Below are 57,671 nucleotides of genomic sequence, written 5' to 3'. Positions count from 1 at the left end.
GATTTTTGTTCAATGCAATAAAAGGAATGGAATTATAAGTGTTTTTCTTTGCTTTTACGTGAAACATTGAATACAATGTGGGTTGGTGAGAGAACAGGATACGAAAGGAAGAATTATATGGAGATAAAAGAAATCTCTGTTCCACTACAAGGTGTTGTAGCGGACTATATGAACGGTAAAAAAGAGATACAGTCATGTTTTGATTATCTGTTAACAGAGGATGCTTTTAAACAGCGTTTACATGATTTACGTGAGAGAGAGTTTTTCCGTCAAGATTTAGTAACGCATTTATTAGAATATAATACACAATTGCAAGCGGGAGAATTTACAATTCAAAATATAAAAGCGCTTGAAGATGAAAATACATATGTAGTTATAGCTGGACAACAAGCTGGGTTATTAACTGGTCCGCTTTATACAGTTCATAAGATCATTTCAATTTTACAGCTTGCAAAAGAAAAAGAAGAGAGCTTAGGGGTTCGGGTTGTTCCTGTCTTTTGGATTGCTGGTGAAGACCATGATATGGATGAAATTAATCATACATTTGTAACGAAAAATAAAAAAATAAAAAAGACCATTTTTCATGATCGTTATCCGAAAAAGGCGAGTGCTTCTGAGTCTGAGTTTTCTATTGAAGACTGTAGAAAATGGGTCGAAGAGATTTTTAAAACATATCCGGAAACGAATTTTACAAAGGATGTATTACAATTTGTTGATGATGCTTTAGGTAAATCGCATACATATGTAGATTTCTTTGCGCACCTTATTACGAAAATGTTCGCAAATTCTGGTTTAATTCTTGTAGATTCACATCATCCTGCATTAAGAAAATTAGAAGTGCCGTTTTTACAACAAATTATAAGTAAATATAAAGAAATTCAAGTAGGGCTTCGTAATCAACAGGAAGTACTTAAGGAATTAGGATTTAAACCGATTATTGAAACGAAGACAAATGCAGTGCATATATTTATGGAAATTGATAATGAGCGAGTATTGCTTGAAGAGAATCAAGGGAAGTTTATTGGAAAAGATGGAGTGCATTCATTTTCGTATGAAGAATTGATGGAAGAGATGGAAAGAAGTCCAGAACGTTTTAGTAATAATGTTGTAACGCGACCTCTTATGCAAGAATATGTGTTTCCTACGTTAGCGTTTATTGGCGGTCCAGGGGAGTTAGCTTATTGGAGTGAATTGCAACAAGTGTTTCATACGGCAGGTTTCCAAATGCCACCTGTTGTTCCGCGGCTTACAATTACTTATATGGAGCGAGATATAGCGACAGATTTATATGATTTAGATTTGCAAGAAATTGATCCATTTCTAAATAATATAGATAATCTGCGTGACAATTGGCTTTCTAATCAAATAGAGGAACCGATAGACGAGCGATTTATAGAAGCGAAAAAAGAAATAATGGATATTCATACATCATTACAACAATTCGTGAAAAAAATAGATCCAGGGTTAAATGAGTTTGCGGGGAAAAATGAACTGAAAATTAATGAGCAAATTGAACTGTTAGAAAAAATGTTGAAAAGAAATGTTGAGAAGAAACATGAGGTTCAACTGAATAAATTCCGCCGTTTACAATTCGCGCTTCGTCCATTAGGAGCACCGCAAGAACGTGTGTGGAATGTGTGTTATTATTTAAATCAGTTCGGCCTTGATTTTGTTGACCGGGTAATGGAACAATCTTTTTCGTGGGATGGAAAACATCATGTAATAAAACTATAGAATCTTGCTCTTTTGAGCAGGATTTTATTTTTATTCTGTTGAATTAACTGTGAAGTGAAATATTTCTGAATTATCCATCTTATGTTAATGTAATGAATCGCTATGTATCAGGTATATATATATGACAAAATAGCACAAAATGTAAACGGATTAATATCTTTTTCGACAGGTTTTTGTTTAAATTCCCGCAAAAAATGATAAAAATTAGTATATAATAAAATAAAATAGCGATTTGTATAGCGTACTACCTTGTTGGAAGTTAAATGAGTCGTTCTTTAGTAGCATTTCATCCTCTAGTAGTAAATTGTGTTTGTAGAGTGAGAAATGTATTTAACATAATTAATTGGAAAAAGAGTAGGTGCAGCAATGTTCAAACACGTAACAGTACTTTTGAAAGAAACAGTAGATGGCTTAGATATAAAACCGAGTGGTACATATGTAGATTGTACACTGGGTGGAGGAGGACATAGTTCTTATTTATTATCTCAGCTAACAGATGGTGGAAAGTTAATAGCATTTGATCAAGATGAAATAGCGATTCAAAATGCGAAGGAAAAATTTTCTTCTTATGGTGAACAATTTGTAACAGTGAAGAGCAACTTCCGTTATTTATCTGAAAAACTACATGAATTAGGTATCACAGAAGTAGACGGGATTTTATTCGATTTAGGTGTTTCATCCCCACAATTAGATACACCAGAGCGTGGCTTTAGTTATCATCATGATGCACCGTTAGATATGCGGATGGATCAAGATGCCCCATTAACAGCATATGATGTTGTGAACAGCTGGTCATATGAACAACTCGTAAGAATTTTCTTCCAATACGGAGAAGAAAAATTTTCAAAGCAAATAACAAGGAAAATTGAAGCTTATCGCGAGAATAAGGCTATTGAAACGACAGGAGAATTAGTGGAATTAATTAAAGAAGGTATTCCAGCTCCGGCACGTAGAACAGGTGGACATCCTGCGAAGCGAGTATTTCAAGCGATTCGTATTGCTGTAAATGATGAATTAAAAGTATTTGAAGAAGCGTTGGAATCTGCAATTGATATGGTCAAGCCTGGTGGAAGAGTTAGTGTTATAACATTCCATTCTTTAGAAGATCGTATTTGTAAAACGACGTTTAAGCGAAATAGCACAACGCCGCAATTACCACAGGGACTACCGATTATTCCGGATGAATTTAAGCCGAAATTAAAGCTTATTACAAGGAAACCGATTTTACCTTCTGACATTGAATTAGAAGAAAATAATCGAGCGCGTTCTGCGAAGTTGAGAATCGCTGAAAAACGATAAAAAGGAGAGAGAGGTATGACTAATTTAGCTGTAAAGTATAAACAACAGGCGCAAGAAGAGGTACAAATTCAAGCGCCGCCACAGCAGATGGTTAAGCCAAAAGTTAAAACGAAAATTACAAGAATTGAAAAGCTATTGTACGTAACGTTTATTGGGTTTTTATTATATGCTTGTGTAGCTTTTATTGGGAATAAAGCGGGTCTATATCAAGTTAATGTAGAAGCAGCGACGATAGAAGAACAAATTGTGAAAAAACAAAAGGAAAATCAAGAATTGCAGGCTGAAGTAGAGAAGTTAAGTCGTTATGAACGTATCGCTGAAGTTGCAAAAAAACACGGGCTAGAAATTAATGCGAATAATGTGAAAGGCCTAAAGTAAGGCAAATAGGTGTGAAGAAAAGATGAAGAGAAATATGACCAAATTTCATACCAATAAGGGAGCAGGTTATTTTATGATATTTTTCCTCCTGCTCTTTTTGCTGTTATTAGCCCGATTTTTTTACATACAAGTAACAGGAACAGTGGACAATCATGATTTGAAGAAACTTGCTGAGCAGAAACATAGTAAAAAAGGAGTTCTCGAAGCGAATCGAGGAACAATTTATGATCAAAATGGTCATGTGCTAGCACAAGACGCAAATTCCTATAGAATGGTAGCGGAATTAAAAGGTGCTAAGCCTGTTGAGGATAAAGAGGATACTGCAAAGAAAATCGCTGGAGTACTCGGAACGGGCGAAGACGCGATCTTAGCCGCTTTAAATAAAGATAGAAGTCAAGTGGAATTTGGAACATTGGGTAAGGGCTTGACGAAAGAAAAGAAAGAACAAATAGAAGCATTGAAATTGCCGGGAATAACTTTTATTACCGAAAATGCGAGAGTGTATCCAAACGGTGATTTCGCATCTTACGTCATAGGTCATGCCAGACCTGATGATAATGGAATCGCAGTAGGTGAATTTGGCTTAGAAAAGAGTTTGGATAAGTATTTAGGGGCTTCTAATGGTGAGGTAGCTTATACAGGTGACCGTAAAGGAGTATCTCTTGACGGCGGGAAAGTGAATGTAAAGGCACCTAAAAATGGAGATAATGTGTATTTAACGCTTGACCAACGTATTCAAAGTTATTTAGAAGACGCAATGAAAGAAGCGAGTAAACATTATGAACCAGAAAGTTTAATAGGAATTGTTGCAGACCCCAAAACAGGGAAAATATTAGCGATGTCTAGTAAACCTAGTTATGATCCGAACCAAGAGAATAATAAATATTTTTATAATGATGCCATTGCAAATGCATTTGAACCAGGATCAACAATGAAGATTTTCACATTAGCAGCGGCCATTAATGAAGGTGTATACAAGGGACAAGACTTTTATCAGTCTGGTACATATCAAGTAGGTAATCGCAAAATAAAAGATCATAACGGCGGCGCTGGATGGGGTTCTATTACTTTTGACGAAGGGGTAGAGCGCTCTTCAAACGTAGCGTTTGCAATTTTAGGTGATCAAAAGCTTGGTCCAGATCGTTTCCGGAAATATATTCATAATTTTGGATTAGATGAAAAAACAAACATTGATTTACTTGGTGAAGGGTCAAATACAATTTTATTTGATCAACAAATACAACAAGTAACAACAGCGTTTGGACAAGGTTCTACAGTTACACCAATTCAACTTGTACAAGCTGCAACAGCGATTGCAAATGATGGGAAAATGATGAAACCTTATACAATTGATAAAATTGTGGATCCAATAACAGGTAAAGTACAGCTAGAGCATAAGCCAGAAGAAGTAGGAAAACCTGTTTCCAAAGAGACAGCAGCGCAAGTAAGGCAATTACTAGAACGTGTTGTTACATCACCGAAAGGAACAGGAACTGCATATAAAGTTGATGGGTATTCAGTCGGGGGGAAAACAGGTACAGCACAAATTCCTGACGGGAAAGGTGGCTATATGACGGGAAGAGAGAATTATATATTCTCATTCTTAGGTATGGCACCGATGGACGATCCGCAACTTGTTGTGTATGTGTCCGTTAAACAACCGAAATTAAAAGATGATGAAAACGGGGCTAAACCTTTAGCAGATATCTTTAAATATGTAACGAAAAATAGCTTAGAGTATTTAAAGATTAAGCCGAATGAAGTAAAAGACCCGAAAAAATATGTGAAAGAACAACAAACTGTCGTTCCAGATGTAACCGGAAAAACGATGGAAGAAGCGAAAAAAACAATTGATAAAGCAAAACTTCGTCCAATCGTATTAGGTGAAGGTAAAGTGCAGCAGCAAGTGCCAAAAGCAACTGAACAAACATTAAAGGGTGATCGAGTCTTCTTAGTAGGAGATAAACCTACAATGCCAAATATACAGGGATGGGCACTGCGTGATGTTATGAATTTAGCAAAAACATTAAAGCTTAACTTAAAACCTTCTGGTACAGGATATGTAACTGAGCAAAGTGTAGCGGAAGGGACATTGTTGCAACCTGGTACAGAATTAGGTGTAACACTCGTACCACCACTTGAACCGCAGCAAGAAGCAGAAAAGCCATAATGGTAATAGGGAAGAAGTTCTAATTAAATAAGTACAAGCATATATTGGAACAAGCTAGGCGTAAGGGAGGCTTGTTCCAATATGCGTGTATCAAATGTAACAGTTAGAAAACGACTTATTTTTATACTTATATCGGGTATACTCATTTTTACCATTATCGATATTCGTCTTGGATATGTGCAATTTTTTCTTGGAAATATGTTAACGGATCGTGCGAAGGATTCATGGAGTCGTAATATTACTTTTGAACCAGAGCGAGGGAAAATTTTAGATCGAAATGGTGTGGAGCTTGCTACGAATAAAAGTGCACCGACCGTCTTTGTTGTGCCGAGGCAAATTGAAAAACCAGCAGAGACTGCAGAGAAGTTAGCTGCAGTATTAGGTGTGGAAAAAGATGATGTTTATAAGCGGATTACAAAAAAAGAATCGATTGTAAGGCTTGATAAAGGCGGAAGGAAAATATCGCATGACAAAGCGAAAGAAGTACGCGGATTAAGTTTAAAGGGTGTGTACATCGCAGAGGATTCTATCCGGTACTATCCATTCGGTAATTTTTTATCACACGTATTAGGATTTGCGGGCAGTGATAATCAAGGGCTTATGGGACTAGAGAAATATTATGATAAAGAGCTAAATGGTGATAAAGGTCATGTGCGATTTTTTGCAGACGCGAAAGGACAGAGAATGCCTAACGTTGGAGATGATTTCAAAAAACCAGAAGCCGGCTTGAATTTAGGATTAACAATTGATTCACGCATTACGAGGATTATGGAAAGAGAAATGAATATTGCGGAATCAACGTATAATCCTGACGGTATGATAGCAATTGCAATGAATCCGAAAAATGGTGAAATTTTAGGTATGTCAAGTCGACCAAGTTTTGATCCAGCAGATTTCCAAAGTGTTTCTCCGGAAGTATATAACAGAAACTTACCTGTATGGAGTACGTATGAGCCGGGGTCAACATTTAAGATTATTACATTAGCTGCAGCCTTGAATGAAAATTTAGTAGACTTAGAGAAAGATACATTTTATGATGATGGGGCAGCTGAAGTTGGTGGAGCTAGATTGCGGTGTTGGAAAGCTGGCGGCCATGGTAGCCAAACGTTTTTAGAGGTAGTTCAAAACTCTTGTAACCCAGGATTTATTGAACTCGGTGATCGTCTTGGTAAAGATCGATTGTTTAAATACATTCGCAATTTCGGGTTTGGACAGAAGACCGGAATTGATTTACAAGGTGAAGGTAGCGGGATTTTATTTAATTTAGATAAAGTTGGTCCAGTCGAGCAAGCGACGACTTCATTTGGGCAAGGTGTTTCTGTTACACCGATTCAACAAGTAGCAGCTGTAGCGGCCGCTGTAAATGGTGGAACTTTGTATCAGCCATATATAGCGAAGGAATTTATTGATCCGAAGAATAATCAAGTTGTCAGCAAAAAGACACCTGTTGCGAAAAGGGAAGTTATTTCCAAGGAAACTTCAGAGAAAGTTCGTTACGCATTAGAGAATGTTGTAGCGAAAGGTTCGGGTAAAGGGGCTTATATTGATGGATATCGTGTAGGTGGAAAAACTGGAACTGCTCAAAAGGTGAAAGATGGAAAATATTTAGATAATAACTATATTGTATCATTTATCGGTTTTGCTCCAGCTGACGATCCGCAAATTGTTGTTTATGTAGCAGTGGATAATCCAAAAGGAGTCACTCAATTTGGTGGAGTTGTAGCAGCACCTATTGTTGGGAATATTCTTCGTGACGCACTTCCTGTAATGGGAGTGGAACCGAGAAAAGAGCAAGTTGAGAAAGAATATAAATGGGGCGATACACCAACTGTGGAAGTTCCGAATTTAATTGGTATGAAAAAGAAAGATTTACAAACGCAACTTGTAGACTTGAAGCTTGATATAAGTGGTGATGGTGGGAAAGTAATTAAACAATCACCAGAAGCAGGAGCTAAAGTAAAAGAGGGTTCAAAAGTTAGAATTTACTTCGGGAATTAAAGGTAACTGATTGTGTTTTATGGTACAATTGGTGGAAGTGAGTTCTTTATAGAAAAATTGCTTTACTTGAGACGATAAGTGTCTCATTAATAAATAAATCTATTGATTAGACTATAGTAGCACTTACCTCCTATTTTTATATAACTAGGAGGTAACGTGTTACTTGCTAAAATAAGAGATAAATAAACAATGTAGAGAGGGTTTAGTGAAATGAAGTTGCATACACTTGTATCATGTTTGCATGATTTTCCAGTTGTTCCAACAGAAAATCCAGAAATAACATCTATTGAAGCGGATTCACGTAAAGTGAAAGAGGGAAGCTTATTTATATGTATGAAAGGATATACGGTTGATAGCCATGACTTTGCTAAGCAAGCAGCCGCACAAGGAGCGGCTGCTATTGTTGCGGAAAGACCAATTGATGTTGACGTTCCAGTTGTACTTGTGAAAAATACTTTTCGTTCGCTAGCGGTTTTAGCTGATTATTTTTATGGCCAACCAACACACAAGTTACATTTAATCGGTATTACAGGTACAAATGGAAAGACAACAACATCGCATATTATGGATGAAATTATGCGCGCACATGGTCATAAAACAGGGCTAATTGGAACGATTAATATGAAAATCGGTGATGAAACATTTGAGGTGAAAAATACAACACCAGATGCACTAACACTTCAACAGACATTTTCAAAAATGGTTGAACAAGGTGTGGATAGCACAGTAATGGAAGTTTCGTCTCATGCTTTAGATCTTGGCCGTGTACACGGGTGCGATTATGATGTTGCAGTATTTACGAATTTAACACAAGATCATTTAGACTATCATAAAACGATGGAAGAATATAAACATGCGAAAGGGTTGCTTTTCGCACAGCTTGGCAATAGTTATCATCATAATCGTGAAAAATACGCTATATTAAACAGTGATGATCCAGTAGCAGAAGAGTATATGAGAAGTACAGCAGCTACTGTTGTAACATACGGTATAGATGTTGCAAGCGACATTATGGCACGAGATATCGTAATGACGAGTGGCGGTACAACATTTACACTTGTAACACCGTATGAAACTGTAAATGTTACGATGAAATTAATTGGTAAGTTTAATGTATACAACGTGTTAGCTGCTACAGCAGCAGGTCTTGTTTCAGGAGTGAGCTTACAAACAATTATTGATGTAATTAAAGAGCTTGCTGGCATTCCTGGACGTTTTGAAGTTGTTGATGGTGGACAAAATTACACAGTTATTGTTGACTATGCGCATACACCTGATAGCTTAGAGAACGTACTAAAAACAGCAAAACAGTTTGCAAAAGGCGATGTATATTGTATCGTTGGTTGCGGTGGTGATAGAGATAGAACGAAAAGACCAATAATGGCAAGTGTCGCAACCGAATATGCAACTCACGCAATTTATACATCAGATAATCCAAGAAGTGAAGATCCGAAGGCTATTTTAGATGATATGGTAAATGATGTGAATGGGAATAATTATGAAGTAATTGTCGATCGAAAAGAAGCGATACGTTCCGCTATCTCGAAAGTAAAAGCAGAAGATATTATTATTATTGCTGGTAAAGGGCATGAAACGTATCAAATTATTGGTAAAGAAGTTCATCATTTTGACGATCGTGAAGTTGCTAAAGAAGCAATCACGGAGCGTTTAAACAACGAAGTGTAACAGCATGAGAGGAGGACTACATGTGCTTGAACAAGGTTTATTAGTAACGGCTGGGGTAGCATTCTTAATTTCTGTTGCCCTTTCGCCATTATTTATTCCATTTTTAAGAAAGTTAAAGTTCGGACAGAGTATTCGTGACGAAGGACCGAAGTCACACCAAAAGAAATCAGGGACACCAACGATGGGTGGTATTGTCATATATGTATCTATGATGGTGACTACGCTTATTATGGCGATTAAATTTAACAATTTAGGTGCAGAAGTATCATTGTTATTATTAGTTACATTTGGGTACGGATTAATCGGATTTTTAGATGACTACATAAAAGTAGTAAAGAAAAGAAATCTTGGTTTAACATCAAAACAAAAATTGATTGGTCAGCTTGTAATTGCTATTGCGTTCTTTTTAATTGGAAAAGGGCAAGCATTTCACACTTATATCATGATTCCGGGAACTGATGTTAAATTTGAATTAGGCTGGGCGTATTTTGTTCTCGTATTATTTATGCTTATTGGTGGATCAAATGCGGTTAATTTAACAGATGGTTTAGATGGTTTATTATCAGGAACAGCTGCTATTGCATTCGGAGCATTTAGTATTATTGCTGTAGCTCAAGAACAATTTGGGGTAGCGATTTTCTGTATGGCAGTTGTAGGAGCTGTACTTGGATTTTTAGTATTCAATGCGAATCCAGCGAAAGTATTTATGGGGGATACAGGTTCTCTAGCTTTAGGTGGTGCTATCGCAGCTGTAGCGATTTTGTTAAAACAAGAATTGTTACTCGTTATTATTGGCGGTGTATTCGTAGCGGAAACGTTATCTGTTATTATCCAAGTTATTTCGTTCAAAACAACAGGAAAGCGTGTCTTTAAAATGAGTCCATTACATCATCATTATGAATTATGTGGTTGGTCAGAGTGGCGCGTTGTTGTAACGTTTTGGTCTGTAGGATTTTTATTAGCTGTGCTAGGAATTTATATCGGGGTGTGGATGTAATTGAAAACTGTAACTGAATATCAAAATAAAAATGTTCTTGTATTAGGTATTGCTAAAAGTGGTTATGCAGCAGCTACTTTATTAAAAAAATTAGGGGCAAACGTCATTGTAAATGATGGGAAACCATTAGCGGGTAATGTGCTTGCAGCTGAGTTACAAGCGGAAGGAATGGATGTTGTGTGTGGTGGGCATCCATTAGAATTGCTGGAGAGAAACATTTCACTTGTCGTAAAAAATCCAGGAATTCCATATTCTAATCCACTCTTAGTGGCGGCGAAAGAAAAACAAATTCCAATTGTAACTGAGGTTGAATTAGCATATTCCATTTCAGCAGCACCGTTTGTTGGGATTACGGGATCTAACGGTAAAACAACAACGACAATGTTAACGTTTGAAATGTTAAAAGAAGGACAAAAGCACCCAGTTATTGCGGGGAATATAGGTACTGTAGCTTGTGAAGTTGCACAATTGGCGAAGGAAAATGAAGTTGTCGTTACGGAACTTTCATCGTTTCAATTGATGGGAGTGGAATCGTTCCAACCAAAAATTGCAGCCTTTTTAAATTTATTTGAAGCGCATTTAGATTATCACGGGACGAAGAAAGAGTATGGTTTGGCGAAAGCGAATATTTTCAAAAACCAAACTGAAGCAGATTATAGTATAATTAATGCAGATGATGCAGATGTCATGGCGTTATCGGCATATAGTAAAGGACAGAAAGTATTATTTTCGACGACGAAAGAAATTGAAGATGGTGCGTATATAAAAGATAACGCTCTTTATTTTAAAGGCGAAAAAGTAGTTAAAGTAAGTGATATTGTTTTACCTGGTAAGCACAATTTAGAAAATATTTTAGCAGCAATGAGTATTGCTAAATTACTAGGTGTTTCTAATGAAGCAATTACTGCTGTGTTAAAAAGTTTTACAGGTGTAAAACATCGCTTAGAATATGTAACAACGATTAATAATCGTAAATTTTATAATGATTCAAAAGCGACGAATATGCTAGCGACAGAAAAAGCATTATCTGCATTTACACAACCGATTGTATTATTGGCTGGTGGACTTGATCGTGGTAATGAATTTGATGATTTAATTCCATATTTTAAACATGTCAAAGCGATTGTGACATTTGGACAAACTGCACCAAAATTAGTAAGAGCGGCAGAAAAAGCAGGATTAGATGTAATTGAAAGTGTCGATACTTTAGATGATGCAGTAGTGAAAGCTTATGCTCATTCTACCGATGGTGATGTAATTCTTCTTTCACCAGCATGTGCAAGCTGGGATCAATTTAAAACATTTGAAGAAAGAGGAGACATTTTTATACAAGCTGTGCATAAACTTATATAAAGTAAATCAAAACATCAGTAGGCTAACACCTACTGATGTTTTGTTACATAGGGCAAAGGTTCTGCCCAAAGAGGTGGTGTTCATGGGTAATGAAGAAAACGCCTGATTTTATTCTCATCATCGTTACACTTGCGTTGTTAACAATCGGAATGATTATGGTTTATAGTGCGAGTGCGGTTTGGGCCTCTTATAAAATGGGGGATTCATTCTTTTTTGCAAAAAGACAATTGTTATTTGCAAGTCTTGGGGTAGTAGCTATGTTTTTTCTGATGAAAATTGATTATTGGGTATGGCGTACGTATTCAAAAGTAATTTTACTAGTTTGTTTCGTTCTTCTTATTCTAGTTCTTATTCCTGGAGTAGGTCTCGTTCGTGGAGGGGCGCGAAGTTGGATTGGAATCGGGGCATTTTCTATCCAACCGTCAGAGTTTATGAAATTCGCGATGATTATTTTCTTAGCAAAATTTTTAGCGGAACGACAAAAATTAATTACATCTTTTAAACGAGGTTTACTACCGGCTCTTAGTTTTGTATTTCTTGCTTTTGGGATAATTATGTTACAGCCAGATCTTGGTACGGGAACGGTAATGATTGGGACATGTATTATTATGATATTTATTTCGGGAGCAAGGGTCTTTCACTTTGCAATGTTTGGTTTGCTTGGTGCAGCGGGATTTGTAGGGTTAATTGCATCAGCGCCATATCGAATGAAACGCATCACATCATATTTAGATCCGTGGTCGGATCCGCTCGGAAGTGGATTTCAAATTATCCAATCGTTACTCGCAATTGGACCTGGTGGTTTATTTGGGCTTGGACTTGGACAAAGTAGACAAAAATTCCTTTATTTACCTGAACCACAAACAGACTTTATATTTGCAATCTTATCCGAGGAATTAGGTTTTATTGGTGGTTCATTTGTGTTATTATTATTTAGTCTATTATTATGGCGTGGGATTCGTATAGCATTAGGAGCGCCAGATTTATATGGTACGTTTTTAGCAGTAGGTATTGTGGCGATGATTGCGATTCAAGTAATGATTAATGTTGGTGTTGTAACAGGACTGATGCCTGTTACCGGTATTACTTTGCCATTTTTAAGTTATGGTGGATCAAGTTTGACCTTAATGTTAATGGCAGTAGGTGTATTATTGAATATAAGTCGCCATTCTCGCTATTAAACCCTGTTTAAAAGACAGGGTTTTTCGTGTGTGTGTGAAAATACAATATGTATATAGAAATAAATACGATTGAATAAGAACAGGGAAGTGGAGGAATCAGTAGTGCGAGTATTAGTAAGTGGTGGGGGTACTGGAGGACATATTTATCCAGCTCTTGCTTTAATTAGAGAAATAAAAAAACTAAATCCGGAAGCAAGATTTTTATACATTGGTACAGAGAATGGATTAGAGAGTACCATCGTACCGAAAGCGGGTATTCCGTTCCAATCTATTGCTATAAGTGGATTTAAACGAAAAATATCTCTTGATAATGTAAAAACCGTGATGCGTTTCCTAAAAGGTGTTCAAGATAGTAAACGATATATTCGTCGTTTTAACCCTGATATTGTGATTGGTACGGGTGGATACGTATGTGGGCCAGTTGTATATGCTGCGGCTAAATTAGGTATTCCGACTATTGTCCATGAACAAAATAGTGTACCTGGTGTAACGAATAAATTTTTAAGTCGTTATGTCGATAAAGTTGCAGTTTGTTTTGAAGCAGCTGCAGAACATTTTCCACAGTCAAAAGTGGTTATGACAGGTAATCCACGTGCATCAGAAGTAATGGACCAAAATGGAATGAAAGGAAAACGTTCGGTAGGACTATCCCTTTCTAAAAAATCCGTGCTTATTTTTGGTGGGAGCCGCGGGGCTAGACCGATTAACGATGCTTTTGTAGAAGCGATTGAACAATTTGGGAATAAAAGTTACGAAGTATTATATGTAACAGGCGAAGTACATTATGATAAAGTTATGGAAGCCGTGAAACAAAAAGGGAATCCGAATAATGTTATTATTAAACCTTTTATTCATAATATGCCAGAGGTACTGACGGGTGTAGATCTTGTTGTTTCAAGGGCAGGGGCTACAACGCTTGCAGAATTAACAGCGTTAGGAAAGCCGAGTGTATTAATTCCAAGTCCGTACGTAACAAATAACCATCAAGAAAAAAATGCACGATCAGTTGTTGATAAAGGAGCAGCTAAAATGCTACTTGAAAAAGATTTAACATCTGAAACGCTTATTCGTGACATTGATGAGATTTTATTGGATACACAAACATTACAAAATATGAAACTGGCTACTAAGCAACTTGGTATTCCAGATGCAGCAAATAAGCTATATGAAGTAATGAACAAGCTTATTAAAAAATAACATTAGGTGAACGCCCCGCATATTACTGTAATAAGGAGACTTGATATGGGGGAGATTGTCTATGGAACAATTAGTAAAAGAGCTTTTAGAAGCAAATGTTGGTCGCGTGTTAGTTAATGAACCGTTAGCGCGTTACACGACTATGAAAATAGGCGGACCAGCTGATATTTTAATTGTACCAAAGCATGTTGCTGGTATTGAGAAGACTCTAGAGTTAGTAAAGAAGTACAAGACAAGGTGGACTGCAATTGGTCGTGGTTCAAATCTTCTCGTATCTGATCAAGGTATAGAAGGTGTGGTTATTCGTTTAGGAGAAGGATTAGACCATTTAGAAGTCGAAAAACATAGAGTAAGAGTCGGTGCTGGATATCCCCTTATTAAATTGTCAACTTTACTTAGTCGACAGGGATTAGCGGGCCTGGAATTTGCAAGTGGTATTCCAGGAAGTGTTGGCGGTGCAGTGTATATGAATGCAGGCGCTCATAAGTCCGACATATCGAGTGTATTAACGAAAGCTTGTATTTTGTTTGACAATGGAACAATTAATTGGTTGACGAATACCGAAATGGGCTTTTCTTATCGCACATCTGTATTGCAAATGAAACGCCCTGGTATTGTTTTGGAAGCTGAATTCCAATTGGAGGTAGGCGAACGCGAGGGAATTGTAAGAAGCATGCAAAAGAATAAAGAGTATCGCCGTGAAACGCAGCCTTGGAATCACCCTTGTGCAGGAAGTATATTTCGAAATCCAGTCCCCTATTTTGCAGGAGATTTAATAGAAAAATCAGGGCTTCGTGGTTATACAATAGGTGGAGCTCAAATTTCTGAAATGCATGGGAATTTTATTGTTAATACTGGTGTGGCCTCAGCGCAAGATGTATTAGACTTAATCGCATTGGTAAAGCGTACAATTAAAGATAAATTTGGTGTTGATATGCATACAGAAGTAGAAATAATTGGAAGATAACGGTTGTTCGTTCCGCTCATTATCATTTATGTTATAATAAGAAGATAAGAACGGCATGAGGAACATGCCGTTCTTTATGTTACATAGGGGGATCGTACATGAAAAATAGTAAAGTGATTAAACTACAAGATCGTGTACCAAAATTAAAGAATCAAAATAAAAAAAATAAGAAACCTGTTAATCATCGGTTAATTTTATACATATCGATTTTATTTTTATTAGTACTCTTTTTAATTTATTTTCGGTCTCCGCTTAGTAATATAAAAAAGATAAGTGTCTTTGGAAATCATTATATGACAGATGAACAAGTTATGAAGGAATCAGGTGTGACATATGATACGAGTTATTTCCGAGTAACAGCACATAAAGCAGAAGAAAACTTAACGAAACGAAAAGAAATTAAAGAGGTAAATGTAAAAAAACGTTTCCCAAACAAAATTGATGTTCATATCGAAGAATATTTAACAATTGGCTATATAAACAAAGATGGGAAATTACAACCGTTATTAGAAAATGGGAAAACACTCGATGTACTTCCGAACGGAAAGCTTCCAGTTGCAGCACCAATTTTTGAACCATTTAAAGAGGAAAAAATGAAGGAATTAATTGCAGAACTAGAAAAATTAACGCCAACTATTTTAAGGTCTATTTCTGAAATTCGTTATACACCAACGAACGCAAATGAAGATCATCTTACTTTATATATGAATGAAGGATATGAAGTGAGCACCACTATTCAAAATTTCGCAAAGCGAATGGAAGCTTATCCACTTATTTTAAAAACAATTGAACCTGGTAAGAAGGTTTTAATTGACTTAGAAGTGGGTGCATATACGAAGGAACTAGGTGCTGAAGAAAAGAAAGAATAGAATGATAGTTTTTACTGCGTTATTACGTATGAAATGAAACAAACGTTCTTTTATATGGATGCTAATTTGCAAGAATGCTTAATTTGATGAAAAAAATGTAAATTTTCTTAGATTCATACTAGGATTGGTACAAGTTTCACTTTTCTACAAGTACATCTTAGTGTAGACTTATACTTGGCGGTAATCTTTACACTTGAAATATAATTATTTCAAGATAGAGCAGTTATTCACAGGTTACTGCGATATTCTTAAATGAATGTTAAATAAAAATAAGAAAAATATAGGGTTAAAAAAGGGAAACGTACAAAGACGTTGAATATTTTTCTTATAAATAGTAAAGTTGCGATTGTTGTTCCATATATTGAGTTGTATGGTATAAATAAAGAAGGAGGTGCCAAAGAATGAACAGCAATGAAATATATGTTAGTCTTGACATCGGTACATCCAATGTTAAAGTCATCATTGGTGAAATGGTTAATGATAGCTTAAACATTATTGGTGTTGGAAACGTAAAATCAAATGGTTTGAAAAAGGGATCGATAGTTGATATAGATGAAACTGTTCGATCAATTAAAAAAGCAATTGAACAAGCTGAGCGCATGGTGGGTATCCACATTGAGCAAGTTGTAGTAGGTGTCAATGCAAACCAGGTACAGTTGCTCCCGTGTCACGGAGTAGTCGCTGTTTCAAATGAAGATCGTGAAATCGGGAATGAAGATGTCTTACGCGTTCTAGATGCAGCGCAAGTTGTGTCAATTGCTCCTGAACGTGAATTTATTGATGTGGTACCTCGACAGTTCATTGTAGACGGTCTTGACGAGATTAACGATCCACGCGGGATGATCGGTGTAAGATTAGAAATGGAAGGTACACTTATTACAGGCTCGAGAACTTTACTACATAACCTACTTCGTTGTGTAGAAAAAGCAGGTCTTGAAATTGTTGATATTTGTCTGCAACCTTTAGCGGCAGCGACAGTTGCGTTATCTTCGGATGAAAGAAATAGAGGGGTAGCCCTTGTTGATATGGGCGGAGGATCTACAACCTTATCTATTTTTAAAGATGGAGAGTTGCAAGCAACGAGCGTATTGCCATTAGGTGGAGATCATATAACGAAGGATATAGCGATTGGGCTGAAAACTTCAACAGAAAATGCAGATCAAATTAAGCTGAAATATGGACATGCTTTTTATGATACAGCATCTGAAGAAGAGATGTTTACGGTTCCTATTATGGGAAGCGATCAAACAGAACAATATTCTCAGTTGGAATTATCGGATATAATAGAGGCTCGTGTAGAGGAAATTTTAATGTTTGTTCAAGATGAAGTGCATAAGTTAGGAGTAAAGCAAGCTGCTTCTGGATATGTACTAACTGGTGGGATAGCTTCTATGCCAGGTGTTCTTGATCTTGCATACGATATTTTACATGAAAATGTTCGTATAGCAACTCCTGATTATATTGGTGTTCGTGAGCCTCAATATACAAGTGGAGTTGGATTAATTAAACATTCTTATCAAAAAGCTAAATTACGTGGGAAAAATGTGCAGGAAAAGCAAGAACATTTTGAACCAGTACCAGCACCAATGCCGGTACAACAGCAACCTGCGAAACAAAAAACTCGTAATCAAAACAATACTAATCAAAATGATGACCGCATGATGTCAAAAGTAAAACGTGCATTCCGTTATTTATGGGATTAAAATTGGACACGAAAAATGAGGTTCTAGGGGGATTTCGACATGTTAGAGTTTGATACTACTCAAGATCAATTAGCGAATATAAAAGTTATCGGTGTCGGCGGTGGCGGAAACAACGCTGTAAACCGTATGATTGAACACGGTGTACAAGGTGTAGACTTTATCGCTGTGAATACTGATGCACAAGCATTAAATCTATCAAAAGCTGAAACGAAAATGCAAATTGGTGGAAAATTAACGCGTGGACTTGGTGCAGGCGCAAACCCTGAAGTAGGGAAAAAAGCTGCAGAAGAAAGTAAAGAACAGATTCAAGAAGCGCTTCGTGGCGCGGATATGGTCTTCGTAACTGCTGGTATGGGCGGCGGAACTGGAACTGGTGCAGCTCCAGTTGTTGCTCAAGTTGCAAAAGAACTAGGCGCGTTAACAGTTGGTGTTGTAACACGTCCATTTACATTTGAAGGGCGTAAACGTGCAACTCAAGCTGCATCTGGTATTGCGTCATTTAAAGAAAATGTAGATACACTTATCGTAATTCCAAATGATCGCTTATTAGAGATTGTTGATAAAAATACGCCAATGTTAGAAGCGTTCCGTGAAGCAGATAACGTATTACGTCAAGGTGTTCAAGGTATTTCTGATTTAATTGCTACACCAGGTCTAATTAACTTAGACTTTGCAGACGTAAAAACAATTATGTCTAATAGAGGTTCTGCTTTAATGGGTATCGGTTCTGGTAATGGTGAAAATCGTGCTGCTGAAGCTGCGAAAAAAGCGATTTCTAGTCCATTACTAGAAACATCTATTGATGGAGCTCAAGGTGTTATTATGAACATTACGGGCGGCGCAAACTTAAGTTTATATGAAGTACAAGAAGCAGCAGACATTGTAGCTTCAGCTTCGGATCCAGAAGTAAATATGATCTTCGGTTCTGTTATTAATGAAGGATTAAAAGATGATATCGTTGTCACTGTAATTGCAACTGGTTTTGATGATAGTGCTTCGACACAACCACCAAAACCAATTATCCGTCCGACTGCGAATCACACACAACAGCAACAACAACCAGTAGCTCAACCTTCAAAACAACGTGAAGTTAAGCGTGAAATGAAACGTGAAGAGCCGGTTGTGCATGATCGTCATACAGATTCAGATGACATCGATATTCCAGCATTCTTACGTAACCGTCGTAGACGATAAAAGAAAAGGAGCTTTCATGCTCCTTTTTTTTGTTGTCTAAATGGAAAAGATCTGCTAAGCAGATCTTTTTTTATTATTTTGCATATGGAGAGCCCAGTCCTATTTTTAAGCCATAAGCTGTGATAAATTGAAACTTTAATTAGTCGGGGGTGTTCATCCAAAAATGATTGTTAGCCCGACTCCCACTTAACTTCTGTCCTTTTTTATAGCTGAATTTTGAGGCAGGGTCTTACTGCCCGCAAATAGCAAGATAAACTTTGTATATATATAATTCAATTATTATGTATACAAGTAAAAAATTCATATTATTCTATGAAAAATACACTTTTATTTTTTACCGACAGATTATGTCTAGAAATCACAAAATAACAAAAAAATCCCTCCACCAATTGACACACTTTCCTATTGGATATGCATTATACTAGTCTCAACTTAAAAAAAGAGGTGAATTGTTTGGTTGTTTACGCCGACATTGTCTGGTTGTTAAACGCCTGCATTGATTTTCTTTTACTTTTATTAACAGCCACCGTGTTAAAAAAGAGAATCAAAAGATGGAGGCTTGTGTTAGGGGCATTTATAGGTTCAACTATTGTTATTTTCGCCTTTACGCCTTTTGCTTCTATGATGACACATCCAATTATGAAACTATTGTACTCGTTACTTATTGTGTATACAGCATTTGGGTTTTCGACATTTAGAAATTATACACAAACTGTTTTTACTTTCTATTTTGTAACCTTTATGGTTGGTGGAGGATTAATTGGAACGCATTACTTTTTGCAAACGAACGAAATGGTAAATGGATTAGTTCAATCTAAATCAGTTTCTTACGGTGATCCAATTAGTTGGGTATTTGTTATTTTTGGTTTTCCAGTAATTTATTATTTTTCTAAAAAGCGTATAGAAAGCGTAGAGGTCACAAAGATACACTATGATCAAATCGTGAAAGTGGAAATTCAATTAGCTGGAGAGGAACTAGAATTAGCAGGTCTAATTGATAGTGGGAACCAACTTTATGACCCGTTAACGAAAACACCCGTTATGATTATGCATATTTCATCATTAGAACATTGTTTGCCAGCTTGGTTAACAGAACAAATTTATTCCAAAACAGAAATTCCTCAAATACCAGAAAATGATTCTGGATGGGCGACGAAACTACGTTTAATTCCTTTCCGAGCAGTAGGAGTAGAGAATCAATTTTTATGGGCAATTAAGCCAGATTGTGTGCGAGTTTATCATGAAGGTAGTTCGGTTGTTGTAAACAAAGTACTGATTGGATTAAATACACAACAATTATCTACTAATGGAGAGTATCAATGCATTGTACATCCGAAAATGTTGATTTCGCAAAAGATGGTAATTGCTTAATTATGAGAGGCGGGATAATATGGTGAAATTTAAATTTTATTTGGTATACCTTTGGTATAAAGTATTGCTGAAATTAGGAATTAAGACCGATGAAATTTATTATATTGGTGGAAGTGAAGCGTTGCCACCGCCGTTAACGAAAGAAGAAGAGGCAGTTCTTTTGAATAAATTACCAAATGGAGATCAAGCTGCGAGGTCGATGCTTATTGAACGTAACCTAAGGCTTGTTGTATATATAGCAAGAAAATTTGAAAATACAGGGATCAATATTGAGGATTTGATTAGTATAGGAACAATTGGTCTTATTAAGGCAGTGAATACATTTAATCCAGAAAAGAAAATTAAATTAGCAACATATGCATCTCGTTGTATAGAAAATGAAATTTTAATGCATTTGCGTCGAAATAATAAAAATCGTTCGGAAGTTTCTTTTGATGAACCGCTTAACATTGATTGGGACGGAAATGAACTGTTACTATCAGATGTTTTAGGCACAGATGATGACATTATTACAAAAGATTTAGAAGCTACTGTAGATCGTCATCTTTTAATGAAAGCATTGCATCAATTAAATGACCGTGAAAAACAAATTATGGAGCTTCGGTTTGGACTCGCTGGTGGCGAAGAGAAGACACAAAAAGATGTGGCTGATATGCTTGGAATTTCACAGTCTTATATTTCTCGTTTGGAAAAAAGAATTATAAAAAGATTACGAAAAGAATTTAATAAAATGGTGTGAAGAATAAGACCAGTCGGTATCTAGACTGGTCTTATTCTTTTTTTGTGCATTAGGAAATATGATATTTGTGAAAAATGATGGAAAAACCGTATGCATAAAATCCCCTTCAAAGGAAATACTTTACACTGTACAGCAACTCCCGATAGGAGGGAACACTTTGACGAGAAACAAAGTAGAAATTTGCGGTGTTGATACAGCTAAACTTCCAGTACTAAAAAATGAAGAGATGCGTAAATTATTTCGTGAAATGCAAAGTGGAGAGATAAGCGCCAGAGAGAAATTAGTGAATGGAAACTTACGTCTTGTACTGAGCGTCATCCAAAGATTTAATAACAGAGGAGAATATGTTGATGATTTATTTCAAGTTGGTTGCATTGGACTTATGAAATCCATTGATAACTTTGATTTAGGCCAAAATGTAAAGTTTTCAACGTATGCTGTGCCGATGATTATTGGAGAAATACGCAGATATTTGCGTGATAACAATCCAATTCGTGTATCTCGCTCATTACGAGATATTGCGTATAAAGCGTTGCAAGTAAGAGAAAAATTGATTGCTGAAAATTCAAAAGAACCAACAGCAATGGATATTGCGAAAGTTCTTGAAGTGACACATGAAGAGATTGTTTTTGCACTAGATGCGATTCAAGATCCGGTTTCATTATTTGAACCGATTTATAACGATGGAGGAGATCCTATCTTTGTTATGGATCAATTAAAGGATGAAAAACAAAAGGACGAGCAGTGGGTTGAAGAACTGGCGTTGAAAGAAGGAATGAAGCGTTTAAATGATCGTGAAAAAATGATTATTCGAAAACGTTTCTTTCAAGGAAAGACACAGATGGAAGTTGCCGAAGAAATTGGGATTTCTCAAGCGCAAGTATCACGTTTGGAGAAGTCTGCTATTAAGCAAATGAATAAGACGATTCAAGGATAAGGTCCTCACCAGTTATGGTGAGGTCTTTTTTATATATAATATTTTGCGCTCATAGTAGATTGGGTAGGTTCATATAATGAAAATAAAATGGATGTTCTATTAGTAGCGGTTATATACTGTTTATCCGCTTCGAAATTAGGCTGAAGTAAAAAGTTAGATGGAAGCGGGACTGCCCGTAAAAGTCCGATTGGCATGGGTTAATAATCAGTAGGGATGGGGATAATCCCACTGATTAAGGTTTCACTTTATTTGAGAGCGTACTTACGATTCATGATATAAGGGAGAGGATGAATATGATACGGATTTCGGAGTTTCAAATGAAGGATGTTGTAAATGTTTCAGATGGAAAGAGGCTTGGGAATATTGGAGATATTGATATTGATATAGACACAGGAAAGATTAGGGCGGTTATTATTTCTAAGCAGGCACGAATGCTTGGACTCTTTGGGAAGGAAGTAGAATTTGTGATTCCTTGGGAGCAAATTATGAAAATTGGAGAAGATGTCATACTTGTAAAAGTAGATCATGTTAATTCTGTAACAGAATCAATACAAACACCGACAATTTCATAAAGAATATTACAAATTCCTCTTTTTTTTCTGTTGTCATTATGAAAAAATAAAAGTATGGTAAAATAGACAGGAAGTACCATACTTTTTTCTGTTATTTTAATTAAAAGGAGTCGCTTTATGAGAGAACCATTTAAATATGCGGACGGTATACTGTATTTACAAGCGTGGAAAGAACTTGGAAACATTACTGTTGGATTTACGACAAAAGATGGTGGAGTAAGTACAGGCTCCTTTCATGCGATGAATTTAGGATTACATGTGAATGATATCGTGGAGAATGTTCATGAAAACAGACGCATTTTAGCTAATAAGTTACAAAAACCATTAGAAAAATGGATTTGCTCTGAACAAGTTCATGACCATCATGTTGAGAAAGTAGGACTGCAAGAAAAAGGGAAAGGCGTTTATTCATATGAAGACGGTATTCCAAAAACGGATGGCATTTATACGACTAACAAAGATGTTCTCTTAACATCTTGTTACGCTGATTGTGTTCCGCTCTATTTTTATGCACCATCACATGATATGATAGGACTTGCGCATGCTGGGTGGAAAGGGACTGTAACAGAGATTGCGAAAGAAATGATTCAAAAGTGGAATGCAGAAGGTGTTTCAAGTGATGAAATTCATGTCGCAATTGGTCCTGCAATCGGATCATGTTGTTATGTTGTTGATGATCGTGTATTAACAGCAGCACAGCAAGTAGTAAACGGATCTGTTCCTCATAAAGTAATTTCTGATGGTCAGTATGCAATTAATTTAAAAGAAGTTAATCGTATATTATGTGTACAAGCAGGCATAAAAGAAGAACATATTGTAATGTCATCTCTTTGTACAAGCTGTGAAGAACAATTATTTTTCTCTCATCGTCGTGATCAAGGTAAGACGGGGAGAATGTTGAGTTTCATAGGTTTTAAGGAGGAGTGAAGTAAGTGGCAGTGCAAGGGAATTTAGCAGATGTAAACGAAGTAATTAAAGAATCTTGTGTACGAGCTGGACGTTCGATGAAAGATATTAAGCTCGTTGCAGTTACAAAAACTGTAGGGATTGAAAAAACAAGCGAAGTAATTGAAACAGGAATTATTGATTTAGGTGAAAATAGAAATGAAGGTTTCTTACAAAAATACGAGCATTTCGGTTCAAAAGTGAATTGGCATTTTATTGGATCATTGCAAACGAGAAAAGTAAAAGAAATCATTAATGAGATTGATTATTTACATTCATTAGATCGTCTTTCGCTTGCAAAAGAAATTCAAAAACGTGCTGATAAGAAAGTTAAATGCTTTATTCAAGTGAAAACATCATCTGAAGAATCAAAGCAAGGATTGGCGATAGAAGAAACAATTTCTTTTATTCAAAGTTTGCAAGAATTGGATAAGATTGAAGTGGTAGGATTAATGACAATGGCTCCGTTTACAGGAGAAGAGGAAGAGATTCGTCGCTGCTTTAAGGAATTGCGCATGCTACAAACAGAGGTGCAGGAGCTAGAATTATTACATGCACCATGTAAAGAATTATCAATGGGAATGTCAAATGATTACACGATTGCAATTGAGGAAGGCGCTACATATATTCGTTTGGGAACGGTTTTAGTAGGAAAAGCGTAGGAGGAAGGAGAAAGTTATTATGAGTTGGTCAAAAGTAAAATACTTCTTTTTTGACACACCGGAAGAAAAAGAAGCAGCTCAATATAGTTATGAAAAGGAGCAAACAGACATGAAAAAGCAACAAGATCCCCCAGAACAACAAGATGTTCCGTTTGCGAAAGTGCAACCGAAGCAAAATGTAGTGAGTATTGAAACAGCGAAGCAATCTTCAAAAGTTGTTTTACTAGAACCACGTACATATTCGGAAGCGCAAGGCATTTCGGATCACTTAAAAGGTAGACGAGCTGTTGTAATTAGTTTGCAAAGAATGTCTACAGATCAAGCTGTACGTATCGTTGACTTTTTAAGTGGTACTGTATACGCTATAGGCGGGGATATTCAAAAAATAGGCCCGAAAACATTTATGTGTACACCTGAAAATGTTGATATCGTTGGTGCGATTTCAGAGTTATTCGGTGAAGAAGAAGAGACAAATATAAAGAGGTGGTAATACGCCATGACAACAGTTTTAACAGTGTTACTTACTGCTATCGAGATTTACTCGTGGGCATTAATTATTTACATTCTCCTATCATGGTTTCCTGGCGCAAAGGAATCAGCTTTTGGAGATTTTCTTGCGCGTATTTGCGAACCGTATTTAGAGCCGTTTAGGAGGTTTATTCCACCATTTGGTATGATTGATATTTCTCCACTTGTTGCTATTGTTGCCTTGAAACTTGCTAGAGGTGGTTTAGTGAGTTTATTCAACTATTTTTTATAGTGTGAGGTTAAATACATGAGCATCTATGAGCATTTTAGACCTGATGAAGAGGTCTTTGTGGATAAAGTATTAGAGTGGAAACAGGCTGCTGAGTACCATCAAGTCAAGTTAACAGATTTTCTTGATCCAAGACAGCAACAAATTGTTTCTATGGTAATAGGGCAAGGAGATGTAGCTGTACGGTTTGATGGTGCGATGCCTGAAGCCGAACGGAAAAGAGCACTAATTTATCCAGATTATCTAGAATTAAATGAAGAGGAATTTCAAGTAGAAGTATTAGAAATTGACTATCCTTCCAAGTTTTTTACGCTAGAACATAGGCAAATATTAGGTGCATTCATGTCGCTTGGTTTAACAAGGGAAAAATGTGGTGATATTTTGCTTCAAGAAGACCGTGCCCAAATTGCAGTTGCCAAAGAAGTTGTATCGTATATTGAAATGAACTTACAATCAATAGGGAAAATGAAAGTCACACTCTCTCCTATACAAGTAGAGAAAATTTTGCGTGTAGGTGAAAAATGGGGAGAAAAATCTGGGACTGTTTCGTCACTTCGTCTAGATGTTTTATTAGCCGAAATGCTACATATATCTAGGCAGAAGGTACAGCCTCTTATAAAAGGTGGCTTAGTAAAAGTCAATTGGAAAACAGTAGAGCAAACTTCGTATGAATGTTTTCCGGGGGATGTTTTCTCGGTTAGAGGGTATGGACGAAGTAAATTATTTTCTGTAGAAGGTAAAACGAAGCGCGACAAATGGAGAGTTTTGTATGGTATACTAAAATGATTGGTTTTTTAGAAGGAAATTCTCTTATTTTGTCGAAGAAAAGATATAATTGAAAGAGGAAATTTAGATAACTACTTGGAGGTGGCGTTGTGCCGTTAACACCATTAGATATTCATAACAAAGAATTTGGTCGCGGGTTTCGTGGCTACGATGAAGATCAAGTAAATGAGTTTCTTGATCAAATCATCAAAGATTATGAATTAGTCATTCGTGAGAAAAAAGCTTTAGAAGAAAAGGTTGCACAATTAGAAGGAAAGTTAGATCATTTTTCTAATATTGAAGATACGCTGAACAAATCTATCATTGTCGCACAAGAAGCTGCTGAAGAAGTGAAGCGTAATGCACAAAAAGAAGCAAAATTAATTGTACGTGAAGCAGAAAAAAATGCAGATCGTATCATTAATGAAGCGTTAGTGAAATCAAGAAAAGTTGCTTTTGATATTGAAGAGTTGAAGAAACAAGCGAAAGTATTCCGAACTCGTTTCCGTATGTTATTAGAAACACAACTTGAAATGTTAAACAACGATGATTGGGATAAACTAATTGAATTAGAAGACGAAGTGGACGAACTGTTGAAAAAAGAAGAAACAGTGTAAGCTTGACGTTTTTCTCATTATTACATATAATTTTAAACAGCATATTTATTAAGAAAAACGAAGATAGGGATAAGTACCTTTTTCATACCTTATATAGCGAACTGAGGATGGTGTAAGCTCAGGATAAGGAGATAATGGGAATATCACCCTGGAGTTCCGCGCTGAACAAATTTAGTAAGCGTAGGCGTATATTCGCGTTAAGAATATAAAGAGGACCTTATGCATTTGTATATGGTCTACTAGGGTGGTACCGCGGGAGACTTTCTCGTCCCTTTTTGGGGATGAGAGGTCTCTTTTTTATTCCCTTTTTTAAGGTCTGTCGTTTATATATTTAAGGAGGAATTGAGCATGGAGTACAAAAATACATTACTAATGCCAAAAACAGAATTCCCGATGCGTGGGAATTTACCGAAACGTGAGCCTGCAATGCAAGAAAAATGGGCTGAAATGAATATTTATGAAAAGGTACAAGAACATACGAAAGGCCGTCCTTTATTTGTACTACATGATGGACCTCCATATGCAAATGGTGACATCCATATGGGACACGCACTAAATAAAGTGTTAAAAGACTTTATTGTTCGTTTTAAATCAATGACTGGATACTGTGCACCATATGTACCAGGTTGGGATACACACGGTTTACCAATTGAGCAAGCTTTAACAAATAAAGGTGTAAAGCGTAAAGAAATGACAGTTGCTGAGTTCCGTAAGTTATGTGCAGAGTATGCATATGAGCAAGTGGAACGTCAACGTGAACAATTTAAGCGTTTAGGTGTACGTGCAGATTGGGATAATCCATATATTACTTTAGAGCCAGCTTATGAAGCACAACAAATTAAAGTGTTTGGTGACATGGCGAAAAAAGGTTATATCTATAAAGGACAAAAACCAGTTTACTGGTCTCCAACAAGTGAATCAGCTTTAGCAGAAGCTGAAATTGAATATCAAGATAAAAAATCAGCATCTATTTACGTAGCATTCCCTGTAAAAGATGGAAAGAACGTATTAGAAGGTGATGAGAAATACATTATTTGGACAACAACGCCTTGGACGTTACCTGCAAACTTAGGTATTTCTGTTCACCCAGAACTTGAATATGCTATTGTGAAAGTAAATGATGAGAAATATATCATCGCTTCTGAACTATTTGAGACAGTTGCAAAAACGTTAGAGTGGGAAAATGCTGAAGTTGTGAAAACGGTAAAAGGTAGCGAACTTGAGTATACAGTTGCAAAACATCCATTCTACGATCGTGACTCATTAGTTATGCTAGGAGAGCACGTAACAACAGATGCAGGTACAGGTTGTGTTCATACAGCACCAGGACACGGGGAAGATGACTTCGTTGTTGGTAAAAAGTATGGCTTAGAAGTACTTTGCCCAGTTGATGATAAAGGTGTATTAACAAATGAAGCACCTGGATTTGAAGGCTTATTCTATGATAAAGCTAACAAGCCAATTACGGAAAAATTAGAAGAAGTAGGCGCGTTACTGAAACTAACATTCATTACGCATTCATACCCACATGATTGGAGAACGAAAAAACCAATTATTTTCCGTGCGACAGCGCAGTGGTTTGCATCTATTGAAGCGTTCCGTAAAGAATTATTAGAAGCTGTTGCGGAAACAAAATGGGTACCAGCATGGGGAGAAACTCGTCTTCATAATATGGTTCGTGACCGTGGTGACTGGTGTATTTCTCGTCAGCGTGCATGGGGTGTGCCAATTCCTGTATTCTATGCAGAAAATGGTGATCCAATTATTACAGATGAAACAATTAATCATGTAGCAGATTTATTCCGTGAGCACGGTTCTAACGTATGGTTCGAGCGTGAAGCGAAAGATTTATTACCAGAAGGATTTACACATACAGGTAGCCCAAATGGTGAATTCCGTAAAGAAACAGACATCATGGATGTATGGTTCGATTCAGGTTCTTCTCACCAAGCGGTATTAGAAGAGCGCGAAGACTTACAACGTCCAGCTGATTTATATTTAGAAGGATCTGACCAGTATCGTGGTTGGTTTAACTCTTCATTATCAACAGCAGTTGCTGTAACTGGTAAAGCTCCGTATAAAGGCGTACTAAGCCATGGTTTCGTACTAGATGGTGACGGACGTAAAATGAGTAAGTCGATTGGAAACATCGTCGTACCGAAGAAAATTATGGATCAATTAGGCGGAGACATTTTACGCTTATGGGTATCTTCTGTTGACTATCAATCTGATGTACGTATTTCAGATGATATTTTAAAACAAGTAGCAGAAGTGTATCGTAAAATCCGTAACACATTCCGTTTCTTATTAGGAAACTTAGATGATTTTAATCCAAGTGAAAATACAGTAGCGGTCGCTGAACTTCGTGAAGTAGATCGTTACATGTTAGTGAAGTTAAATGACTTAATTACAAAAGTAAAAGATGCATATGAAACATATGACTTTGCTGCTGTATATCATGCAATTCACAACTTCTGTACAATTGATCTAAGTTCATTCTACTTAGACTTTGCAAAAGACATTTTATACATTGAAGGTGCAGATCACGCGGATCGTCGTGCAATTCAAACTGTATTATATGATGTTCTTGTTGCATTAACGAAACTTGTAACGCCAATCTTACCTCATACAGCTGATGAAGTATGGCCATATGTTCCTGGTGCAGAAGAAGAAAGCGTACAGTTAACTAATATGCCAGAAGCTACAGAAGTAGAGGGTTCAGAAGCGTTAAGAGCAAAATGGGATGCATTTATGACATTACGTGATGACGTTTTAAAAGCGTTAGAAGTAGCTCGTAATGAGAAAGTAATTGGTAAGTCATTAAATGCGAGCATTACGCTATATCCGACTGCAGAAATGAAGGCTATGTTAGAGTCTATTAGCGAAGACTTAAAGCAATTATTCATCGTCTCTGAGTATAAACTTGGTGGTACAATTGAAGAAGCGCCAACAGAAGCACCAAAGTATGAGCATACAGCTGTAGTTGTAGCACAGGCGACAGGTGAGACGTGTGAACGTTGTTGGGTTGTTTCAGAAACAATTGGTAAAGATGCAGAACATGAAACATTATGTGAGCGTTGTGCAACGGTTGTTAAAGAAAATTATGTGAAATAATGAAAAAAAGCTGACTGCTCATAATAGCAGTCAGCTTTTTTGTTGATGATATATCGAAATAACTTTCACTCTCTTTCCTATGAAGGAAAAATGTGTGTGAGGTAAGCGTGGAAATTTCGGACACACTAAATGTACATTGCAGCTGGGAGGAATGTACACGTGAATGAAATTTATATGGAAATAAAAGAAGAATTGCAATTGATGAGAAAAGAGTTGCAAGATAGATTGGCGAAAGAAGTAATGCACACATACTATATGGAATTTGGGCAAGAACTTGGATACGAAATAAAGGAAGAGACAAAGAAAAAATTGCTATTACATGATATAAAAGAGGATTTAAAAGATGTAGAACGTGCATTGTTTAAAATGGAAATAGATATGTACGGTATTTGTGAAGAAACTGGAAGAGCGATTTCTACAAAACAAATGAAAACAATGCCGACTGCTCGTACTATTCATGAATTTTTCTATGAAAAGGTAAATGTATGAAATACGCACAACGATATTATGTTACCTTTTTTTAATTTATTTTATTCTTCTACAAAGGTTCATTGTGAAAAGGTAGCAGCTATGCTAAAATTTTGAGGTACACTGTCTTTGTGGGGGAAATGAAAATGATATATTATGTAATAGCGTTATTTGTCATTGCCATCGATCAAATATCGAAGTGGCTAATTGTAAAGAACATGGAATTGGGTACGAGCATTCCGATTATCGATAATGTATTATACATAACATCTCATCGAAATAGAGGAGCTGCCTGGGGTATTTTAGAAAATAAAATGTGGTTTTTCTACATTATTACAGTCATTTTCGTAGCATTTATCGTATTTTATATGAAAAAATATGCGAAAACGGACAAGCTTCTAGGTATTTCATTAGGTCTAATTTTAGGCGGAGCAATTGGCAATTTTATTGATCGTGTATTTAGACAAGAAGTAGTGGATTTCATTCACGTGTATATTTTCTCGTACAACTATCCGGTATTCAATATAGCTGACTCAGCATTATGTATTGGAGTTGTATTAATTATTATTCAAACAGTATTAGAAGGAAAGAAAGCGAAGGAGTAATTGAATGAGTGAAGTAGTACAAGTAACAGTTGCAGAAGAACAAAAAAGCGAGCGAATTGATAAATTCGTTGCAGAAATAAACAGTGAATGGTCACGTTCACAAGTGCAGCAATGGATTAAAGATGCTGTTGTGACAGTAAATGGGAAATCAGTTAAAGGGAATTATAAAGTAAAAGGAAATGATGAAATTACAGTAACAATTCCCGAGCCAGAAGAGTTAGATATTCAACCGGAAGATATGAATTTAGAAGTTTATTATGAAGATGCCGATGTACTAGTTGTAAATAAGCCGCGTGGCATGGTAGTACATCCAGCACCAGGGCATACGAAGGGTACGCTTGTAAACGGACTTATGCATCATTGTACAGACCTATCAGGTATTAACGGTGTAATGCGTCCTGGTATAGTACACCGTATTGATAAGGATACATCTGGATTATTAATGGTTGCTAAAAATGATATGGCGCATGAATCACTTGTAAATCAACTTGTAGCAAAAACGGTAACAAGACGTTATAAAGCGATTGTACATGGTGTAATTCCACATGATAAAGGAATAATTGACGCTCCAATTGGTCGTGATAAAAAAGAACGTCAAAGTATGACTGTTGATGAAAATGGTAAGAATGCAGTTACACATTTCCAAGTGTTAGAGCGATTTAAGGATTTCACACTTGTAGAATGCCGCTTAGAAACGGGACGTACACACCAAATTCGTGTTCATATGAAATATATTGGTTATCCACTTGCAGGAGATCCAAAGTATGGTCCGAAGAAAACATTAGATATGAATGGACAAGCACTTCATGCAGGGATTTTAGGTTTCGATCACCCTCGTACTGGTGAATATATTGAGTTTGAGGCACCGATTCCAGAAGTGTTTGAAGAAGCGCTAAATGTTTTACGGAAATAGTATTGACAAATCATAAGAAAACTGAGATACTGACAACAGTTAAATAATGATCCTTTAACACAGCCCCGTGAGGTTGAGAAGGTAACGGTTTGAAATACTTAGGGTATGTTGTACCCTTTTTTCAAAAGTCCTCTCGCACACGCTGAGAGGACTTTTTTTATACCATTACTCTCACGCAAGAAAAAAAGCTTGGAGGTGTAGAGCATGCAAGAGAAAGCTGTCGTTTTAGATGACCAAATGATTCGCCGCGCTTTAACACGAATTAGTCATGAAATCGTGGAACGAAATAAAGGTGTCGATAATTGTGTTCTTGTCGGAATAAAAACACGTGGAATTTTTATTGCACAACGTTTGGCAGAACGAATTGGTCAAATTGAAGGAAAAGAGATGGAAGTAGGAGAGTTAGATATTACGTTATATCGTGATGATTTAACACTACAATCGAAACATAAAGAACCACTTGTAAAAGGTTCTGATATTCCTGTAGATATTACGAAGAAAAAAGTTATCCTTGTGGATGATGTGTTATATACAGGTAGAACAGTTCGAGCAGCAATGGATGCTCTTATGGATTTAGGTAGACCATCACAAATCCAATTGGCTGTTCTTGTTGATAGAGGTCATCGTGAATTACCAATTCGCGCTGATTATGTAGGAAAGAACATTCCAACATCTAGTGAAGAGCGTATCGAAGTTGATTTGCAAGAGACAGATCAACAAGATCGAGTAAGCATATACGATAAGTAAAGCCCTTTTAAATGTAGTCCTGTGAGGCTGCCAAAGGGTCTTGGCTTTCATATGTCAAATTTGGCATACGAAAGTGTAGGACTCTTTGTGCACAGGCACAAAGAGTTTTTTTATTGCAAAAATTAAAACTGAAGGAGGATGTAACAATGGAGCAAAGGCCAGTGTTAGACATTCATGAAGTACCGAAACCGGGAAAATGGTTATTATTAAGTATACAACATTTGTTCGCGATGTTTGGATCAACAGTGCTTGTTCCGTTTTTAACAGGACTGAATCCATCAGTAGCTTTAATATCAAGTGGATTAGGAACGCTAGCGTTTCTTCTAATAACGAAAGGTCAAGTACCAGCATATTTAGGATCATCATTCGCCTTTATTGCACCAATTATTACAGCGAAAACAGCAGGTGGACCTGGAGCAGCGATGCTTGGAGGAATGCTTGCGGGACTTGTTTACATCTTAATCTCACTCGGAATTAAGAAATCTGGGTCAGAATGGATTATGAAATTACTTCCGCCAATCGTAGTTGGGCCAGTCGTAATGGTAATCGGTTTATCTTTAGCACATACAGCAGTGAACATGGCGATGAACGGTGCGGATGGTAAGTATAGCATTACACACTTTTCAGTAGCATTAGTAACATTAGCAATTACAATCATTTGCTCCATATTCGGGAGAGGATTTTTCAGTATCATACCAGTGCTACTTGGAATCATCGGCGGGTATATATTCGCTTACTTCCAAGGGCTAGTAGATTTAAAGCCAGTAGCTGAGGCAAAATGGTTTGTCATACCAGACTTCACAGTACCGTTTGTAACATATACTCCGGAGTTTTCATGGAAAATTGTACTCTTAATGGTGCCAGTTGCACTTGTAACAATTTCAGAACATATCGGACATCAAATTGTACTTGGAAATGTTATTAAAAGAGATTTAATTGAAAAACCAGGTTTACATCGTTCAATCTTCGGTGATGGGATAGCAACATTGATCGCATCACTAATAGGAGGACCACCGAATACAACGTACGGTGAAAACATCGGTGTGCTAGCAATTACGAGAGCATACAGTGTATACTTATTCATCGGTTCAGCAGTGTTCGCAATCATGTTTGGATTTATCGGGAAGATTTCAGCACTGATTCATTCGATTCCAACACCAGTTATGGGTGGTGTATCAATCTTACTCTTCGGTGTAATCGCATCAAGTGGTTTACGTATGATGGTAGACGATAAAACAGACTTAGGTGACAAACGAAACTTAATGATTGCATCAGTTATACTAGTAATCGGTATTGGCGGAGCGGTACTGCACGTAGGTGAATCGTTCCAAGTAGAAGGAATGGCGCTAGCAGCAATTGTAGGTGTACTATTAAATCTACTACTACCAGAGACAAAACAAACAAATAAAACAAAACAATCTAAGCAGATTGCTTCATAAAAATAACCTTTTAATTCAGTCCTGTGAGATAGAAAAGGGTGGCTACTTTAACGCACCCTAGTCTCAAAGACTAGGGTATTTTTATACAGTTATTGTTATATAAATTCAATGGTGTTATCATAAAAAACAGAAAGATGAGGGATGACGATGAGCCATTTGTTAACGATGAGTGAATTATCGGAACAAGAAATTTCAGAAATCCTAAAAGACGCAGAAGATTTCGCGAATGGAAAAGAGAGAAAAACGACAGAGCAAACATTTGTTGCGAACTTGTTCTTTGAGAATAGTACGAGGACGAGATTTAGCTTTGAAGTTGCTGAGAAGAGATTAGGACTTGAAGTATTAGACTTTTCCGCAGATGCATCTAGCGTACAAAAAGGAGAAACTTTATACGATACGATAAGAACACTAGAATCAATCGGAACAAAAGCGGTAGTCATCCGCCATGAGCAAGATCGTTACTTCGATGAATTAAAAGATCAGGTAAATATCCCAATCTTGAACGCTGGAGATGGATGTGGAAATCATCCAACGCAATGTCTACTCGATCTTCTAACAATTAAACAAGAGTTTGGAAGATTTGAAGGTTTGAAGATTGCAATAGTTGGGGATGTTCGTCATAGCCGAGTAGCACGTTCTAATGCAGAAGCATTAACGAAGCTGGGCGCGACAATTTACTTTGCAAGCCCAGAAGAGTGGAAAGATGAAGAGAACACATTTGGAACGTACAAGAGTTTAGATGAACTTGTTCCAGAAGTGGATGTGATGATGTTACTTCGTGTACAACATGAGCGTCATGACCATTATGAAACAGACATTATGAAAGAGTATCACGAGCAACATGGGTTAACAGTTGAAAGAGAAAAACGTATGAAAGAAGGAAGCATTATTATGCATCCAGCCCCTGTAAACCGTGATGTTGAAATTGCGAGTGAACTTGTCGAGTGTGAACGCTCACGCATATTCAAGCAAATGGAAAACGGGGTCTACGTAAGAATGGCTGTACTAAAACGCGCATTACCAAATGTATTAGGAGGAATGAAACATGAATTATTTGTTTGAAAATGGTCGTTATATGAATGCAGAAGGAACAATTGTAGCAACAGATCTTCTCGTACAAGACGGTAAAATTGCGAAGGTAGCAGAAAATATTACGGCAGATAATGCTGAAGTAATCGATGTAAATGGAAAGTTAATCGCACCTGGATTAGTAGATGTACATGTTCATCTTCGTGAACCAGGTGGTGAACATAAAGAAACAATTGAAACAGGAACACTTGCAGCAGCAAAAGGTGGATTTACTACAATTTGCGCAATGCCAAACACACGCCCAGTACCAGATTGTAAAGAACATATGGAAGACCTGCAAAAGCGTATTAAAGAAAAAGCACATGTAAATGTATTACCATATGGAGCAATTACAGTACGTCAAGCAGGTTCTGAAATGACCGATTTTGAAACGTTAAAAGAACTTGGAGCGTTTGCTTTCACTGATGATGGCGTAGGCGTGCAAGATGCAAGCATGATGTTAGCTGCAATGAAGCGTGCATCGAAATTAAATATGGCAGTTGTTGCACACTGTGAAGAGAACACACTTATTAATAAAGGATGTGTACATGAAGGGAAGTTTTCTGAGAAACACGGATTAAACGGTATCCCATCAGTATGTGAATCCGTACATATTGCCCGGGACATCTTACTTGCGGAAGCTGCAAATTGTCACTACCACGTATGTCACGTAAGTACAAAAGGATCTGTACGTGTAATCCGTGACGCGAAACGTGCTGGAATTAAGGTGACAGCAGAAGTAACACCGCATCACTTAGTATTATGTGAAGATGATATCCCATCGGCTGATCCTAACTTTAAAATGAATCCACCGCTTCGAGGAAAAGAAGATCATGCAGCGTTAATTGAAGGACTATTAGATGGAACAATTGATATGATCGCAACTGACCATGCACCGCATACTGCAGAAGAGAAAGCGCAAGGGATTGAAAGAGCACCGTTCGGAATTACTGGTTTTGAAACAGCATTCCCGCTTTTATATACGAACCTTGTGAAAAAAGGAATCATTACATTAGAGCAACTGATTCAATTTTTAACAGAAAAACCAGCTGACACATTCGGTTTAGAAGCAGGGCGCCTAACAGAAGGTAGAACAGCTGATATTACAATTATCGATTTAGAACAAGAAGAAGAAATTGATCCAACAACATTCTTATCAAAAGGAAAAAACACACCATTCGCAGGTTGGAAATGCCAAGGTTGGCCGGTTATGACAATCGTTGGTGGTAAGATCGCATGGCAAAAGGAGAGTGCATTAGTATGAAAAGACAACTTATCTTAGAAGATGGAACAGTATTAATTGGAAAAGGTTTCGGAGGAGAAATAGAAAAGTCAGGTGAGGTTGTATTTACAACTGGGATGACTGGATATCAAGAAACTTTATCTGATCCATCATACTGCGGTCAAATCGTAACATTTACGTATCCATTAATCGGAAACTACGGCATTAACCGTGATGATTTTGAATCAATTCACCCATCTGTAAATGGTTTAATCGTAAACGAAATTTGTGATCATCCATCAAACTTCCGTAATGAAATTTCGTTAAATGATTACTTGAAAGAAAGAAATATCCCAGGATTAGCAGGAATTGATACGAGAAAATTAACAAGAAAAATTCGTCAATATGGAACTTTACGCGGACGTCTTTGCAATATGGATGTGGATGTAGAGGACATCGTTAGCCAATTGAAAGCAACTGTCTTTACAGATCATGTGAAACGCGTATCAACAAAAGATCCATATCCAAGTCCAGGCCGTGGACACCGAGTTGTACTTGTAGACTTCGGAATGAAACATGGTATTTTACGAGAATTAAATAAGCGTGATTGTGATGTGATTGTTGTACCTTACAATACAACAGCAGAAGAAATTCTACGCCTTAGCCCAGATGGAATTATGTTAAGTAATGGACCTGGGGACCCAAAAGATGTACCAGAAGCAATTGAAATGTTAAAAGACATTATTGGTAAAGTTCCTTTATTCGGGATTTGCCTAGGACATCAATTGTTCGCCTTGGCATCTGGTGCGAATACAAGTAAGTTAAAATTCGGTCACCGTGGTTTAAATCATCCAGTAAAAAATCTTGCAACTGGAAAAGTAGCAATTACATCTCAAAACCATGGTTACGCAGTAGAAGAAGAATCAGTTGGAAATACAGAACTGGAAATTACACATGTTGCTTTAAATGATGGAACAGTAGAAGGTCTTCGTCATACGAAGTTCCCGGCATTTACAGTGCAATACCATCCAGAAGCTTCTGCAGGTCCAGAAGATGCAAATGATTTATTCGAAGATTTCTTAGCAATGATTGAAAACTTCAAGAAAGAAGGGGAAGAGTTATGCCAAAACGCCTAGACATTAACACAATTTTAGTAATCGGATCAGGACCAATTGTAATTGGGCAAGCAGCAGAGTTTGATTACTCTGGTACACAAGCTTGTCAATCTCTTAGAGAAGAAGGTTACAAAGTAATCCTTGTTAACTCTAACCCAGCAACAATTATGACAGATACTGCAACAGCAGATAAAGTATATATAGAACCATTAACATTAGAATTCGTAAGCCGTATCATTCGTAAAGAACGTCCAGATGCACTCCTACCAACATTAGGTGGTCAAACAGGCCTAAACATGGCTGTTGAACTTGCGAAATCAGGCATACTTGAAGAGTGCGGAGTTGAAATTTTAGGAACAAAATTATCAGCAATCGAGCAAGCCGAGGATCGTGATTTATTCCGTACATTAATGCAGGAATTAAATGAACCAATTCCATCTAGCACGATTATTCATACGCTGGAAGAAGCACATGAATTTGTAAAAGAAATTGGTTATCCAGTTATTGTTCGCCCAGCATTTACAATGGGGGGAACAGGTGGCGGAATCTGTAATAATGAAGAAGAACTAATTGAAATCGTATCAGGTGGATTAAAACATAGTCCAGTAACACAATGTTTATTAGAAAAGAGTATTGCCGGTTGTAAGGAAATTGAATATGAAGTAATGCGTGATTCGAATGATAACGCGATTGTAGTATGTAACATGGAAAATATCGATCCGGTTGGGGTTCACACAGGTGATTCTATCGTTGTAGCACCGAGCCAAACATTAAGTGACCGTGAGTATCAAATGTTACGAAACACTTCATTAAGAATTATTCGTGCATTAGGAATTGAAGGTGGATGTAACGTTCAGCTTGCACTTGATCCACATAGCTTCCAATACTATGTAATCGAAGTAAACCCGCGTGTGAGTCGTTCGTCTGCACTAGCATCTAAAGCAACTGGATATCCAATTGCGAAGCTAGCGGCGAAAATTGCAGTCGGTTTAACATTAGATGAAATTATAAACCCAGTAACACAAAAAACATACGCTTGCTTCGAGCCAGCATTAGACTATGTTGTTTCAAAAATTCCACGTTGGCCATTTGATAAGTTTGAATCAGCAAACAGAACACTTGGTACACAAATGAAGGCAACTGGTGAAGTTATGTCAATCGGACGTAACTTAGAACAATCATTATTAAAAGCGATCCGTTCTTTAGAGCTTGGCGTTTATCACCTAGAGTTAGACCACTTAAAAGAGCTTGATAAAGAAACGATGAAAAAGCGTATTATAAAAGCTGATGACGAGCGTCTGTTCGTTGTAGCAGAAGCGATCCGTCAAGGTGTAACGAAAGAAGAAATCAACGAATGGTGTGAAATGGACTTCTTCTTCTTACAAAAAGTTGAAAATATCGTAAACATGGAACGCGAAGTAAAAGCGAATGTAGGAAATATGGAAGTGTTACAATCTGCGAAAGAAATGGGCTTCAGTGACCATTACATCGCCAATGCTTGGAACAAAACAGAGCGTGAAATTTACGATATGCGTAAAGAAAGCAATATGACTCCTGTTTATAAGATGGTAGATACTTGTGCGGCAGAGTTTGAATCTGCAACACCATACTACTACAGCACATATGGTGACGAGAATGAATCGATTGTAACAGATCGTAAGAGTGTAGTTGTACTAGGATCTGGTCCAATCCGTATTGGTCAAGGTGTTGAGTTTGATTATGCAACAGTTCACTCTGTATGGGCAATAAAAGAAGCTGGATATGAGGCAATTATTGTTAATAACAACCCAGAAACAGTTTCAACAGACTTCAGTATTTCTGACAAATTATACTTTGAACCATTAACAATCGAAGATGTAATGCACATTATCGATTTAGAAAAGCCAGAAGGTGTTATCGTCCAATTCGGTGGACAAACGGCAATTAACTTAGCGGCTAAATTAGAAGCACACGGTGTAAAAATCTTAGGAACATCACTTGAAGATTTAGACCGTGCAGAAGATCGTGATAAGTTTGAAGCAGCTTTAACAAAGCTTGGTATCCCGCAACCAGTTGGTAAAACAGCAACGACTGTAGAGCAAGCAGTAGCGATCGCTGACAAAATTGGTTACCCAGTATTAGTAAGACCATCTTACGTACTAGGTGGACGTGCGATGGAAATCGTATATCGTCAAGAAGAATTACTGCACTACATGAAAAATGCGGTTAAAGTTCACGCAGATCACCCAGTATTAATCGACCGTTATATGGTTGGTAAAGAAATTGAAGTAGATGCAATTTCAGACGGTGAGAATGTATTCATTCCAGGTATTATGGAACATATCGAACGCGCTGGAGTTCACTCTGGGGATTCAATTGGAGTATATCCACCACAGAGCTTATCTGAAAAACTAAAAGAACAAATTATTGAACATACAATTGGGCTTGGAAAAGGTTTAAACATTGTTGGATTACTAAACATTCAGTTTGTAGTATTCAAAGATGAAGTGTATGTAATTGAAGTAAATCCACGTGCGAGCCGTACAGTACCATTCTTAAGTAAAATTACAGGCGTACCGATGGCAAATATCGCAACGAAAGTTATTTTAGGTCAAAACCTTGTAGAACAAGGATATGGAACTGGCTATCACCCAGAAGAGAAGGAAGTGTATGTAAAAGCACCGGTATTCTCATTTGCGAAACTACGCTCAGTTGATACAACATTAGGGCCTGAAATGAAATCAACAGGGGAAGTAATGGGTAAAGATTTAACGCTTGAAAAAGCATTATATAAAGGACTTGTTGCTTCAGGAATTAACATTCCAACGCACGGATCAGTAATCATCACTGTAGCGGATAAAGATAAAGAAGAAGCGCTGGAAATTGCAAAACGCTTCCATGAAATCGGCTATAACTTATTAGCAACAGCAGGAACAGCACAATCGCTAACAGAACAAAACATTCCGGTGCAAGTTGTAAACAAAATTGATTCTGAAGACTACAACTTACTTGATATTATCCGTCAAGGGAAAGCGCAGTTTGTAATCAATACATTAACAAAAGGAAAACAACCAGCGCGTGATGGTTTCCGCATTCGCCGTGAATCAGTAGAAAATGGTGTGGCTTGCTTAACATCACTTGATACAACGAGAGCAATCTTGAGAGTATTAGAATCTATGACATTCTCAGCTCATTCAATGAAAGAAATTACGCAAACGAAGCGTCACGAGGTGGTACATGCATGATGCAAAAGCAAAATATGATCGTCGTTAACCAAAAAGAAATCGCAAAAAACATTTACGAATTAGTGCTTCAAGGGGATTTAGTGCAGCAAATGAACGATCCAGGACAGTTTGTACACATTAAGGTAGCAGAGGGCATTACGCCCCTTCTGCGCCGCCCAATTAGTATTTGTAATGTCGATCAAGACAAGAACGAATTTACAATGCTATATCGTGCGGAAGGACAAGGGACAAAAACATTAGCGAAAAGAAAACAAGGTGAACTTGTAGATGTGTTAGGACCACTTGGTCATGGATTTCCTGTAGAAGAAGCGGAATCTGGACAAACGGCTCTATTAGTTGGTGGGGGAATTGGTGTACCACCACTATATGAATTGTCACAGCGTCTTGTAGCAAAAGGAGTACGCGTTATTCACATCTTAGGTTTCCAAACGAAAGATGTTGTCTTCTATGAAGAGAAATTCGCAGAACTTGGTGATACGTATGTTGCAACAGTTGATGGTACACATGGTACAAAAGGGTTTGTAACAGATGTAATCGATAGCTATGGAATTGACTTTGACATTCTCTACTCATGTGGACCTTTAGCGATGCTTCGTGCATTAGAAGGACGCTATAAGGAGAGAAAAGCCTACATTTCATTAGAAGAACGTATGGGCTGTGGTATCGGAGCATGTTTCGCATGTGTATGCCATTTGCAAGCAGATCCGAGTGGACATTCTTACAAGAAGGTGTGTAGCGACGGACCAGTATTTCCAATCGGGGAGGTTGTACTATGAACAGATTGCAAGTTGAATTACCAGGGTTATCATTAAAAAATCCAATCATCCCAGCATCTGGTTGCTTCGGATTTGGTCGTGAGTATGCACAGTTCTATGATTTAAGTGTACTTGGATCAATTATGATTAAAGCGACAACAGAACAACCTCGTTATGGAAACCCAACGCCTCGTGTTGCTGAAACACCAGGCGGAATGCTAAATGCAATCGGGCTTCAAAATCCTGGATTAGAAAAGGTAATGAATTCTGAATTACCTTTTCTCGAGCAATTTGATCTTCCGATTATTGCAAACGTTGCGGGTTCACAAGCTGAGGATTACGTAGCGGTTGCGAAGGCGATTTCAAAGGCACCTAATGTTCATGCGCTAGAATTAAATATTTCTTGTCCAAACGTAAAAACGGGTGGTATCGCTTTTGGTACAAATCCTGAAATTGCTGCTGATTTAACGAAGCGAGTAAAAGAGGTTTCTGAAGTACCGGTATATGTGAAATTGTCACCGAACGTGGCAAACATTGTGGAAATTGCAAAAGCAATTGAAAATGCGGGTGCGGACGGTTTAACGATGATTAATACATTGCTTGGTATGCGTCTAGATTTAAAAACTGCAAAACCAATTTTAGCAAACCGTACGGGCGGACTATCCGGGCCTGCGATTAAGCCAGTAGCAATTCGTATGGTACATGAAGTAAGTCAAGCTGTTAACATTCCGATCATCGGAATGGGTGGTATTGAAACAGCGGAAGATGTAATTGAATTCTTCTATGCGGGTGCAAGCGCGGTTGCAGTTGGAACGGCGAACTTTATCGATCCGTTCGTATGTCCGACAATTATTGAAGAATTACCAGCATTACTAGATGAATTAGGATTTGATCATATTTCGGAATGTCAAGGAAGGAGCTGGAAGCAAACATGTCACAGTCGTTAATCGTTGCACTAGATTTTCCAGGGAAACAAGAGGTAGAACAATTCTTACACCACTTTGAAGGGGAAGAGTTATTTGTCAAAGTTGGTATGGAGTTGTTTTACAAAGAAGGTCCTGCAATTATTACGTACTTAAAAGAAAAAGGACATAAAATCTTCCTAGATTTAAAACTTCATGATATTCCGAATACGGTAAAAAGCGCTATGCGTAGCCTAGCTAGTCTAGATGTAGATATGGTAAATGTTCATGCTGCTGGGGGAAGCAGTATGATGAAAGCTGCGATTGAGGGATTAGAGGAAGGTAAGCAAGAAGGAAAAGAGAGACCGATTTGTATTGCCGTTACACAATTAACAAGCACTTCGGAAGCTATGATGAAAAAAGAGATTGGCATTGAGAAAACGTTAGAAGAAGCGGTTGCTCATTATGCAAAATTAACGAAAGAAAGTGGACTTGATGGAGTTGTTTGTTCAACACTTGAAGTACCAAAATTACGTGAAGTATGCGGAAATGAATTTGTAACAGTAACACCGGGGATTCGTCTTGCAAGCGATGATGTAAATGACCAAGTGCGCGTAGCAACACCGAAACGTGCGAGGGAACTTGGTTCAAGCTACATCGTAGTTGGACGTAGTATTACAAAAGCAGAAAATCCGCTTGAAGCGTATAAAACAGTAAAACAACAGTGGGAAGGTGTAACAGTATGAAAAAAGAAATCGCATCGCATTTATTAGAAATTGGAGCAGTATTTTTACAACCGAATGACCCATTTACTTGGTCTTCTGGTATAAAATCACCAATTTATTGTGATAATCGTTTAACTTTATCTTATCCAAAAGTACGCCAAGCGATTGCAGCTGGATTAGAAGAGTTAATTAAAGAGCACTTCCCAACTGTAGAAGTTATTGCAGGAACAGCAACTGCTGGTATTGCGCACGCTGCATGGGTAAGCGATCGTATGGATTTACCAATGTGCTACGTGCGTAGTAAAGCAAAAGGTCACGGTAAAGGGAACCAAATCGAAGGAAAAGCTGAAAAAGGTCAAAAAGTAGTAGTAGTAGAAGACTTAATTTCAACTGGCGGTAGTGCAATTACATGTGTAGAAGCACTTCGCGAAGCTGGCTGTGAAGTATTAGGAATCGTATCAATCTTCACATACGAGCTTGAGTCAGGAAAAGAGAAACTAGAAGCAGCAAACGTAGCATCATATTCTTTAAGTGATTACAGTGCATTAACTGAAGTTGCAGCAGAAAAAGGTATGATCGGACAAGCTGAAACGAAAAAATTACAAGAGTGGCGTAAAAATCCAGCAAATGAAGCTTGGATTACAGCGTAACACGAAAAAAGACGACCGCGGGGGAACGCGGTCGTCTTTTTTATATCATTGCTAAAATTGTATGTAAAGTTCCATCGATATCAAAGAAAATCATATTACAATCTCCTCACTAATAACTACTTATTGTTTTCTGCAACTTCATATCCTCTCACAAACAATAGAGTCATATAAGAAGTAATAAATGAGAAGATACTATACATACCGACCCAAAAGAAAAACTTTGGAGGGAAGGCGATAGCACCTACTATTAAAAAACTAGCAAACGTTACAATTGGCATTACATAGTACGTTCTCGTTCTACGTGTTCCAATAACAGAAACGATAAAGATAAGTAATGGACAAATTAATAAGACAAAAATCAATTCATTCATAGTTATGTCCCCTTTTCTAATTGAAGTAATCTGTTTCTCGTAAACGTTTTGAAATAAATACTCTCCTAATATAACTTCGCTAACATATACATAATCCCTTTTGAAAGTCAGTAATAAATGATTGATTTCACAATAAAAAACGTAAGCAAGAGAATACTCGCTTACGCTATAGAATAAACATCGCAACGATCGTGGTGACGATTAAGCCAATCACAACTGGTAAAAAGTTTCGGCGCGCAAGTTCAAACGGATCTACTTTGCATATGGCAGCGGCAGGAATAAGCGCCCAAGGAATTAAAGTGCCACCGCCGGTCCAGATTGCTGCAATTTGCCCAAGTGCTGTTAATGTAGCTGTTCCATGCCCAAGTGCTGTTCCGAAAAGATTGGCAATCGAACCAGCAAGTGATATACCGGAAAAGCCAGATCCATCTAAGCCTGTTATGACACCAACGATAGTTAATGTTCCTGCCGATACATAATGGTTTAAAGGAACAATTTGAGATAAGGCGATTCCTAAGTCGTTAATGATTCCATGTGAACCTTTCGGTAAATAGTCCCCGATAATTTTCACAAAGCCGCTATCTCCTAAATAAAAGAGTGCAGCAATTGGGATAACTGGACCAAAGATTTTAAATCCAAATTGGAGCCCTTCTATAAAATAATCGGTCGTTTTATTCAGTCCATTACCTTTGTAGGCGATGAGAGAAATAATGATAATCATAATAACAGTCGTCCCGCCGATAAGTGCAGTTGCATCGCTTCCTTGTAGTTTAAATTGAATCATGCAAAGAATATCTATGGCATATACGATCGGAATACAAATAGCGAGCCATTTTTTTGTCTGAGGAGATAATGAAGTGAGCGTTTTAGAAGACTCAGTTGATGGAATAGATTCTTGTATAGATAAGCCTGTATGAAATTCTTTTCGTAAGAAGAAAAATGCGACGGAAGTTGTCACAATACCCATAATGATAACGAGGGGCACACTTGCTGAAACAACGCTGGAAACAGGAAGACCAGCAGCATCTGCAGTTAATTTCGGTGCACCTTGAATAACGAAGTCACCAGATAAGGCGATGCCGTGTCCGAATAAGTTCATAGCGATTGCGACTCCAATTGGCGGAAGGCCGACGCGTACAGCGACTGGTAATAAAATGGCCCCCATTAAGGCGACAGCTGGAGAAGGCCAAAAGAAAAAGGAAATTGTCATCATTAAAAGACCGATAATCCAGTAGGCATGTGCAGGTGTCCGAATCATCTTTGTAAATGGTGAAATCATCGTATCATTTATGCCGGTATGAACGAGTAGATTGCTCATTGATACGATAATGGAGATGATTAATATAGTTGGTAATAGTTCGGTAATGGCGTAAATGAAACTTTGAAAGATACCACTAATGGCAAGAGGGATAGAACTTGTAGCGGTTAATGCTAATAAAAAGATAAAAACGATACAAATGATCGTCGTATCTTTTCTAAAAATAAAAAAGGTAATAATAGTGAGTAAACAAAGAACATAGAGAGCATGTAAAAGCGTTAATTCAACTCCCATAACATTCACATCCTTTAGGCATTCGTGTAGTTCATTGTATGGAAGCAGTGAAAGTATGTGAGTATAGGAAAAAGAAAAAAAGTGAAATTTCATGTACTGTAATGGTAAGAACAATAAATGGATGTTACAATACAATTAATCCTAAAAATGGAATTAAATGAGGGCTTATGCGCAAAAGAATTGGTTTTTGGGGATTCATCCCGCATTAACGGGCAGTAAGACTCCCACCTCAAAATTTGCGAATGCGAGGGAGTTAGGTGGGAGATCAACTGCCCATAAAAGCCCGATTGGTTCAACTTTATCGTATCTTGTATTCTAGTAATCATTTTAAATTTATTTACAAACAATGAATGGATAAGTATCATACCTGTTTTTGGGTTTGTTTTTATACTGTTATATCGTTGGGATGACATGAAACAACATGGTAAGAAAAGTATTGGAATTATGATAGGTATCATTGTTGTTTGTTCATTTGTCGTAGGGGTTATTTTAATAGAGGGCCAAAAGCAAATGGAGAAAATGTCTATTTTTCAAGATTGGATGTCTTCTGCGAAAGGTCTTTATCTTGTAATTGTAGTCGTTATTTTTCTAAGAGTCATGATAAGAATAGCAAGTTACATACCTTGAAACATTACAATTCCATCTATTATCTCATTTCCTTTCAATAACAAAAACGGAATCGTGCTAATTATAATGACAAACTCGATGCTGAAAACAATTTTCTTTTTTCGACTATATGCTTTCCATTCATCCCAGCGTTACATAGGAGCAAAAATCAATACTCCTATACATAATATTACTGGTACCCATTCACTTTTAAGAAATTGCCCCGAAATAACTGATAATATTAAACAACCGAGCACACCATAATACCCTATTTTCTCTCTCATTCGTACTCCCCCATTCTACTTCTCCTTTAAGTGGTTATTTATTGCGAAATTGCTATATTTAATATGCATTTTAATATCGGTAGCGGTAGTCGCTAAAAAAGTAAACGAAAAGTCATTCGTTAATGAATAAAAGAAAATGCCACCTTATTCGGTGGCATTTTCTTACTTTACTGAATGAGCTTTTTGCATCTTTTTAATTAAACGAATTTGTCCGCGATGATTGATTTCATCTTCAAATACGTGAAACCACTTAAAGTAGTTATGAAAAAACTCCTGTTAAAAAGTTCATGATTTTTAACAGGGAATGACAATTAGTTCCCGATTTGCCTTTGTAATAACCTCATAGCCCTCTTTTGTGATGACAATATCATCTTCAATTCTACACCCGCCCCAGTTTGGTATATAAATACCTGGTTCAACTGTAACAACCATACCTTCTTCTAAAGTAGCCTTACTTTCTTGGGATAGACGGAGAGGTTCATGAATTTCTAACCCAAGTCCATGACCAGTAGAGTGGCCGAAATATTGACCGTATCCATGTTCTGTAATGTAATCTCTCGTTATATCATCGATACTTTTCGCAGTTTCTCCAGGTTTAATGGCTGCAGTTCCACGCTTTAATGCTTCTAATACAACATTATATATTTTTTTGAATTCTTCCGATGGTTCGCCAATCGCTACAGTACGTGTTAAATCGGAACAATACCCGTTATAAAGTGCACCGAAATCTAAGGTAACGATATCGCCGTGCTCGATTATTTTATTCGATGCAACGCCATGAGGAAGTGAAGAGCGAACGCCAGAAGCTACAATAATTTGAAATGATGAGGATGTAGCCCCTTTCTTTCGCATGAAAAATTCTAATTCATCTCGGACATCAGTCTCACTTATTCCTGGCTTTAGAAACGTAAGGATGTGGTGAAATGATTCGTCAGCAATATTAGCCGCAATTTTCATTGTTTCTATTTCAGGTGTGTCTTTAATAATGCGAATATCTTCGATGATTTCGCACACTTGCACCATTTCCGCATGTATGTATTTTTGTAAGTTTTTATATTGTTGTAATGTCATGTTATTTTCTTCAATTCCAAGTTTTTGAATGTTTAATTTCGATACTTGATTTGCGATTTCTTTTTCTAGATTTCCTTTATGCATAATAATTTTAGCTTCTTTTATTTGTGATTTCGCTTGATCTACATAGCGAAAATCAGTTATAAAAACCGCTTTATCCGCAGAGATTAAGACGACGCCAGCGCTGCCTGTAAAGCCTGTTGCATATTGGCGATTTTCTTTTTTTGTAATAAGTAATCCGTCAATTTCATATTTTTGTAGTTGATTTTGGATTTTATTAATTCTTAAATTCATGTTAATTTCCCCCTTTTCACAGTATTGAATAAAGCAAATAGCGTGCCAAAAGATAACTTTAGAGAAAGGATAGTGGGGAATATATATATAAGGGAAGGTAAAGTAAAGTTCTGTCCGCTATTTGTGGGAAGGACTATTTGAAAACTACGGATTGCTTCAAAATATTAGTGAGCAAATGAAAAGAACATCGAATCGTTTTTTTTACACACTGTAAAAATTTTTATACAAATACGAGAAAATAATGTCAAATTTTTTTGGAATATCGAAGTTAGGAAAGAAAAGGATAAGCGATGTTTAGAGTGTATATTTGAAAATAACATTACATTTATTATTTATTTTAATATAAAAATTAATATATAAATAAAAAATTATTGATACAATAGGTAATTGTTGGGTTTCTCTCGAAGATAGGGATACGTAACGAATAAATAGGATTAAGGAATGTGAGTCTATGAAAAAATTAAGTAAAGTAATGTCATTTTGCTTGGTAGTTAGTATGTTTGTTCTAGCAGGTTGTGAAAAAAGTGAAAACAAAGTTCAAGTAAATGAAAAGATTGAACAGCTTGATGAAGCACCAGAAGTGACAGGAAAAGAAGCGAAAAAGATCTTACGAAAGAGCGTAGATAGGATAGCAAACGCTTTTAGTGAGATGGAAAAAGAAAATGGATGGAGCCGAAATAATCCTGGAGATATGGAGACAGCGAAAAAAGGAGTTAAGGGATTAGTTACAGATAAGTTTGTAGAAAATCAGCTTCCTAAGTCGCTTGACACATTTAATAGGTCTAGAGAGACGGATATGTTGCCATTCCCAATTCATATTGAGCCAGACGTGAGAATAACTTGTTCACAGAAAAATGATGTTTTAAAGATTGAGACGCTTATCCTTGCAAATGATATGGGGAATGAAGCGGAGACGTGGGAATTTGTTTTAGTTTATACCGATGGAAAATGGTTAATGGATAAATGGTCATCAAATACGCCAGTAGATTTAAAGTTAACTAAAGAAGAAGCTAACGAAATTCTTAGAGTTCAAGGTTTCAAGAATGTCTCTTTCGTTAGAGAAGAGAATAGTGGAAATAAGAAATATATTTTTAAAGAAAGTAACGGAGTAGTTGCTGTGGATGCCCAAACATCTGTTATTACTCACAATGTAGATGATGAAGAGCAAGAGAAGGTAACGAAACAGGATTTTATTCAAGAGCAAGAAACAGCTAAGGGAAATGATTCCAGTACGTATACTAGTTCAAAAGAAGAGAAGCAGCCAAAAAAAGAATCTTCTTCAGTATTAGGTAAAACTAAGGCTCTAAATGAGTTAGTTGCTCTAGAAAACGAAGAAAAACATACAAATGTTATGTCAACAAATGACATAGTAAATGAAATAGAAGGAAATTATCAACTATGGGATAATAAACTAAATGAAATTTACAGTACATTAAAAAATACGATGTCAGCTGATGCATTTCAGTCATTAAAAACAAAACAGATTGCATGGGTTAAAGAAAAAGAAAGTAAAGTTACAGCGATTGGTACAGATCCAAATAATGGAACGATGAGACGTATAGAGGCTTCGGAAGAGAAATATAAGATGACAAAAGAAAGATGTTACGAATTAGTTAATGGATATATGAACTAAATTAAAGAATGCGTTGCTAGCAAGCAACGCATTTTTTAATTTACGCTTTTAATTTCATTACTGTATCAGCATCTGGTGTTACATATAATGTTTGTTGATTGTCATATGTAACAAATCCAAGTTTTGCACCGCTCGGTTTTTTGACATGGCGTACCTTTGTGAAATCTACAGGAACAGAACTAGAATCTTTTGCTTTACTGTAATAAGCAGCGATTTTAGCGGCCTCTTGTAAAGTCTCTTCCGTAGGTTCAAGAGAACGAATGACAACGTGGGACCCAGGTATGTCTTTCGTATGTAACCAAATTTCATCACGACGGGAGAATTTCGTTGTTAAATAATCATTTTGCTTATTGTTTTTACCGACGAAAATTTCTGTGCCATCACTAGCTAAATATTTGTCCAATACTGGTTTTGTCGGTTTTTTCTTTGAGTTTTTCTTCTTACGATTACGTACATAACCTTCTTCGGTCAGTTCTTCACGAATCTCTTCAATATCTTTTGAAGAAGCAACCTCCATTTGTTGAAGTAAGCTATCGAAATAAAGAATTTCTTCATTTGTTTTTACGATTTGTTCTTTTACAATAGCAACTGAATTTTTCGCTTTTTGGTACTTTTGGAAATAGCGTTGTGCATTTTCAGATGGTGTTTTTAAAGGATTTAATGTGATTTTTACAGTCCCACCATTTTCGTCGTAATAGTTAACGACTTCTATCTCTTTATCACCTTTTTTCAAAGCGTACATATTGGCTGTAAGTAGCTCTCCAAATAGTTGATATTTATCTGCTTTTCCGGCATCTTGTAATGTTTTTTCTAGTTTAATTAGCTTCTTTTCGTTTTTTGTTTTTTCATTTTGCATAAAGCGTTCTAAATCGTGAGCTTGTTGTTTTACACGATCGCGCTCTGCTTTACCAAAGAAGAAACGATCTAATAATTCACTAACAGATGAAAATGTTTTTTCGTTTCCTTGTAAGTGAGAAAGAGGGAATAGGTAAAAGAACTCTTTTCCATTTGCTGTTATCATTGCTGGCACGTACTGATGTGTTAGCAAAGGTTTTTGCAAGCTGAAGAAAGCTTCAGATAATGCTTTTTCATTTGCCATACCTGCTTTTTTTACAACTTCTTTTGCAAATAATGGGGAAATTCCCATGAATGCTCCGACAAGTTGTTTGTCCATGTTGCCAGATAAAAAGTCTAGCGGTTTAATAAAATCATCTTCTGTTTCGATAAGAAGCGGATTAACTTTATGTTGTGCCGGTGGGGCAACATATTCAGCTCCAGCATATACAGTACGATGTCGGTTTACCGCTAAAGAAACGTGTTTTAAGCTATCTAAAATAACATTTGTTTTCGTATCTACTAAGATAATATTACTGTGTCGTCCCATTATTTCGATTACTAATGTTTTTACTGATTCGTCACCGATTTCATTGCGACTGCGGACTATAATTTGAATAATACGTTCTAAGTCAATTTGTTCAATTTTTTCAATAAATCCACCTTCTAAATGTTTGCGAAGAAGCATACAAAACATCGGCGGTAGCGCTGGTGAATTGTAGTTTTGATTTGTTAAGTGCATACGCGCATATGTAGGGTGAGATGAAAGAATTAGTTTTTGGTTTTTTCCGTTTGCTCGAATATGTAATAAAACTTCATATTTTGAGGGTTGATATATTTTTGAAATTCTTCCTGTTTGAAGAGAATTTGCAATTTCATGTGTAATTGCTCTTGTAAATAATCCATCGAATGCCATGAATGAACACTCCTTTCTAACTAAAAGTTAATTATAGCATTTTTTTGGACGAGGCTGAATAAGCTTTCATTAGAGTATGTCTGGAATCAGGAGGTCGATGGCAGGATGAACTGGTATGAAATGCGAGCACATGAAGTGGAGGAAAGAACGAATACGAATGTGGAGGTAGGTCTTACAGAGCAAGAAGCAGAGGGCCGATTAAAGAAATTTGGCACAAATGAATTGCAAGAAGCAAAGCGGCCTTCTGCGCTTATGGTGTTTTTAGCGCAATTTAAAGATTTTATGGTACTTGTTTTATTTGGTGCTACAATTATTTCAGCTTTTTTAGGAGAGTATATTGATTCGATTGCAATTGTTGCAATTGTTATTATTAATGGTGTCCTCGGTTTCTTCCAAGAGAGGAAAGCTGAAAAATCGTTGGAAGCTTTAAAAGAATTGGCAGCTCCTCAAGTTACTGTACTAAGAAATGGGAAGTGGATAAAAGCGCCGTCAAAAGCGCTTGTACTGGGTGATATTATTAAATTTTCTAGTGGTGACCGTATTGGCGCGGATGTTCGCCTTGTGGAATCTTCAAGTTTATATATTGAAGAATCGGCTCTTACAGGAGAGTCATTGCCTGTACAAAAGAAGGTAGATGCGTTACAAGGTCAAGATGTTTCAATTGGTGATCAAAAAAACATGGCATTTATGGGGACGATGATAACGAGAGGTGCTGGAACAGGGGTAGTCGTAGCAACTGGAATGAATACAGCTATGGGGCAAATTGCAAATATGTTGCAAAATGCTGAGCAAATGGAAACGCCATTACAAAGAAGATTAGAACAGCTTGGAAAAATTTTAATTATTGTTGCTCTTATTTTGACGGCTCTTGTTGTACTAGCTGGTGTATATCAAGGGAATGAAGTGTATCACATGTTTTTGGCTGGGGTTTCGCTTGCTGTTGCAGCTATTCCAGAAGGATTGCCAGCTATCGTTACGGTTGCGCTATCACTTGGTGTACAGCGTATGATTAAAAAGAGGGCAATTGTGCGAAAGTTGCCAGCTGTAGAAACGTTAGGCTGTGCTTCTGTTATTTGCTCAGATAAAACAGGAACAATGACACAAAATAAAATGATGGTAACACATATGTGGTCAGGCGGAGAATTGTGGAAAGTAACAGGTCAAGGCTATGAGCCAACAGGTTCGTTTATGAAAGGTGAAGAAGTAATTGACCCTACTAAGACGAAATCACTGTATCAACTACTTACATTTGGCTGTTTATGTAATAATGCGAATGTTATTCAAAAGAAAAAGACGTATGTGTTAGATGGAGATCCAACAGAGGGAGCTCTCGTTGCTGCTGCAATGAAGGCGGGAATATCACGTGAAGCTCTTAAAGGAAAGTTTGAAGTCATTCGTGAATTTCCTTTTGATTCAACTAGAAAAATGATGAGCGTTATCGTTCGTGATCGTGAAGGTAAAAAATTTGTTATTACAAAAGGAGCACCAGATGTTCTTTTGCAGATGAGTCAAACAATTTTGTGGGGAAATAAGCAGCAGCCTTTAAGTGAAATGTATCGAAAAGAAGTGCAGGCAGCGATTCATAGTTTAGGAAGTCAAGCTTTACGAACGATTGCAGTGGCATTTAAACCGTTAAAAGCTACAGATTCAATTGAACATGAAAGAGAAGTCGAGCAGGATTTTATGCTTGTTGGAATACAAGGAATGATAGATCCGCCAAGACTAGAAGTGGCGCAAGCGGTGAAAGAGTGTAAGGAAGCTGGTATTAGAACGGTAATGATTACGGGAGATCATAAAGTGACGGCAATGGCAATTGCGGAACAGCTAGGGGTTTTACCGGCGGGTGGACGCGTTGTTGAAGGTGTAGAACTTGCGAATATGGATGTAGAGGCATTAGAAGATATTGTAGAAGATACGTATGTATTCGCTCGTGTGTCTCCTGAGCATAAATTGAAAATCGTTAAGGCGCTGCAAAATAAGGGACATATAGTAGCTATGACAGGTGATGGAGTGAACGATGCTCCAGCTATTAAAACAGCTGATATAGGGATTGCGATGGGAATTACAGGGACAGATGTTGCAAAAGAAGCTTCTTCACTTGTGTTGTTAGATGATAACTTTGCTACGATTAAATCGGCGATTAAAGAAGGTAGAAACATATATGAAAATATTCGGAAGTTTATTCGGTATTTGTTAGCATCTAACGTTGGTGAAATTTTAGTTATGTTATTTGCGATGTTACTTGCACTGCCATTGCCGATGGTTCCAATTCAAATTTTATGGGTGAACTTAGTTACTGACGGTTTACCAGCGATGGCATTAGGTTTGGATAAGGCTGAAGGAGATGTGATGAAGAGAACACCACGCCATCCGAAAGAAGGGGTGTTCGCTAGAGGGCTTGCGTGGAAAATTATAAGTCGTGGTTTTTTAATCGGAGCAGTGACATTAGTAGCGTTTATTATTGCATTTAACCAGCATCCGAATGAATTGAAGTATGCACAAACGGTAGCCTTCGCAACATTAGTACTGGCTCAGCTTATTCATGTATTTGATTGTCGTAGTGAACATTCTATATTTCACCGCAACCCGTTTGGAAATATATATTTAGTAGGGGCGGTTATTATTTCTTTACTGTTAATGCTTGTAGTTATATATTATCCACCATTACAGCCGATTTTTAGCACAATGCCGATACAAGCACGAGATTGGTTGTTAATTGGAGGATTATCATCTATTCCGACCTTCTTATTAGTAGGATCCTTATTAACAAGAAAAAAGGGGAAAAAGAAAAAGCCGCTGTTATATAAGAAGGGATTAAACTTGAAATAGTCAATGATATGAAAATATGATATAATTTACAGAAGGTAGTAGAGTCGCATCTCTATTGCCTTTTTCATTGAGTTATTTCATGGCTTGGATGTGATAAAGATGATTTGTAGTATGACAGGATTTGGAAGATCGAAGGTAGAAAACGATACTTTTCAAATAACAGTAGAAATGAAGTCGGTGAACCATCGTTTTTTAGAAATGAGTATTCGGCTTCCGAAGCAAATGATGGCGTTTGAAGACAAGATTCGTAAAATAATTGCAAAGCAAGTTCGCCGTGGACGTATTGAAGTGTCTATTAGTATAACAGGCGAAGGGCTTGTTGAAAGAAAACTAACTGTGAATTGGGAACTTCTCAAGCAGTACCAATCCATTATGGAAGATATAAAAGGGAAATTTCAATTACAAGATTCTATTACACTCGGGCAACTAATGGGAATGCCAGAAGTAACGGCAGTTGAAGAAATAGAAAATGTAAATGAACAATTTGAAACCGGTTTATATGAAGCTGTTCGTCAAGCTGCTCATATGTTGAAAACGATGAGAGATGGCGAAGGAGAACGATTACATAAAGATATAGCATATCGTTTGCAAGAGATTCATAATTGTGTAAATGCAATTATTCCACATGCACCAATTGTTACACAAAAATATCGTGAACGATTAGAAAATCGCTTAAAAGAATTACATAACCAAGATTTAGATGAACAACGATTGTTGACAGAAGTAGCAATATTTGCAGAGCGTTCAGATATTCACGAAGAATTAGTTCGATTACAAAGTCATTTAGATCAATTTCGTGAAGCACTGCAAATTACAGAGCCTGTTGGAAGGAAAATGGACTTCATCGTGCAAGAGATGCATAGGGAAGTTAATACGATAGGTTCTAAGGCAAATGACTTAACAATTTCAAAATATGTCGTAGAAATGAAAAATAACCTTGAAAAAATTCGTGAACAAGTACAAAATATTGAGTAGCTTTCAAAAAATATATAAAGTTATACGTGGTGGAGAAATCGGATAGACTTACTAGGAGGCGCAAACTATGGCCATGCGGTTTTTAAATATTGGATACGGAAATATTGTATCTGCTCATCGAATTATTGCTATTGTAAGTCCGGAGTCAGCTCCTATTAAACGGACAGTACAGGAAGCGCGTGAACATAATGCTTTGCTTGATGCTACGTATGGGAGAAAAACAAGGGCGGTTATTGTTATGGATGATGGGCATGTAGTATTAAGTCCAATTCAGCCAGAGACGATTGCACATCGTTTGAATAATAAAGAAGATTTAAGTGAGGAAGGGTAGGTTTTACATATTTATGAGAAGTAGAAGAGGATTGCTCATCGTTCTTTCGGGACCTTCTGGTGTCGGGAAAGGAACGGTTCGAAAAGAGCTGTTTAGCCATGAAGACACACGTTTTCAGTACTCTATTTCAGTAACGACACGTAAACCGCGTGAAGGTGAAGTAGATGGTGTGGATTATTTCTTTAAAGAGAGAGAAGAATTTGAAGAAATGATTCGTAATGAAAAGTTACTTGAATGGGCTGAGTTCGTTGGTAATTATTACGGAACACCGATTGATTATGTTGAAAAAACGTTACAAGAAGGAAAAGATGTGTTCTTAGAAATTGAAGTGCAAGGAGCAATTCAAGTTAAGAAAGCCTTCCCAGCAGGTGTATTTATTTTCTTAGCACCTCCAAGTTTATCTGAACTAAAGAACCGAATTGTCGGCCGTGGTACAGAAACTGAAGATGTTATTGAAAATCGTTTAACTGTAGCGAAAGAAGAAATCGAAATGATGGACGCTTATGACTATGTTGTAGAAAACGATCAAGTTGAATTAGCTTGCGACCGAATTAAAGCAATTGTGGTTGGTGAACATTGCCGCCGCGAAAGAGTGGCAAAATACTATAAAGAAATGACGGAGGGTCTATAATTATGTTAAATCCATCAATTGACTCATTATTAACAAAAATCGATTCTAAATATACACTTGTAACAGTAGCTGCAAAGCGTGCACGTGAAATGCAAATTGCTGACAATTGTGTTATTGAAAAGCCTGTTTCTTATAAATGTGTAGGTAAAGCATTAGAAGAAATCGATTTAGAAGTATTAAAATATGTACCAAGCGATGACACAATAATTGATTAAGACATTCTTTTCGACAAATTAAAACATAGACTTTATAATTTTCTATGTAACGGTAACAACCTATTTACAAGTAGGTTGTTATTTTTTTACGATAGGGATGAAAAGGAATCGAAAAAGACGGAACGAAATACTGGTACTGACGAGCTGGAAATTCTATTTCAGTAGAATAAGTTTGAAAAAGAAAGAGGACGAGTCATATGCTAAAAGGGAAAAAGATACTTCTATGTGTAACAGGAGGCATTGCAGTTTTTAAAGCGGCTGCGTTAACAAGTAAATTGACACAAGCTGGCGCTCTTGTAAAAGTAATGATGAGTGAGTCGGCAATGAAGTTTGTTACGCCTCTTACATTTCAAGCACTTTCTCGCCATGATGTATATACGGATACGTTTGATGAGAGAGACTCCGCTGTTATTGCTCATATTGATTTAGCGGATTGGGCAGATGTTGTACTTGTTGCACCTGCTACAGCTAATTGCATTGGAAAGTTAGCTGGCGGTATTGCTGATGATATGATTACAACTACTTTGTTAGCTACTACAGCTCCAGTGTGGATTGCACCTGCTATGAATGTGCATATGTATGAAAATAAAATTGTTCAAAAAAACATGATGACGTTAAAAACATTAGGATATACATTTATTGAGCCTGGGGAAGGTTTTTTAGCATGTGGTTATGTAGCAAAAGGAAGACTGGAAGAACCTGAAGCAATTATTGGACGATTAGAAGAGGCTTTCTCGGAACAACAACCATTGCAAGGAAAACGAATATTAATAACAGCTGGACCGACACGTGAAAAGATTGATCCGGTTCGTTTTATGACGAATTTTTCTTCTGGAAAGATGGGGTATGCGATCGCAGAAGTTGCAGCAGGCTTAGGTGCTGATGTCATACTTGTGTCAGGACCGACAGCATTAGAGTCACCATTACATGTCACAACAATACAAGTAGAATCTGCACAAGATATGTTAGAGGCAGTCCTTCAGCATTATCAGAGTGTGGATGTTGTCATCAAAACAGCAGCCGTTGCAGATTACCGTCCGAAATATGTTCATGATAATAAAATGAAAAAGAAAAATGGCGATGCTGTAATTGAATTAGAAAGAACAGTGGATATTTTAAAAACGTTAGGTGAGAAGAAGGACCGACAGTTACTTATCGGTTTTGCAGCTGAAACGACAAACATAGAGGAATACGCAACGAGAAAATTACGTGAGAAAAATGCAAATATGATTGTTGCGAATGACGTGAAAGCGCAAGGAGCTGGATTTGGTACGGATACAAATATTGTGACAATGTATAGAAAAGATGGAGAAATCATTGAGCTACCACTTTTAACGAAGAAAGAAGTGGCTCGTGAAATATTAAAGCAAATAGAAATGATGTTAGAAGATGATTATGTATGAAGTTTGCAAGTGTAATTGTTGATGTACCTGCACGTCAAACAGATCGACCGTTTGATTATATTATCCCTAAAAAATGGGAAGATATCGTGCAAACAGGAATGCGTGTAGTAGTCCCATTCGGTCCGAGGAAATTGCAAGGTTTTATTATTGGCATAAAGGATTCGGTTGAACTAGAAAGTAAAAAGTTAAAAGCGTTGTATGAAATATTAGATGTCACTCCGGTTTTAAATGATGAATTATTAAAACTTGGGTATTGGCTTACAAGTGAAACGTTATGTTATATGATTTCAGCTTTTCAGGTGATGCTTCCGACGGCGATTAAAGCAACATATAAAAAGCGTCTGCAACTTCGTAACCGAGAAGAAGAAGTAGCACCAGAAATTCTTTCTTTATTTCAAGGGAAGGAAACGATAGATTGGGAAGTTATCGAAGCACAGCCGCACCTATATCGCACTATTCAACAAGAAATTAAAAATGGTACGACTGAAGTGGTTTATCAAGTAAAGGATAAAGTGCAGAAGAAGAAACAAAGAGTAGTTCAACCGGAGTTGCCGGCAGATAAATTGGAATTAGCAGCATTTGAACTGAAAAGTAAAAAACAACAAGATGTACTCTATTATTTTGTAGAAAACTACAAAAGTGTACCGTTAAAAAATTTAACAGAAGAATTACAAATAACAGATGCTCC

The 57,671-nt window shown here is 37.0% G+C and carries 52 protein-coding genes, 2 pseudogenes and 1 other annotated feature (2 of these 55 cut by a window edge); of the genes and pseudogenes, 49 read left to right on the top strand and 5 right to left on the bottom strand.

Annotated features, from left to right (window positions below):
- From panE to pyrE, 39 genes are all read left to right on the top strand, one after another.
- Positions 1-38 carry the 3' end of a 2-dehydropantoate 2-reductase gene (gene panE, locus B5P40_RS10820; RefSeq protein ID WP_002165143.1) on the top strand. Its footprint begins 850 nt before the window's first position, so 38 of the gene's 888 nt are visible here — the last part of the coding sequence; its start codon lies beyond the left edge, outside the window; the stop codon is at positions 36-38.
- A gap of 79 nt (positions 39-117) precedes the next feature.
- On the top strand, positions 118-1,734 hold the full coding sequence (gene bshC / locus B5P40_RS10815; protein WP_002128861.1) for a bacillithiol biosynthesis cysteine-adding enzyme BshC: 1,617 nt from the start codon (positions 118-120) through the stop codon (positions 1,732-1,734).
- 366 nt (positions 1,735-2,100) lie between these two features.
- On the top strand, positions 2,101-3,033 hold the full coding sequence (rsmH, locus tag B5P40_RS10810) for a 16S rRNA (cytosine(1402)-N(4))-methyltransferase RsmH (protein WP_002014746.1): 933 nt from the start codon (positions 2,101-2,103) through the stop codon (positions 3,031-3,033).
- Positions 3,034-3,048: 15 nt separating this feature from the next.
- The gene (ftsL, locus tag B5P40_RS10805) at positions 3,049-3,411 is read left to right on the top strand and encodes a cell division protein FtsL (RefSeq protein WP_002014745.1); all 363 of its coding nucleotides are present in this window, start codon (positions 3,049-3,051) and stop codon (positions 3,409-3,411) included.
- Between the two features lie 22 nt (positions 3,412-3,433).
- On the top strand, positions 3,434-5,581 hold the full coding sequence (locus tag B5P40_RS10800; protein WP_087946963.1) for a penicillin-binding protein: 2,148 nt from the start codon (positions 3,434-3,436) through the stop codon (positions 5,579-5,581).
- Positions 5,582-5,662: 81 nt separating this feature from the next.
- The gene (locus tag B5P40_RS10795) at positions 5,663-7,579 is read left to right on the top strand and encodes a stage V sporulation protein D (RefSeq protein ID WP_002014741.1); all 1,917 of its coding nucleotides are present in this window, start codon (positions 5,663-5,665) and stop codon (positions 7,577-7,579) included.
- A gap of 210 nt (positions 7,580-7,789) precedes the next feature.
- On the top strand, positions 7,790-9,265 hold the full coding sequence (locus tag B5P40_RS10790) for a UDP-N-acetylmuramoyl-L-alanyl-D-glutamate--2,6-diaminopimelate ligase (RefSeq protein WP_113709243.1): 1,476 nt from the start codon (positions 7,790-7,792) through the stop codon (positions 9,263-9,265).
- A gap of 22 nt (positions 9,266-9,287) precedes the next feature.
- On the top strand, positions 9,288-10,262 hold the full coding sequence (gene mraY, locus B5P40_RS10785) for a phospho-N-acetylmuramoyl-pentapeptide-transferase (protein WP_002014738.1): 975 nt from the start codon (positions 9,288-9,290) through the stop codon (positions 10,260-10,262).
- Positions 10,263-11,615, top strand: a complete 1,353-nt coding sequence (murD, locus tag B5P40_RS10780) for a UDP-N-acetylmuramoyl-L-alanine--D-glutamate ligase (protein WP_002142942.1) — start codon at positions 10,263-10,265, stop codon at positions 11,613-11,615. It begins immediately after the preceding gene.
- 89 nt (positions 11,616-11,704) lie between these two features.
- Positions 11,705-12,796, top strand: coding sequence for a stage V sporulation protein E (gene spoVE / locus B5P40_RS10775; protein ID WP_002014736.1), 1,092 nt, complete (start codon positions 11,705-11,707; stop codon positions 12,794-12,796).
- 102 nt (positions 12,797-12,898) lie between these two features.
- A complete protein-coding gene (gene murG / locus B5P40_RS10770; RefSeq protein WP_002190526.1) occupies positions 12,899-13,993 on the top strand; it encodes an undecaprenyldiphospho-muramoylpentapeptide beta-N-acetylglucosaminyltransferase in 1,095 nt (364 codons plus the stop codon).
- 61 nt (positions 13,994-14,054) lie between these two features.
- Positions 14,055-14,960 (top strand): UDP-N-acetylmuramate dehydrogenase, encoded by a 906-nt coding sequence (gene murB / locus B5P40_RS10765; protein ID WP_002190524.1) that lies wholly within the window; start codon positions 14,055-14,057, stop codon positions 14,958-14,960.
- A gap of 98 nt (positions 14,961-15,058) precedes the next feature.
- Positions 15,059-15,829: a cell division protein DivIB gene (gene divIB / locus B5P40_RS10760; protein ID WP_002014733.1), complete on the top strand. Its 771-nt coding sequence runs from the start codon at positions 15,059-15,061 to the stop codon at positions 15,827-15,829.
- Positions 15,830-16,230: 401 nt separating this feature from the next.
- Positions 16,231-17,532, top strand: a complete 1,302-nt coding sequence (gene ftsA / locus B5P40_RS10755) for a cell division protein FtsA (RefSeq protein ID WP_002014731.1) — start codon at positions 16,231-16,233, stop codon at positions 17,530-17,532.
- A 39-nt stretch (positions 17,533-17,571) separates the two neighbouring features.
- Positions 17,572-18,726: a cell division protein FtsZ gene (ftsZ, locus tag B5P40_RS10750; RefSeq protein ID WP_002014730.1), complete on the top strand. Its 1,155-nt coding sequence runs from the start codon at positions 17,572-17,574 to the stop codon at positions 18,724-18,726.
- A gap of 453 nt (positions 18,727-19,179) precedes the next feature.
- Positions 19,180-20,097, top strand: coding sequence for a sigma-E processing peptidase SpoIIGA (spoIIGA, locus tag B5P40_RS10745; protein ID WP_002165147.1), 918 nt, complete (start codon positions 19,180-19,182; stop codon positions 20,095-20,097).
- Between the two features lie 19 nt (positions 20,098-20,116).
- On the top strand, positions 20,117-20,836 hold the full coding sequence (gene sigE, locus B5P40_RS10740; protein ID WP_002128857.1) for an RNA polymerase sporulation sigma factor SigE: 720 nt from the start codon (positions 20,117-20,119) through the stop codon (positions 20,834-20,836).
- Between the two features lie 157 nt (positions 20,837-20,993).
- Complete coding sequence (sigG, locus tag B5P40_RS10735; RefSeq protein ID WP_002014725.1) at positions 20,994-21,773, top strand: RNA polymerase sporulation sigma factor SigG; 780 nt, start codon at positions 20,994-20,996, stop codon at positions 21,771-21,773.
- A 293-nt stretch (positions 21,774-22,066) separates the two neighbouring features.
- Complete coding sequence (locus B5P40_RS10730) at positions 22,067-22,345, top strand: YlmC/YmxH family sporulation protein (RefSeq protein ID WP_012261605.1); 279 nt, start codon at positions 22,067-22,069, stop codon at positions 22,343-22,345.
- Positions 22,346-22,462: 117 nt separating this feature from the next.
- Entirely contained in the window at positions 22,463-23,272 is an 810-nt protein-coding gene (gene pgeF / locus B5P40_RS10725; protein WP_002128855.1) for a peptidoglycan editing factor PgeF, read from the top strand.
- 5 nt (positions 23,273-23,277) lie between these two features.
- The gene (locus B5P40_RS10720; protein ID WP_002190520.1) at positions 23,278-23,952 is read left to right on the top strand and encodes a YggS family pyridoxal phosphate-dependent enzyme; all 675 of its coding nucleotides are present in this window, start codon (positions 23,278-23,280) and stop codon (positions 23,950-23,952) included.
- 19 nt (positions 23,953-23,971) lie between these two features.
- Entirely contained in the window at positions 23,972-24,442 is a 471-nt protein-coding gene (locus B5P40_RS10715) for a cell division protein SepF (RefSeq protein WP_113709242.1), read from the top strand.
- Between the two features lie 6 nt (positions 24,443-24,448).
- Positions 24,449-24,712, top strand: a complete 264-nt coding sequence (locus B5P40_RS10710) for a YggT family protein (protein WP_002014720.1) — start codon at positions 24,449-24,451, stop codon at positions 24,710-24,712.
- 15 nt (positions 24,713-24,727) lie between these two features.
- Complete coding sequence (locus tag B5P40_RS10705) at positions 24,728-25,495, top strand: YlmH family RNA-binding protein (RefSeq protein WP_002033759.1); 768 nt, start codon at positions 24,728-24,730, stop codon at positions 25,493-25,495.
- A gap of 89 nt (positions 25,496-25,584) precedes the next feature.
- Positions 25,585-26,091 (top strand): septum site-determining protein DivIVA, encoded by a 507-nt coding sequence (gene divIVA / locus B5P40_RS10700; RefSeq protein WP_001131609.1) that lies wholly within the window; start codon positions 25,585-25,587, stop codon positions 26,089-26,091.
- 51 nt (positions 26,092-26,142) lie between these two features.
- Positions 26,143-26,367, top strand: a binding site (T-box leader).
- A gap of 72 nt (positions 26,368-26,439) precedes the next feature.
- Positions 26,440-29,205, top strand: a complete 2,766-nt coding sequence (ileS2, locus tag B5P40_RS10695; protein ID WP_002066877.1) for an isoleucine--tRNA ligase — start codon at positions 26,440-26,442, stop codon at positions 29,203-29,205.
- 159 nt (positions 29,206-29,364) lie between these two features.
- A complete protein-coding gene (locus tag B5P40_RS10690) occupies positions 29,365-29,694 on the top strand; it encodes a TraR/DksA C4-type zinc finger protein (protein ID WP_002014715.1) in 330 nt (109 codons plus the stop codon).
- A gap of 125 nt (positions 29,695-29,819) precedes the next feature.
- Positions 29,820-30,278: a lipoprotein signal peptidase LspA gene (gene lspA / locus B5P40_RS10685; protein WP_002128849.1), complete on the top strand. Its 459-nt coding sequence runs from the start codon at positions 29,820-29,822 to the stop codon at positions 30,276-30,278.
- Between the two features lie 4 nt (positions 30,279-30,282).
- Positions 30,283-31,191 carry an RluA family pseudouridine synthase gene (locus B5P40_RS10680; protein WP_002128848.1) on the top strand — a complete coding sequence of 303 codons (909 nt, stop codon included), beginning with the start codon at positions 30,283-30,285 and terminating at the stop codon, positions 31,189-31,191.
- A gap of 204 nt (positions 31,192-31,395) precedes the next feature.
- Positions 31,396-31,938 (top strand): bifunctional pyrimidine operon transcriptional regulator/uracil phosphoribosyltransferase, encoded by a 543-nt coding sequence (gene pyrR / locus B5P40_RS10675; protein ID WP_001156489.1) that lies wholly within the window; start codon positions 31,396-31,398, stop codon positions 31,936-31,938.
- 146 nt (positions 31,939-32,084) lie between these two features.
- Positions 32,085-33,377 (top strand): uracil permease, encoded by a 1,293-nt coding sequence (uraA, locus tag B5P40_RS10670; RefSeq protein WP_002190517.1) that lies wholly within the window; start codon positions 32,085-32,087, stop codon positions 33,375-33,377.
- Positions 33,378-33,524: 147 nt separating this feature from the next.
- Positions 33,525-34,439, top strand: a complete 915-nt coding sequence (gene pyrB / locus B5P40_RS10665) for an aspartate carbamoyltransferase (protein ID WP_002128846.1) — start codon at positions 33,525-33,527, stop codon at positions 34,437-34,439.
- The gene (gene pyrC, locus B5P40_RS10660) at positions 34,423-35,709 is read left to right on the top strand and encodes a dihydroorotase (protein WP_113709241.1); all 1,287 of its coding nucleotides are present in this window, start codon (positions 34,423-34,425) and stop codon (positions 35,707-35,709) included. The genes pyrB and pyrC overlap by 17 nt, the downstream gene beginning before the upstream one ends.
- Positions 35,706-36,803, top strand: coding sequence for a carbamoyl phosphate synthase small subunit (locus B5P40_RS10655; protein WP_002121861.1), 1,098 nt, complete (start codon positions 35,706-35,708; stop codon positions 36,801-36,803). The genes pyrC and B5P40_RS10655 overlap by 4 nt, the downstream gene beginning before the upstream one ends.
- Positions 36,788-40,006, top strand: coding sequence for a carbamoyl-phosphate synthase large subunit (gene carB, locus B5P40_RS10650; RefSeq protein WP_002165154.1), 3,219 nt, complete (start codon positions 36,788-36,790; stop codon positions 40,004-40,006). Before B5P40_RS10655 ends, carB begins: the two co-directional genes overlap by 16 nt.
- Positions 40,003-40,782 carry a dihydroorotate oxidase B electron transfer subunit gene (pyrK, locus tag B5P40_RS10645; RefSeq protein WP_002088239.1) on the top strand — a complete coding sequence of 260 codons (780 nt, stop codon included), beginning with the start codon at positions 40,003-40,005 and terminating at the stop codon, positions 40,780-40,782. The genes carB and pyrK overlap by 4 nt, the downstream gene beginning before the upstream one ends.
- Entirely contained in the window at positions 40,779-41,708 is a 930-nt protein-coding gene (gene pyrD, locus B5P40_RS10640; protein ID WP_002088238.1) for a dihydroorotate oxidase B catalytic subunit, read from the top strand. The genes pyrK and pyrD overlap by 4 nt, the downstream gene beginning before the upstream one ends.
- A complete protein-coding gene (gene pyrF, locus B5P40_RS10635; protein ID WP_000083510.1) occupies positions 41,693-42,409 on the top strand; it encodes an orotidine-5'-phosphate decarboxylase in 717 nt (238 codons plus the stop codon). The genes pyrD and pyrF overlap by 16 nt, the downstream gene beginning before the upstream one ends.
- Positions 42,406-43,038, top strand: a complete 633-nt coding sequence (gene pyrE / locus B5P40_RS10630; RefSeq protein WP_002137968.1) for an orotate phosphoribosyltransferase — start codon at positions 42,406-42,408, stop codon at positions 43,036-43,038. The genes pyrF and pyrE overlap by 4 nt, the downstream gene beginning before the upstream one ends.
- Positions 43,039-43,154: 116 nt before the next feature.
- Here pyrE and B5P40_RS10625 read toward each other — a convergent pair whose 3' ends face one another.
- Entirely contained in the window at positions 43,155-43,409 is a 255-nt protein-coding gene (locus B5P40_RS10625; protein ID WP_078175383.1) for a YbeF family protein, read from the bottom strand.
- A gap of 166 nt (positions 43,410-43,575) precedes the next feature.
- Entirely contained in the window at positions 43,576-44,961 is a 1,386-nt protein-coding gene (locus B5P40_RS10620) for a hypothetical protein (RefSeq protein WP_113709240.1), read from the bottom strand.
- Between the two features lie 300 nt (positions 44,962-45,261).
- Between B5P40_RS10620 and B5P40_RS10610 the strand changes: the two genes are divergently transcribed.
- Positions 45,262-45,588, top strand: coding sequence for a YoqO family protein (locus tag B5P40_RS10610; protein ID WP_113709239.1), 327 nt, complete (start codon positions 45,262-45,264; stop codon positions 45,586-45,588).
- Here the strand turns inward: B5P40_RS10610 and B5P40_RS10605 are convergent.
- A pseudogene (locus B5P40_RS10605) lies at positions 45,582-45,851 on the bottom strand (YoqO family protein); the annotation flags it as partial. The gene B5P40_RS10610 and the pseudogene B5P40_RS10605 sit on opposite strands and share 7 nt — an antisense overlap.
- 31 nt (positions 45,852-45,882) lie before the next feature.
- Here B5P40_RS10605 and B5P40_RS34355 point away from each other — a divergent pair.
- Positions 45,883-45,981, top strand: a pseudogene (locus tag B5P40_RS34355) (YoqO family protein); the annotation flags it as partial.
- A gap of 164 nt (positions 45,982-46,145) precedes the next feature.
- Here B5P40_RS34355 and B5P40_RS10600 read toward each other — a convergent pair.
- Complete coding sequence (locus tag B5P40_RS10600; protein ID WP_078175381.1) at positions 46,146-47,216, bottom strand: M24 family metallopeptidase; 1,071 nt, start codon at positions 47,214-47,216, stop codon at positions 46,146-46,148.
- Between the two features lie 451 nt (positions 47,217-47,667).
- Here B5P40_RS10600 and B5P40_RS10595 point away from each other — a divergent pair, with 451 nt between their 5' ends.
- Entirely contained in the window at positions 47,668-48,849 is a 1,182-nt protein-coding gene (locus B5P40_RS10595) for a lysozyme inhibitor LprI family protein (RefSeq protein WP_113709238.1), read from the top strand.
- A gap of 40 nt (positions 48,850-48,889) precedes the next feature.
- Here the strand turns inward: B5P40_RS10595 and B5P40_RS10590 are convergent, their stop codons facing one another.
- Entirely contained in the window at positions 48,890-50,599 is a 1,710-nt protein-coding gene (locus tag B5P40_RS10590) for an Rqc2 family fibronectin-binding protein (protein WP_113709237.1), read from the bottom strand.
- Positions 50,600-50,704: 105 nt separating this feature from the next.
- On the opposite strand from B5P40_RS10590, the gene B5P40_RS10585 reads away from it, so the two are divergent.
- The 7 genes from B5P40_RS10585 to priA all read left to right on the top strand — a co-directional run.
- Entirely contained in the window at positions 50,705-53,428 is a 2,724-nt protein-coding gene (locus B5P40_RS10585; RefSeq protein ID WP_002014490.1) for a calcium-translocating P-type ATPase, SERCA-type, read from the top strand.
- Positions 53,429-53,527: 99 nt separating this feature from the next.
- Entirely contained in the window at positions 53,528-54,403 is an 876-nt protein-coding gene (locus B5P40_RS10580) for a YicC/YloC family endoribonuclease (RefSeq protein WP_002088227.1), read from the top strand.
- Positions 54,404-54,470: 67 nt separating this feature from the next.
- Complete coding sequence (remA, locus tag B5P40_RS10575) at positions 54,471-54,734, top strand: extracellular matrix/biofilm regulator RemA (protein ID WP_001251456.1); 264 nt, start codon at positions 54,471-54,473, stop codon at positions 54,732-54,734.
- Between the two features lie 13 nt (positions 54,735-54,747).
- Positions 54,748-55,365: a guanylate kinase gene (gene gmk / locus B5P40_RS10570; RefSeq protein WP_002014492.1), complete on the top strand. Its 618-nt coding sequence runs from the start codon at positions 54,748-54,750 to the stop codon at positions 55,363-55,365.
- Positions 55,366-55,367: 2 nt separating this feature from the next.
- On the top strand, positions 55,368-55,580 hold the full coding sequence (gene rpoZ, locus B5P40_RS10565; RefSeq protein ID WP_002014493.1) for a DNA-directed RNA polymerase subunit omega: 213 nt from the start codon (positions 55,368-55,370) through the stop codon (positions 55,578-55,580).
- Between the two features lie 197 nt (positions 55,581-55,777).
- Positions 55,778-56,983, top strand: a complete 1,206-nt coding sequence (coaBC, locus tag B5P40_RS10560; RefSeq protein WP_002014494.1) for a bifunctional phosphopantothenoylcysteine decarboxylase/phosphopantothenate--cysteine ligase CoaBC — start codon at positions 55,778-55,780, stop codon at positions 56,981-56,983.
- Positions 56,980-57,671, top strand: the start of a protein-coding gene (gene priA / locus B5P40_RS10555; RefSeq protein WP_113709236.1) for a primosomal protein N'. Its footprint extends 1,717 nt past the window's final position; only the first 692 of its 2,409 coding nucleotides appear in the window; it begins with the start codon at positions 56,980-56,982; the stop codon falls past the right edge of the window. The genes coaBC and priA overlap by 4 nt, the downstream gene beginning before the upstream one ends.

It is taken from the genome of Bacillus sp. SRB_8 (assembly GCF_003264205.1).
Classification (GTDB): Bacteria; Bacillota; Bacilli; order Bacillales; family Bacillaceae_G; genus Bacillus_A; species Bacillus_A mycoides.
The sequence above is the reverse complement of the archived record's forward strand: the minus strand, read 5'-3'. Positions and strand labels throughout refer to the sequence as shown.

Excerpts from the sequence above, each read along its gene's own strand:
- bshC (WP_002128861.1), top strand. The coding sequence starts at position 118 with ATGGAGATAAAAGAAATCTCTGTTCCACTACAAGGTGTTGTAGCGGAC.
- rsmH (WP_002014746.1), top strand. The coding sequence starts at position 2,101 with ATGTTCAAACACGTAACAGTACTTTTGAAAGAAACAGTAGATGGCTTA.
- ftsL (WP_002014745.1), top strand. The coding sequence starts at position 3,049 with ATGACTAATTTAGCTGTAAAGTATAAACAACAGGCGCAAGAAGAGGTA.
- B5P40_RS10800 (WP_087946963.1), top strand. The coding sequence starts at position 3,434 with ATGAAGAGAAATATGACCAAATTTCATACCAATAAGGGAGCAGGTTAT.
- B5P40_RS10795 (WP_002014741.1), top strand. The coding sequence starts at position 5,663 with ATGCGTGTATCAAATGTAACAGTTAGAAAACGACTTATTTTTATACTT.
- B5P40_RS10790 (WP_113709243.1), top strand. The coding sequence starts at position 7,790 with ATGAAGTTGCATACACTTGTATCATGTTTGCATGATTTTCCAGTTGTT.
- spoVE (WP_002014736.1), top strand. The coding sequence starts at position 11,705 with ATGAAGAAAACGCCTGATTTTATTCTCATCATCGTTACACTTGCGTTG.
- murB (WP_002190524.1), top strand. The coding sequence starts at position 14,055 with ATGGAACAATTAGTAAAAGAGCTTTTAGAAGCAAATGTTGGTCGCGTG.
- divIB (WP_002014733.1), top strand. The coding sequence starts at position 15,059 with ATGAAAAATAGTAAAGTGATTAAACTACAAGATCGTGTACCAAAATTA.
- ftsA (WP_002014731.1), top strand. The coding sequence starts at position 16,231 with ATGAACAGCAATGAAATATATGTTAGTCTTGACATCGGTACATCCAAT.
- ftsZ (WP_002014730.1), top strand. The coding sequence starts at position 17,572 with ATGTTAGAGTTTGATACTACTCAAGATCAATTAGCGAATATAAAAGTT.
- sigE (WP_002128857.1), top strand. The coding sequence starts at position 20,117 with ATGGTGAAATTTAAATTTTATTTGGTATACCTTTGGTATAAAGTATTG.
- B5P40_RS10730 (WP_012261605.1), top strand. The coding sequence starts at position 22,067 with ATGATACGGATTTCGGAGTTTCAAATGAAGGATGTTGTAAATGTTTCA.
- pgeF (WP_002128855.1), top strand. The coding sequence starts at position 22,463 with ATGAGAGAACCATTTAAATATGCGGACGGTATACTGTATTTACAAGCG.
- B5P40_RS10715 (WP_113709242.1), top strand. The coding sequence starts at position 23,972 with ATGAGTTGGTCAAAAGTAAAATACTTCTTTTTTGACACACCGGAAGAA.
- B5P40_RS10710 (WP_002014720.1), top strand. The coding sequence starts at position 24,449 with ATGACAACAGTTTTAACAGTGTTACTTACTGCTATCGAGATTTACTCG.
- B5P40_RS10705 (WP_002033759.1), top strand. The coding sequence starts at position 24,728 with ATGAGCATCTATGAGCATTTTAGACCTGATGAAGAGGTCTTTGTGGAT.
- ileS2 (WP_002066877.1), top strand. The coding sequence starts at position 26,440 with ATGGAGTACAAAAATACATTACTAATGCCAAAAACAGAATTCCCGATG.
- lspA (WP_002128849.1), top strand. The coding sequence starts at position 29,820 with ATGATATATTATGTAATAGCGTTATTTGTCATTGCCATCGATCAAATA.
- B5P40_RS10680 (WP_002128848.1), top strand. The coding sequence starts at position 30,283 with ATGAGTGAAGTAGTACAAGTAACAGTTGCAGAAGAACAAAAAAGCGAG.
- pyrR (WP_001156489.1), top strand. The coding sequence starts at position 31,396 with ATGCAAGAGAAAGCTGTCGTTTTAGATGACCAAATGATTCGCCGCGCT.
- uraA (WP_002190517.1), top strand. The coding sequence starts at position 32,085 with ATGGAGCAAAGGCCAGTGTTAGACATTCATGAAGTACCGAAACCGGGA.
- pyrB (WP_002128846.1), top strand. The coding sequence starts at position 33,525 with ATGAGCCATTTGTTAACGATGAGTGAATTATCGGAACAAGAAATTTCA.
- pyrC (WP_113709241.1), top strand. The coding sequence starts at position 34,423 with ATGAATTATTTGTTTGAAAATGGTCGTTATATGAATGCAGAAGGAACA.
- B5P40_RS10655 (WP_002121861.1), top strand. The coding sequence starts at position 35,706 with ATGAAAAGACAACTTATCTTAGAAGATGGAACAGTATTAATTGGAAAA.
- carB (WP_002165154.1), top strand. The coding sequence starts at position 36,788 with ATGCCAAAACGCCTAGACATTAACACAATTTTAGTAATCGGATCAGGA.
- pyrK (WP_002088239.1), top strand. The coding sequence starts at position 40,003 with ATGATGCAAAAGCAAAATATGATCGTCGTTAACCAAAAAGAAATCGCA.
- pyrD (WP_002088238.1), top strand. The coding sequence starts at position 40,779 with ATGAACAGATTGCAAGTTGAATTACCAGGGTTATCATTAAAAAATCCA.
- pyrF (WP_000083510.1), top strand. The coding sequence starts at position 41,693 with ATGTCACAGTCGTTAATCGTTGCACTAGATTTTCCAGGGAAACAAGAG.
- pyrE (WP_002137968.1), top strand. The coding sequence starts at position 42,406 with ATGAAAAAAGAAATCGCATCGCATTTATTAGAAATTGGAGCAGTATTT.
- B5P40_RS10625 (WP_078175383.1), bottom strand. The coding sequence starts at position 43,409 with ATGAATGAATTGATTTTTGTCTTATTAATTTGTCCATTACTTATCTTT.
- B5P40_RS10620 (WP_113709240.1), bottom strand. The coding sequence starts at position 44,961 with ATGGGAGTTGAATTAACGCTTTTACATGCTCTCTATGTTCTTTGTTTA.
- B5P40_RS10600 (WP_078175381.1), bottom strand. The coding sequence starts at position 47,216 with ATGAATTTAAGAATTAATAAAATCCAAAATCAACTACAAAAATATGAA.
- B5P40_RS10595 (WP_113709238.1), top strand. The coding sequence starts at position 47,668 with ATGAAAAAATTAAGTAAAGTAATGTCATTTTGCTTGGTAGTTAGTATG.
- B5P40_RS10590 (WP_113709237.1), bottom strand. The coding sequence starts at position 50,599 with ATGGCATTCGATGGATTATTTACAAGAGCAATTACACATGAAATTGCA.
- B5P40_RS10585 (WP_002014490.1), top strand. The coding sequence starts at position 50,705 with ATGAACTGGTATGAAATGCGAGCACATGAAGTGGAGGAAAGAACGAAT.
- B5P40_RS10580 (WP_002088227.1), top strand. The coding sequence starts at position 53,528 with ATGATTTGTAGTATGACAGGATTTGGAAGATCGAAGGTAGAAAACGAT.
- remA (WP_001251456.1), top strand. The coding sequence starts at position 54,471 with ATGGCCATGCGGTTTTTAAATATTGGATACGGAAATATTGTATCTGCT.
- gmk (WP_002014492.1), top strand. The coding sequence starts at position 54,748 with ATGAGAAGTAGAAGAGGATTGCTCATCGTTCTTTCGGGACCTTCTGGT.
- rpoZ (WP_002014493.1), top strand. The coding sequence starts at position 55,368 with ATGTTAAATCCATCAATTGACTCATTATTAACAAAAATCGATTCTAAA.
- coaBC (WP_002014494.1), top strand. The coding sequence starts at position 55,778 with ATGCTAAAAGGGAAAAAGATACTTCTATGTGTAACAGGAGGCATTGCA.